Raw genomic sequence first — 57,671 nt, 5'->3', positions numbered from 1 at the left:
GCGCCTGCGGTCGGCTAGAACTCTCGCCGCCCCATTGAACGATGTGCGAGCAGGAGTTTTGCCCGTGGCCCTGATGCCGGTTTCCGACGCCCTTGCCGCGGTGCTGGCAGGTGCAGAGCCGCTGCCTGAACAGATGGTTGCCCTCGACGAGGCCTATCACCGCGTGCTGGCACTTGATGTCGCGGCGCGGCGCACGCAGCCGCCGCAAGCCATGTCGGCGATGGACGGCTATGCGGTGCGCGCGGCCGACGCGGCAGCGATCGATTCCCGGCTGACGGTGATTGGCGAGGTCGCCGCCGGCCGTCCTTTCGCGAGAGCGGTCGGCACCGGCGAAGCCGTGCGGATCTTCACCGGGGGCGTCGTTCCCGACGGTGCGGACGCGGTCGTGATCCAGGAGGACACCGTCGCGGACGGCAACAGCGTCACGATCAAGGAAGCCGCGATCACCGGACGGCACATCCGCCCGGCCGGCGTCGACTTCCGTGAGGGTGACGTCCTCCTCCGCAAGGGCACGCGTCTGACCGAGCGTGACCTCGCGCTCGCTGCCGGAATGAATTACCCGCAGCTCGCCGTCTGCCGCCGTCCCAAGGTCGCGATCCTCGCCACCGGTGACGAACTGGTGATGCCGGGCTCAGCGCCCGGGCACGGCCAGATCGTCTACTCCAACGGCTACGCCCTGCACGCGCTCGCCCGCAGCGAGGGCGCCGAGACCGTCGACCTCGGCGTCGCCGCCGACACGCTGGAGGCCACCACATCAGGCATCCGCCGCGCCCGCGAGAGCGGTGCCGATATCCTGATCACGACCGGCGGCGCGTCGGTCGGCGACCACGACCTGGTCCAGCAGGCACTCAGGGACGAAGGCATCGCGATGGCGTTCTGGAAGATCGCCATGCGGCCGGGCAAGCCGATGATGCATGGCCGGCTGGGCGCCATGCGCGTGATCGGCCTGCCCGGCAATCCCGTGTCGTCCTATGTGTGCGCCTTCCTGTTCATGGTGCCGCTGATTCGCGCCTTGTCGGGCCGCTCGGTGATTCATCATCGTCGCGAACGCGCCGTGCTCGCCTGCGATCTCGGTGCCAACGACCAGCGCGAGGATTACTTGCGCGCGACCCTCGAGCTGCGCGACGACGGCACGCCGGTCGCGCTTCCCGTCAGCCATCAGGATTCCTCTCTGCTTGCGAATCTTGCTGCGGCACAGGTACTTCTCGTGCGCCCACCGTTCGCACCGAAGGCCGAGGCCGGCAGCCCCTGCGAGGTGCTGCGGCTCCCCGTCTGAGTGCACGGCCACACGCATTCCGCGAACCGCGCTTCGTTCACGGTAAATTAAGCAGTTGCGGAACATGTATCGAACATATAGTGTCCGTTCATGATTTGTTTCGAGGATGTAGCGGCTTATCGCTGAACTCATCGTCTCGGAATCGAACGACATCAACCGGGGGACTTTGGTCGAGATGTTAACGCGCAAACAATACGAGCTTCTGCGGTTCATCAGCGAGCGTTTGAAGGAAAGCGGCGTGCCGCCCTCCTTCGACGAGATGAAGGATGCGCTCGACCTGCGCTCGAAGTCGGGCATCCACCGCCTGATCACCGCGCTCGAGGAGCGCGGCTTCATTCGCCGGCTGCCCAACCGCGCCCGCGCCATCGAAGTGATCAAGCTGCCGGAGCTCCAGGCTGCCGCCGGCGCCCGGCGCGGCTTCACGCCAAGCGTCATCGAGGGCAATCTCGGCAAGATCCGCGCGAGCTCCAGCCCGCCCGTGGACGAGGGCGAGCGGCCCGTTGCGGTGCCCGTGATGGGCCGGATCGCGGCCGGCACGCCGATCGAGGCATTGCAGACCCGTAGCCACACCATCAGCGTGCCGCCCGACATGCTCGGCTCGGGCGAGCATTACGCTCTCGAGGTGCGCGGTGATTCCATGGTCGAGGCCGGTATCCTGGACGGCGACATGGCGCTGATCCAGCGCAACGAGAGCGCCGACACCGGCGACATCGTGGTGGCGCTGATCGACGACGAGGAGGCTACGCTCAAGCGCTTCCGCCGCCGCGGCGCGTCGATCGCGCTCGAGCCTGCCAATGCCGCCTATGAGGTGCGTATCCTGCCGCCGAACCGGGTGAAGATTCAGGGCAAGCTGATTGGGCTTTACCGGAAGTACTGAGTCCGGAAGGACTCAGTCCGAAAGTAGTTTTGGCGCCTGCGTGCGCCTTCGGTCGGCGTCGCCGATCTGAGATTGGAGCGGATGAATGTCCGCTCCGGCTGGATGATCATTCTGGTTCTGCACAGATTATCCGGCCCCTCCTCCACGGCCATCTTCGGCGGACCGCAGCAACATCGCGTCACGGCGTTTCGCGTTCGGAAGACCAGATCGTTTGGGCAGCGGTCGGGGCACGGGGCCGTTGCCGCGCCATCGCATTGCCATGTCCGCAACACCCAATTGCGCAGCGCCGCGATCGCGCCGGCAATGCGAAGTGTCGTGACAGGCGCCGGCGTAATGCACCGCAGCCAGCTTTGTTCCTGGCGAATTCGGGAAAGTTAAAGTGATCGCGGGGTGCGGATCCCAGCCGCAGATTTGCCTACAACCAAGCACAACGTTGGTGTTTAAACTCTGACAGAGGCCTGTGCCTCCGAGAGGCGCGGGTCGCTATCTTCACATGAGGAGCACCCGATGTGTGACTATAGCCTGCATGCCGTCGCGACGCGCCCCGCAGAAGTCGGCGAGACCATCGTCACGACAACCTTCCGCGGCACCTCGACGCGCGGCTTCGCCTCCGAAGCCGACCTCTCCGTTGCGATCTGCCTGCTGCCGGGAACGGAGCTCGCCTTCGCAGACAACGTCCGTTACGACAACCGCTGGATCTGGACGCGCACCGTCAACTCCCGCGTCGGCAAGTTCGGCAAGATCGATCCGCACATTCCCGATCGCCATCACGATGCGATCGAATTCCCTGATGGCAAATACGTGCTGGTGACTCAGCTCGTCGAAGGCCAGCGCGCAACCGTGCTGCAATTGCCCGTGACCCAACCGGTCGGCGAGCGCGAGCACAAGCCTGAGATCATCGCCGATAGCCGTTCGCCCGTCACACCGCTGCCGCTGGGCTGACCGAGGCTCAGTCCTCCGCCTGAAGATCGGCCTCCGACGGGGTCGCATCCTTGGCGCGCGGAGCCGCCGCCCTCGGCATGAGGGCTCCTTCGAAATCTCCCTCGCCGGCGGCCGCCGGCGACCAGGGACGGTTCGTGCCCCTCGCCCTCACCGCCTGAACTGCAAATCCGTCGCCACGCCGTGTCAACGCCAGCGCGCCCTGGCGAACGAGCCGCTGCCGATCCACCACCATCGCCGCGCAATCGGGCGGTGCGGGCCGTGACGTCACGACCAGTGCGGCACGGCTGCAATCGTCCGCGAGCGCATCGATGCGCGAGGCCAACGCAACCAGGCGCCCGTCGGCAAGCGGCGTGACGCAGCCGGCCTCGTCGCACGACACCCCCTCGGCCAGCGCGCTGCTGCCGGCATCGCGCGGATCGGCGTCGGCCGCCAGCCACTCCTTCAGCATGAAATTGTCCTTGCCCGTCCTGATCAGGTGCAGGCGCCCGTCCCCGCCCCGCACCGCGACGCTCGCGCCGTCCCCGGCGATCAGGATATCGGGCTGCCGCACCGACAGGCCCCACGCGATGGACGCCAGCAGCACCACGGCACCGCACCAGCGCAAGGGCGTGCGCAACAGGCCCATCACGATGATGCCGAGGCTCGCGGCGATCAGCGGCGCGATCCCGAACGCCGGGATGCGGCCGACCGCGCCCGGCAAGGCCGCCACCCAGCGCGAGACCGCGACCATCCAGTCGATGCCGAGGCCCATCAGCCACCAGAAGACGCCATCGAGCCCGAAGGGCGCGGCCAGCAATCCCAGCAGCCCCGCCGGCATCACCAGCGCCGAGACCACCGGCATCGCACCGAGATTGGCGAGCACGCCATAGGGCGTGACGCGATGGAAGTGGAAGGCGGCATAGGGCGTGGTCGCAAGCCCCGCGATCAGCGAGGCCAGGAACAGCATCGCGATCTCGCGCCCGCCCCACAGCGCGACGCGCGCGGTGGCCGAATGATCGGGTGAGGCCAGCAGGTTCGGCATGCCGATCTGCACCAGCGCCACCAGCCCGAGCGTTGCCGCAAACGACATCTGGAAGCTCGGATGCACCAGCGCCTCCGGCGCGACAGCAAGCACGATCAGCGCCGCCACCGCCAGCGTGCGGAAGGTGATGGCGCGGCGATCGACCATCACCGCGATCAGCACCACCGCCGTCATGAAGAACGACCGTTGGGTTGCGACCTCGGCGCCCGAGAGCAGCAGATAGAACGCAGCCGCGACGAATGCTGCAGCCGCCGACCATTTCTTGATGGCGAAGCCGGCCGTCAGGCCCGGGATCAACGCCAGCAGCGCGCGCACCGCGAAGAAGACGACGCCGGCGACCACCGCCATGTGATAGCCGGAGATCGAGAGAACGTGTCCAAGCCCGGAGATGAACATCGCATCGTTGACAGGGGCGGAAATCGCATCGCGCCGCCCGGTGAGTAGTGCAGTTGCGATCGCGCGGTTGTCGCCCTCGAGCGTTGCGCGGATGCGGGCGTCGATCGCATCGCGCAGGCCCTGCATGAAGGCGGCATAGCGCAGCCGCAGGCCGCCGGCATCAGGCGGGATTGCAGCCGTAATTGCGCCCATCACGAAGCCGGAGGCGCCGATGCCCTGGAAGAACATGTCGCGTGAAAAGTCGTAGCTGCCGGGGCGGACCGGCGTGAGCGGCGGCATCAGCCGCGCCTTCAATTGAACGAAGCTGCCGACCTCGGGCGCGGTGCCCTTGCGCACGGAGAGGCGGACGCGGTCGAGCTTGACGTCGCTGCGCTGCGCCTCCATCGCGGTGACACGCAGCACGAAGCGATCGGTGCGCTCGCGGATGTCGCGCGTCTCGACGAAGCCCGACAGCGACGCCGAATAGAGTGGTTTTGCGAGTACGGTGTGGGCAATGCGCGCGGTCTTCCAGGTCGCCACGGCAAAGCCCGCCGCGACCGCTGCGATCATGATCGCCGGCGCGAACAGCCGGCTCCGCCGCAACAGGGCCGCGCCGAGCAGCAGCGCGATCGCCGTCGCGGCGACAATCCACAGCACCGGCTCATGATCGGCGGCAAAATAGAGCGCGATGCCGCCGCCGAAGGCGACCGGCACCCACGGCAGCAGGCGCCCGGGGCCGGCCTCGGCCCGAGCCCATCCGCGGATTGTTTCGACGATCGCCGGCCAGATGCCGAAGCCCGCCGGAACAATGCCGCCAGCGGGCGAAGCGCGGCCGACCGGCCACGTCCCGGCAACACCTTGGGACCGTATTGGCCGGCCCGGCTCCGCCATGTCCCTGCATCCTACGCGACGCGATGGGCGCCGAGGCTACCGGAACGTGCGGCCGGGCGAATAGCGGTACAAATCAGGAACGGGCGCGGAGGTGCCCTACTTTTCCTCTTCCATGGTCACGGCCACCGATGCCTTGGCCGACAGCCGCACCTTGTTGCCTTCGACATCGGCAACGAGGCCCTTGTCGATGAAATGATGATGGCCCTTGTGGCTGCCCTCACCGCTGTCCTTCTTGGTCAGCTTGATGCGGTTGCCTTCGACCTTGTCGACCGTGCCGATATGAACGCCGTCGGCGCCGATGACTTCCATATGCTCTGCGATGTTCTGCATGGTGAGTTCCTTGTTGAACCCACCCAACGCACAGAAACGACGTTCGTTCTGGCTCTCGGGAATGACGATGCCGTGTACGATGGCCGTCAGATCAACGGCGCCTGCGACGAGGCGTGGTGATTGACGATCTTCCAGTCGCCGTCCTCGCGGATGATGACCCAGCTCATCTTGACGACGAGATCATCCCGCTCGCCGGCGAGGTCGAACGAGATTGTCGCGGCCATGTTGATCAGATCGGGGCCGGCTTGCGCTGCGTTCACATCGGAGAACACGGCGCTTGGCCTCCGCCAGCGCGGCAGGCCGTTGAAATAGTCGGCGACGCCGGCCCTGCCCCGATACAGTTTCGGGTTGGAGCCGAAGAAGAACGCGTTCCTCGAATACAGCGACGAGAGCGCGGCCGCATCGAGGCTGGCGAAGCCGGCGCACCATTTCGCGATGATGGCGGAAACGATGGCGTCGGCTTCACTGCTCATGCCTCAATCCTCATCCTTTCGCGACTTCCTTCGCGAACGTATCGCGCAGACCGATGGTGCGCGAAAACACCGGCTTGCCGGGCGTCGAGTCCTTGTCGCGCACGAAATAGCCCTGGCGCTCGAACTGCATCGGCTCGGTCGCATTGCTCTCTGCCACCGATGCCTCGATCCGCGCGTCGGGCAGGATCTCCAGCGAGTTCGGATTGAGATCGGCCGCGAAGTTCGAAGCGTCCGGGCTCGGATTGGCGAACAGCTGGTTGTAGATGCGGATCTCAGCCGGCACCGACGTTGCCGCGGGCAGCCAGTGCATCGTCGCCTTGACCTTGCGGCCGTCGGGCGCGTTGCCGCCCTTGGTCGCGGGGTCGTAGGTGCAGCGCAGCTCCACCACCTCGCCCTTGTCGTTCTTGATCAGGCCGGTGCACTTGACGAAATAGGCGTAGCGCAGCCGCACCTCGCTGCCCGGGGACAGGCGGAAGAACTTCTTGGGCGGGTTCTCCATGAAGTCGTCCTGCTCGATATAGAGCTCGCGGCCGAACGTGATTTTCCGCGTGCCGGCGCTGGGATCATCGGGGTGATTGATCGCCTCGAGCTCCTCGGTCTGCCCTTCCGGATAGTTCTCGATCACCACTTTCAGTGGCCGCAGCACGCCCATGCGCCGCTGCGACGTGCGGTTCAGCTCCTCGCGGATGCAGAATTCCAGCATGCCGACATCGACGACGCTGTTGGCCTTGGCAACGCCGATGCGCTTGACGAATTCGCGCAGCGCGGCCGGCGGCACGCCGCGGCGGCGCATGCCCGCCATGGTCGGCATGCGCGGATCGTCCCAGCCCGCGACATGGCCGTCGCGGACGAGCTGGGTCAGGACGCGCTTGGACAGCAGCGTGTAGGTCAGGTTCAGCCGGGCAAACTCGTACTGGTGCGGCTTGGACGGCACCGGCAGCTTCTCGATGAACCAGTCGTAGAGCGGCCGGTGGTCCTCGAACTCCAGCGTGCATATCGAGTGCGTGATGCCTTCGATCGCATCCGACTGGCCGTGGGCGTAATCGTAGCTCGGATAGATGTGCCACTTGGTGCCGGTGCGCGGATGGTGCGCGTGCAGGATTCGGTACAGCACGGGATCGCGCAGATTGATGTTGCCCGCGGCCATGTCGATCTTGGCCCGCAGCACGCGCGCGCCGTTAGGGAATTCGCCCGCCTTCATGCGGCGGAACAGGTCGAGATTCTCGTCCACGCTGCGGTCGCGGAACGGCGAGTTCTTGCCTGGCTCGGTCAGAGTGCCGCGAGAGACGCGGATCTCCTCCTGGGTCTGGTCGTCGACATAGGCGAGCCCGTCGCGGATCAGCTGCTCGGCCCATTCGTAAAGGCGGTCGAAATAGTCCGAGGCGAAGAACAGGTTCTTGCCCCAGTCGAACCCGAGCCAGCGCACGTCGGCCTGGATGGAATCGATATATTCCTGCTCTTCCTTGACCGGATTGGTGTCGTCGAAACGCAGATGGCAGCGGCCCGGAAACTCCTGGGCGATGCCGAAGTTGAGTGCGATCGACTTGGCGTGACCGATATGCAGGTAGCCGTTCGGCTCCGGCGGGAACCGGGTCACGATCTCGCTGTACTTACCCTGATCGAGGTCGGCCTGAATGATGTCACGAATGAAATCGCGCCCAACCTCAGCTGCCACCGGTTCTGTCATTACGATAATCCTGTCGGGAAATCAGCGGTCCTTCTGCCAAATTCGGGAGGCTGAGCCAAGAGCTTAAGCACAGCCGCAAGCAAGGCCCGGCAGGTCCGCCGACGGGCTTTAGTTATGTCCCGGTCCTGCTATATACCACCGCCTCCAATGCATAGGCCCTGCCAAGAATGACCGATTCCGTCGTCACCCGCTTCGCCCCCTCGCCGACCGGCTTCCTCCATATCGGCGGCGCCCGCACGGCGCTGTTCAATTGGCTCTATGCAAAGAAGCACGGCGGCAAGATGCTGCTGCGGATCGAGGACACTGACCGGGAGCGCTCCACCGAGGCTGCGATCGGCGCCATCCTCGACGGTCTCAAATGGCTAGAGCTCGGCTGGGATGGCGACGTCATCTACCAGTTCAGCCGCGCCGCGCGTCACCGCGAGGTCGCCGAGCAGCTGCTCGCCGACGGCAAGGCCTATCGCTGTTACGCCACCGCGGAGGAGCTCGCCGCCATGCGCGAGAAGGCGCGCGCCGAGGGGCGCACCCGCCTCTACGACGGCATGTGGCGCGACCGCGATCCCGCGACCGCCCCGAGCGACGTGAAGCCGACCATCCGCCTGCGCGCGCCGCAGACCGGCGAGACCGTGATCGAGGATCAGGTTCAGGGCCGCGTGGTCTGGCAGAACGAGAACCTCGACGACCTCGTCCTGCTGCGCGGCGATGGCAACCCGACCTACATGCTCGCGGTGGTGGTCGACGACCACGACATGGGCGTCACCCATGTGATCCGCGGCGACGACCATCTGATCAACGCCGCCCGCCAGAAGCAGATCTACGATGCGATGGGCTGGACGCTGCCGAACATGTCCCATATTCCCCTGATCCATGGTCCGGACGGCTCAAAACTCTCGAAGCGCCACGGCGCGCTGGGGGTCGATGCCTACCGCGCCATGGGATACCTCCCGGCGGCGCTGCGCAATTACCTCGTCCGGCTCGGCTGGAGCCATGGCGACCAGGAGATCTTCTCGACCGAGGAGATGATCGCCGCTTTCGATCTCGGCAGCGTCGGCCGCGCCGCCGCGCGCTTCGATTTCGCCAAGCTGGAAAACCTCAACGGCCACTACATCCGCCACGCCGACGATCAATCGCTCGTGAAGATGTTCGAGGACGTGCTCGACCATCTCGTACCCAGCCGCAACGAGCTTAAGGCCAAGTTAAACGACACCACGCGCGCGCAGCTCGTGAAGGCCATGCCGGCCCTGAAGGAGCGCGCCAAGACGCTGATCGAGCTGATCGACGGCGCCTATTTCATCTTCGCCGACCGGCCGCTGGAGCTCGATCCCAAGGCGCAGGCGCTGCTGACGCCGGAGAACCGCAAGCTGATCGGCCAGCTTCATTCCGCGCTGGAGAAAGTCGAGACGTGGAGCGGCGCCAGCACCGAAGCCGCGTTGCGCGCGTTTGCCGAGGAAAATAGTCTCAAGCTCGGCGCGGTCGCCCAGCCCTTGCGGGCGGCGCTGACCGGACGGACGACGTCGCCTGGTATATTTGAGGTTTTGGACGTCCTGGGACGGCAGGAAAGCCTCGCCCGGCTTAAGGACCAGTCTACGACGTAAGTCGACCATGCGTGCGGCGATCTTGCAGCGCACATAGCAATAATATACCCATCTCCCCCGTACCTTCTGGAACATCCGGCGTGCCCCCCATGATCGTCTTAGGGGGCTCCGGCTCCGGCCCGTTTCACCATACATCGGGGACCTCTGATGGACGCAAAACCAAGCCCAAAGACCGCTACGCTGACGGTCGGAAACAAGAACTACGATCTCCCGATCCACAGCGGCAGCGTCGGGCCTGATGTCATCGATATCGGCAAGCTGTACGGCCAGTCGGGCCTGTTCACCTACGATCCCGGCTTCACCTCGACCGCAAGCTGCCAGTCCAAGATCACCTATATCGACGGCGACGCGGGCGTCCTGGAATACCGCGGCTACCCCATCGAACAGCTCGCCGAGAACGGTGACTTCCTCGAGACCTGCTATCTCCTGCTGTACGGGAACCTGCCGACTGCCGCGCAGAAGAAGGATTTCGACGACCGCGTGACCCGTCACACGATGGTTCACGAGCAGATGGCCCGCTTCTTCCAGGGCTTCCGCCGCGACGCCCATCCGATGGCCGTGATGGTGGCTTCCGTCGGCGCGCTCGCCGCGTTCTATCACGACTCCACCGACATCAACGATCCGAAGCAGCGCATGATCGCTTCCATGCGTATGATCGCGAAGATCCCGACGCTGGCGGCGATGGCCTACAAGTACACGGTCGGCCAGCCCTTCGTGTATCCGAAGAACTCGCTGACCTTCGCCGAGAACTTCCTCAACATGTGCTTCGCCGTGCCGTGCGAGGACTACAAGATCAACCCGGTGCTCGCTGACGCGCTGGACAAGATCTTCATCCTACACGCCGACCACGAGCAGAACGCCTCGACCTCGACGGTGCGCATCGCCGGCTCGTCCGGCGCCAACCCGTTCGCCTGCATCGCCGCCGGCATCGCCTGCCTGTGGGGTCCGGCGCATGGTGGCGCCAACGAAGCCGCGCTCGCGATGCTCGCCGAGATCGGCACCGTGGACAAGATTCCCGAATTCATCGCCAAGGTGAAGGACAAGAACTCCGAAGTCCGCCTGATGGGCTTCGGTCACCGCGTCTACAAGAACTACGATCCGCGCGCCAAGATCATGCAGAAGATGTGTCACGCCGTGCTCAAGGAGACCGGCCATGGCGACGATCCGATGCTGAAGGTGGCGCTCGAGCTCGAGAAGATCGCGCTCAGCGACCAGTACTTCATCGACCGCAAGCTCTACCCGAACGTCGACTTCTATTCGGGCATCACGCTGAAGGCGATGGGCTTCCCGGTCTCGATGTTCACCGTGCTGTTCGCGGTCGCCCGCACCGTCGGCTGGATCAGCCAGTGGAGCGAGATGATCGAGGATCCGCAGCAGAAGATCGGTCGTCCCCGCCAGCTCTACACCGGCGTCACCAAGCGCGACTACGTCGCGATCAAGGATCGCAAGTAAAGATCGGGCCTCAGGGCTTTTGAAGAAGCGGCGCCATCGCAGGATGGCGCCGTTTTCGTTTGGCGCAGATGCCGTAGGGTGGGTCGCGCCCTGCCGATGCGCTTTGCGCATCCGCAGAGCGTAAACCCACGAGACCAATCGCCCCGGCGTGCTGCCACGCACAACAACAAGTCGTCACATCGCGCCGCCGGACGCTTGACAGCCGAAACGCTCCGCGCGCATTCTTACACTAAGTAAGAATGACGACAGGGATGGACATGCCGGAGCAGCCGCGAAGTCGGCGGCAGACGCGCGCTGCCATTTTGACCCATCTGCTTCAGTCGGGCGGCTCGTTTCGTCCGCCTCTGGCCAAGGCCGTGCGGCTGTCGGAAGCGAGCCTGTCGCGCATCCTGTTCGACCTGAAGGCCGAAGGCCTGATCGAGGAGGTGCGGCGCCCTGCCCCCTATGTCGGCGGCCCGACGGGCCTCGTGTCGCTCGATGGATCGGTGGCGCTGGCGGCCTTCGAGCTGACCACGCAGCATCTCAGCGTCGGTGTCGGTGGCCTGTCCGGTGAACTCCATTACACCGAGCGTGTGAAGCTGCCGAAGATGCCGACCGCCGAGGCCGTCGGCCGGGCGTTTCGCGAAGCCATGACGTTATTGCGCGACTGGACGCGACGCCGCCGCATCACGCTTTCCCAGATCGGCGTCTCCATTCCCGGCCTTGGCCGTCTCAGCATATCGGCCAATCCGATCATTCCCTGCGACGTCGGGCGCCTCAGCGACATGTTCGGCGAGATGTTCGCGGACGTGGCGCTTGAAATCACCAATTCGGTGGTCGCCCACGCCACCTTTCACCGCTGCCGCACCGAGAACTATCCGTTTGGTGACCCGCATCTGTTCGTGCTGGTCAGCCATGGCGTTGCCGGCGCCTGGATGGACGACCCGGCAAAGGCCGATGCCCTGCAACCGATCGAGCTCGGCCACATGGTGTTCGGGCCCGAGGGACCGCGCTGCCGCTGCGGACATCACGGCTGCGTCGAGGCCTATGCGTCGATTCCGGCGCTCGCCGAGCTTCTCGGTGTTTCCGAGACCGAGCTGCTCCAGCTCGGCAACGAATGGGTGAACGCGATTTCGATCTCGTCGCGCGTGCGGCAGGAGCTGCGCCGGCGGCTGTTCCGGCTCGGCCTTGCGATCGGCAACACGCTGAACGTGAAGCCATGTGGCGGCGTTGCCATCAGCGGCTGGCCGTCGCTTCTCGCCGAGGACGATCGCAACGCCGTGATCGAAGGGATCGACGCCTGCCTGCTGGGTGGACGGAAATTGGCGCAGGTGTCCCTCGCCTTCGTGCCGCCGTCGACCGGCAACGATCCGCAGGCCGCGCTTGCCTTTGCCGGCTTTTGTCTCGCCAGCCGTGGCGGCATGCCGGCGGCATCGACGGAGGCGGCCTGAGATGACCTGAGCCTGCACGTCCCACACGCGCCGAGACTTCACACCGGGAGGAACTGAAATGCCGATCACAACAACAAGGCGTCGTCTGCTCGCTGGATCCGTTGCCACGCTCGCGTTTCCGGCCTTTGCCCGCGCGCAAGGCGCGGTCAAGCCGCGCCTGACCGCGATCTCGCAATGGTCCGCGGGCAGCGACGGCGCAGCCATCACGGCGCTCGGCAAGAAATTCGAGGAGAAGGGCGGCGTCTGGCAGCATTCGCCAGTCCCAGGCTTCACCACCGAGATGATGAACAAGTTGCGCGCCCAGATCATGGCCGGCGATCCCCCGGCCTGCTCGCAACTCAAGGGTCCCGAGATTGCGGCCTGGTCGAAGATCGCCCCGACCGTCGATCTCGACGCCGTCGTCGCGGCCGCCGGTTACGAGAAGGTCGTGGCGCCGGACCTTGCGAAACTGCACAAGCCCGGCGGCAAATGGATCGCACTGCCGCTGCAGATCTACAGCACCAACATGCTGTTCCTGTCCAAGCGCGCCATGGACAAGGCCAAGGCCGATAAGATCCCGGTCACATGGGCGGAGTTCAACGACCTCGCCGAAAAGATGAAGGCGGGCGGCGTCGCCTTTCCCATCGCCAACGGCGGAACGCGGCCGGACGACGGGCAGAAATTCGAGGCCGCTCTCGCCGGCATCAGTCCCCTCGCCTACCGCGCGGCCATCATGAATCTCGAGAAGAAGGCCCTGGAGGGTCCCGAGATCAAGGCTGCGTTCGCGCAGGTGCGCAAGATCGCCGACTGGATGGACCCCAATGTCGGCGCCCAGCACTTCTCGACCAATTTGAAGCGCTTCGTCGACGGCGACATGGGCATGATGATCATGGGCGGCTGGGCGCAGGGCGTGTTGCGCAACGCCGGCTTCAAGTTCGAGGATTTTACGATTGCGCCGGGCCCCAGCGACAACGGCAAGCCGGTGTTCCTGCTCAATGCCGATGCCTTCATCTTCTGGCAGCGCAAGGAGGCTGACCTGCAAGCCGGCCAGACGCTGATGGCCCAGCTCGTCATGGATCCCGCCATCCAGACCATGTACTCGCAGATCACGGGATCGATCCCCGTGCGCACCGATGTCGATCTGTCCGGCGAAGGCTGGTCGGACGGTCAGCGCACCACCGCAAAGGCGCTGAAGGACGCCATTGCCAGCAACCAGGCCGTCCTCAGCATGGCGCACAACATGGCGCAGGAAAACGGCATGACGGCTGCGATGATCGACGTCATCACCGAGTATGTGAAGAACAAGACGATCAAGCCCGAGCAGGCGGCGACCCGCCTCGCCGAGGCGGTCGAGGGCGCGCGTTGAGCAATGCCGCCGCGATGAGACCGGCCCGGCCGGCGCTTCCCGAATGGGTGCGCCGGCTGCCCGAATATCTGATGATCTGGGTGCCGCTGCTGCTCTCCGCCGCGCATCTCGTGTCGTTCTCGCTGTGGACGATCTGGATCTCGTTCACGCCGTCCACGCTGATCCCTGTTACGGGCTGGGTCGGCTTGCGCAACTATTCCGCGGTCGCGGCCTCGCGAAACTGGCAGATCGCCTTCGACAATCTGCTGCTGTTCGGCAGTGCTTTCGTGGTGTTGAGCGCGGCGACCGGCCTCATTCTTGCAATCCTGCTCGATCAGCGCATTCGCGGCGAAAACGTGCTGCGATCAATCTTCCTCTATCCCCTCGCGGTGTCGTTCGTGGTCACCGGCACGGTCTGGAGCTGGCTGCTCAATCCCGGCCTCGGGATCCAGAAGCTGGTCCATGATCTCGGCTGGACTTCCTTCAGGTTCGATTGGCTGATCGACCGCGACATGGCGATCTGGACCATCGTCATCGCGGCGATCTGGCAATCCTCCGGCTTTGCCATGGCGCTCTTCCTTGCCGGCCTCAGGTCCGTCGACGCCGACATCATCAAGGCCGCGCAGATCGACGGCGCCGGACCCGTCCGCATCTACCGGCGCATCATCCTACCCTCGCTCTGGCCGATCACCATCACCGTCGTCGTGATCCAGCTGCAGTTCGCGATTTCGACATTCGACCTCGTCCGCGCGCTCACCAATGGCGGGCCGGGAATTGCGACCCAGCTGCCCGCCCTCGTCGTCTACGACCTGATGTTCCAGCGCAGCCTGCTCGGCCGGGGCGCTGCCGCAGCAGTCCTGATGCTGCTCATTCTTCTGGCGGTGCTGCTGCCCTATGCGGCGTGGCGATACGCCCAGCGACGGCGGGCCGCCTATGCGTGAGCGCAGCTTCACCCCAAGCCGGATCTTGATCTATCTCGCCGTTTCACTGATCGCTGTGGCCTGGCTCGCGCCGCTCGCCGTCGTCGTCCTGAACTCGCTCCGCACCAACGAGGAGATCGCGCAGGGCTCGATGATCGGCTGGCCGCAACACCTCGCCTGGGCCAACTACGCAGCGGCCTGGAGCGGCTTCTGCGTCGCCGAGACCTGCGCCGGCATCCGGCCCTACATGCTGAACTCCGCGCTGGTCACGATCCCTGCGACAATCTTCTCGACGCTGCTCGGCGCGATCGCCGGTTACGCCATATCGCTCTGGCGCTTTCGCGGCGACACCTGGATCTACGGGATCGTGACCCTCGGCCTTTTCCTGCCCCAACAGATGCGCCTGTTGCCCTGGACCATCGTGCTGCGCGACATCGGTCTCATCAACACGCTGGCCGGCCTCGTGCTGATCCACACCATCCAGGGGCTCTCCTTCACCACGCTGTTCTGCCGCAACTATTATGTCGCCATTCCCCATGAATTGATCAGGGCCGCGCGGATCGACGGCGCCGGCTTCTTCCGCATCTTCTGGCGCATCATCCTGCCGCTGTCCGGGCCGATCCTGATCGTCACGGTGATCTGGCAGTTCACCCATATCTGGAACGAATTCCTCTATGGCGTGACGTTCACCACCGGCCAGCAGCAGCCCGTTACGGCCGCTCTGATCGCGCTTTCCGCCGCGGTCGCCGATATCCCGCAGCATGGCGTGCAGAGCGCGGCGGTGATTATCGCCGCGCTGCCGACGCTGCTGATCTACCTCCTCGGCGGCAAGTACTTCGTCCGCGGCCTGACTGCCGGGGCCGTGAAATGATGGAGACGTCATGGCAGCACTGAGCATCCGCGCGCTGTCCAAGCGCTACGCCAATCTGGAGGTGCTGAAGGACATCGCGCTCGACATCGAAAGCGGCGAATTCACCGTGCTGGTCGGACCGTCCGGCTGCGGCAAGTCCACGCTGCTCAACATCGTCGCCGGGCTCGACCACCCGAGTGCCGGGACGATCGAGATCGGCGGGCGCGTCGTCAACGACGTCGCGCCGAAAGACCGCGACATCGCGATGGTGTTCCAGTCCTACGCGCTCTATCCGTCGATGACGGTGCGGCAGAACATCACCTTCGGCATGGAATGCCGTCACGTGCCCAAGGCCGAGCAGGACAAGGCGGTCGCCAATGTCGCAAAGCTGCTGCAGATCGAGACGCTGCTTGGCCGCAAACCGTCGCAGCTCTCCGGCGGCCAGCGCCAGCGCGTCGCGATGGGGCGCGCCTTGGTGCGCGATCCCCTGCTCTTCCTGTTCGACGAGCCGCTCTCCAATCTCGACGCCAAGCTGCGCGTCGAAATGCGGATGGAGATCAAGCGCCTGCACCAGCGCATCGGCGCCACCATCGTCTATGTCACCCACGACCAGATCGAGGCGATGACGATGGCAACGCGGATCGCCGTGATGCATCAGGGCCGCGTCCAGCAATTCGCCGACCCCGATACCGTGTACCGCTATCCCGCCAATCTGTTCGTCGCGCGCTTCATGGGCTCGCCGCCGATGAACACCATCCCGGCACGGCTCGAGGCCGAAAATGACGGGCTGGTGGTCGTGATCGGCGCGGGCCGGCCGGACGAGATCCGCCTCCGCCTGAAAGATTATGCCGGCGCAGCGCCCTTTGTCGGGCGCGACGTGGTGTTCGGGATCAGGCCTGAATGCATTGCCGAGGGCAGCCGCGCGTTTTCGACAGACGCCCCCGTCCTCGTCGACGCGCCCGTGGACATGGTCGAGCCGACCGGCGCCGAGACCATGGTGTCGCTGCGCCTCGGGGGCGAGCCCGCGATGGCGCGCATCTCGCCCGATATCCGGCCCGCGCCGGGCGCGACCGCGTCCTTCGCGCTCGACACCCGCCGCATTTGCCTGTTCGACCCCGAGACGGAGCGACTGATCGCATGACCAAGACGAGCTATGCCGGCCTCGCGGACCGCGTGGTGCTGATCACCGGCGGCGCCAGCGGCATCGGTGCCGCCTTCGTGCGCGCCTTCGCCGCTCAAGGCGCCCGCGTCGCGCTCCTCGATATCGACGAGGCGGCGGGCAAGGCCCTGGTCGACGAGGTTGCCGCAGCGTCCGGCGCAGCGCCGCTGTTCGTGCCCTGCGATCTCCTGGACATCGAAGCCTTGCGCGCCGGCATGGCAGAGATCCAGCGCGCGCTCGGCAACGCCGCAGTGCTCGTCAACAACGCCGCCAACGACCAGCGCCAGGTGCTGGCGGAGGTGACGCCCGCCGAGTTCGACTGGATGGTCGGCGTCAATTTCAAGCACGTCTTCTTCGCCGCGCAAGCGGTGGTGCCGCAGATGCAGGCGCGCGGCGGCGGCTCGATCATCAACATGTCCTCGATCGCCTGGATGCGCGGCGCCCCGGCGTTGCCGGTCTATGCCGGGGCAAAAGCCGCGATCGTCGGCTTCACTAATTCGCTGGCCCGTTCGGTCGGCCCCGACCGCATCCGCGTCAACGCGATCGCCCCCGGCATGGTCGTCACCGAACGCCAGCGCCGGCTGTGGTATCCGGACGAGCAGGTCATCACCGAGATGCGCGCGCGCCAGGCCATTCCCGATGCGGTCACGCCCGAGGACATTGCCAGCATGGCGCTATTCCTCGCCTCAGATGACAGCCAGCGCATCACTGGACAATGTTTTCGGGTCGATGCGGGATTGGCGTAGGATCGCAGCAAATTGTGTCGGGTCCGCTTTATTCTTCGAAGCGGACGTGAAGCGTATGTTGACGCAAGTCGTCCTTGGGCCAAAAGGGCCTCGTCTTAAACCGCGCGTCGCTTCGCGATTTGGACTGCGGCCGAGGATAAGGCACGATTATGGCCGACAGCCAGCTCGCACAAGCATTCTTCCCTTGCCCGCCGCTGGTGTTTGGTCGCGATGTGCGGGAGGACGAGGCGATTGGATATCCCTCGGGGAAAAGACAACCAGGAATGCCCGCTCGCCACTTAGTCTTCCGACAGTCCGGCCTTGCGCAAGCCTTCGGCAATACGCATCCGCTGTCTGAGGCAGGTTGGATGGGCTGTTGGTGAGCTTGCGTGGAATTGGGAGAGAGTGAAGTTCGGATCGAGGACCAGTCCTGCCTGCATCGAATCCCGTGCCTCCTCGATCCGCCCGAGATGAGCCAGTGCCGCCGCCAGATAGAAGTGAACGAACGCCGCGACATTTCGGTTCGTCTCGATCGACCGCTTGAACCAGTTAGCCGCCGCTTCGTCGGCTGCAAGATATGACTGCGCGATTCCTGCAGTATTCATCCAGCTGGAGGCGCGGTTGTCTCGGGGCGAGAGCCGGAATGCATTCATAATGCAAGCCTCGGTTTCCTCGGCCCGGCCGAGATAGCATTTGCCAAGTCCAATCCACGCGTGGGCGGCGGCCAGATTTCGATCCAGCGCCAGTCCGCGCTCGCATTCGGCGATACCCCGGTCGGCGCGGTTGGTGAAGATCTGGGTCACACCCATTAAGCAATGGGCCATCGCATGATTTGGCGTTTGTACAAGTATCTTGATCAAGGACGCCTCGACTGCCAACAGGCGCGCGGTTCGGTCGCCGGTCATCACGGAGGTCCCCCTCATGGCGTCGACGAACGCCATACCGATCATGGCTTCAACGTTCCCGGGATCGAGGCGGATAGCCTGTTCGAAGAACGGGCGCGCTTGCGACAGACTTGTGGGATCCGACCCCCGGTTCGCATACGCCATGCCTTGGAAATAGAGGTCCATCGACGCCGGATGGGGCGCCCGCGCCGCGCGCCGCGCCTCCGCAGTTACCAACTCTGTACCAAGCTCACCGGCAAGACGCGAGCCAATCTCATCCTGCATGTCGAAGAGATCGCCAATCGGTTTGTCGAATCGGTCCGCCCACAGATGATTACCGGTTTCTGCATCGATCAATTGGACGTTGATCCGCATGCGGTCCCCACCACGCTGAACGGAGCCGTTGAGCACATAGCGAACGCCGAGTTCCCTGCCGATCTGCTCCAGATCGATCTGCTTTCCCTTGAAGGTGAAGGCCGTATTGCGGCCTATCACGAAGATACCGGCCATTCGCGATAGATCCGTTGTCAGGCTCTCGGTAACGCCGTCGACAAAATATTCCTGTTTGGGATCAGGACTCAAATTGGCGAACGGCAGGACGACAAGCGAGGGCTTTTCAGGCGCGTGGAGGGCGGATCTTAGTACGATGCTCGCCGCGGCCGCGCTCGGCGGCTCGTGTATTTCACGCACCGTGCCGACGAAACGAAACCCCTTTCGCGGAAGGGTCTTGATGAGGCGCTGTTCATCTCCGGAATCTCCAATCGCCTTCCGCGCCGCATTCACGCGGGTGGTGAGTGCTTCATCCGAAACGACACGGCTATCCCAGACGGCGGTTATGATGTCGTCCTTGCTGACGACACGTTCCCGATTGCCGATCAGGTAGTCGAGCAAGTCGAACACCTTCGGCGCGATAGCGATCATCTCGGCTCCGAGACGCAGCTCGCGCCGGTCGGTGTCAAATACATAATCATCAAAGAGATAGCGCAAGGCAATCCCCGCACCGCTTCAATCGTCACTGACCTGAGACCGCATCGGACGCCAATAGTAGGCGGATGGTAAGGAAAAAGTAAGCCGGAGATCAGGCGAGGAGCCAGATCCGAAGTAAAGTCTGTGCGGAACATCCAGATGAGTTCAGGAAACCGTCGATGATTACGCGCCGTGACTTGTTGACCGTATCGGCGGCTGGCGTCGCGATCTCGGTTGCTGGTCTTCCCCGGGCGGTCGCACAACCGCTCAAAAAAACCGTGCACATCCTGACGGGCTTCACGCCCGGGCTGCTCGATGCCTTGGCGCGGCTCGTCGCAGGCCAGATGAAGGACTATGCTGAAACGATCGTGGTCGAGACCCGGCCAGGAGCAGGCGGTCGTGTCGCAGTCGAGGCATTGAAGACGGCTGATGCCGACGGATCGGTCATGCTGATCGCGCCGCTCGGATTCATAATGTTCTTTCCACACGTCTACAAGAAGCTCAGATACGAGCCGCGAGATTTTACCGCGGTGTCGACCGTCGCCTCGACCCCCACATTGCTGACGATAGGTCCGAAGGTACCAGGTGAGGTGAAGACCCTCGACGATTTCGTCGCCTGGTGCCGGGCTAATCCAAATCAGTCCACATTCGGCACGCCCGGTGCCGGGACCACGCTGCATTTCCTCGGCACAACGCTAGGGCGCACCGCTAAGTTCAATTTCCTTCACGTGCCTTATCAGGGCAATGGCGCGATTCAAGATCTCCTGAAGGGCGAGATTTCATCCGCTTTTATGCCAATCGCAAGCTCACTGGGCCTCGTCCAATCCGGAGAAATTCGCGCGCTGGCGACTACGGGCCCGCGTCGCAGCCCGTTTGTTCCGGCGGTGCCGACGATGAGGGAGGCTGGCTATCCGTCGCTCGAGGATCTCACTTGGTATGGGTTCTTCGTTCCCGCGGCGACGCCGGCAACCATCGTCGAAAAGCTCAATGCTTCTATCCAGGCGGCGCTGCGTAGTAATGAAGTTAGATCCGGCATGATCAAATTAGCTCTTGAACTCGACGCGATCTCCATGAGTGACTTTGCTCAACTGATCGCGTCCGAATCCGAACGCTGGAAAACAATCGTACAAGCAAGCGGGTTCTTGCCGAGTGATTGAAGAGCCGAGAAGCCGCAAGCGGCAATCTATCTGTACTTCCGAGGCCGACGTACCGACCTGCTCCAGTTCACAGCAATCGTGGGAATACATGAGGCGATCAGAATCCATCCATGATCTCGTGCAGTCGCATCGCATCACTGCGGTGATCTATGCGGCGGCAAAGCTCAATCTCGCCGAAGCCACCGGCGGGGAGGCGAAATCGGTGGCCGAACTCGCGAGCCTGGTATCCGCCAATGAGAGCGCGTTACGCAGGCTGCTCATCGCCCTGACAACGCTTGGTATCTGTAGGCAAGAAAGCCTTGACAGGTTTGCCATCACCGATCTCGGTCGGCAGCTCGACCGGGATGGCGATCCGTCTTTCAAGGACTGGGTTATCTTCGAGGGCGAAATGCTCATGCGGTCCTGGAGCGGTTTGCTTGACTCGGTCCGCACCGGCGCGACTGCGACGCAATTGCGTGGCGATGGCGACGATCGCTATGCGGCAGCCGGCGTTCCACCCGAATGGACACGCCAGTTCAACGCAGCAATGGTGAGCCTCACGCGGTCAATTGTTCCAAAGATCATCGCGTCCCATGATTTCGCGCCCGCCCACATAGTGATGGATGTCGGCGGCGGCACCGGCGAGTTGATCGGCGGGTTGCTTCAGCACACCCCGCATCTTGAAGGTGTTGCGTTCGATCTAGTGCGCTGCGAAGCACAGGCGCGAGCGCGTTTCGAACAGCTCGGTATCGCCGGTCGCGGCCGATTCGTCGCTGGCAATTTCTTCGAAACAATTCCGAGAGGAGCCGATACGATCTTGATGAAAAGCATACTTCACAACTGGAAAGACGATCGTTGCGAAACAATTCTACGCAATTGTAGGGATGCATTGCCTGCCAGCGGGACCTTGATCGTGATCGAACGGATCATGCCGGAGCGCGTCACAGCCAGACCGGAGAACCGATCTTGCGCCATGAGCGACCTCAATATGCTGCGGGGACCAGGCGGCCGCGAGCGCACCGAAGCCGAGTATCGCAAACTGGCCGCATCGGCCGACTTCACGTTCATCGGGACGAAGGACATTGGCATATTCAGTCTCATTCAATTCAGAAAAGGAGAGAACTAGAAGAGACTCCCGTTGCCATGATGCTGCTGGGGGATAGCGAAGACGACGCTGGTCTGTTGCGGATTTCCGCTTCGAGTCAAAAGCCGCCAATTGCGCTCAAACCAAGCGATTTCCGCTCGGCCGCTGCCAGCCGACGCTTGCAATGCGCCTAGCTTAGTCTGCCGCCCTTGCGCATCGTAGCGAGCACGATGTCGGCCGCAAGCACGCTCGGTGACCTGTTGCCGGTCGACATGATCCGGTCGAGCTGGGCAAAGGCCTCGACCTGCCGCCGGCGCAGCGGGGAATCCGTCAGCACATCGCGAAGCGCCGGCGCCAGCTTCTCCGGCGTGCAGTCCTCCTGCAGATACTCGGGAATGACGTCCTCACCGATCACGAGATTGGCGAGGATCACCGAGGAGACGCGGATCGCGCGGCGCAGGATGAAGGCCTCGACCGCGCCGACGCGATAGGCAGTCACCATCGGAATGCCCGACAACGCGAGCTCTAGCGTCACCGTACCGGATTTGGCCAGCGCTGCACGCGCGATGCGGAATACGGCGCGCTTCTCGTTCTCCCCGGTCACGATCCTCGGTTTGACCGGCCAGCTCGCGATGCCTTCGCGGATGGTGGCTTCCAGATGCGGCATGGTCGGCAGCACCAGCTCGAAGGTGTGGCCTTCCGCCTGCAGGCGGCCGAGCGTTGCGCCGAACACGTCGAGATGGTGCCTGACCTCGCTGCGGCGGCTGCCGGGCAGCACCAGCAGCACCGGCGGCTCGCCGTCGCGGCGTGCCTGCTCGTCCGCGTTCGGCCGCAGCGAGGACAATTGCTCGACCAGGGGATGGCCGACATAGCTGCATGGCGGCCCGCCGAGCTTGCGGTATTCCTCCGGCTCGAACGGCAGCAGGCCGAGAACGTGGTCGACATAGCCGAGCATGGTCCGCGCCCGCCCCGGCCGCCACGCCCAGAGCTGCGGCGAGACGTAATCGACCACCGGAATCGCGGAATTCTTCGCGCGCACGCGGCGGGCGACGCGATGGGTGAAATCGGGACTGTCGATGATGACGAGCGCGTCCGGCGCAGCTTCGAGCACGGCGTCCGCGGTGTCGCGGATCAACCGCAGGATCTTCGGCAATTGCTGCACCACTGCGGCGAAGCCGACGATCGACAGCTCCTCGATCGGAAACAGCGATTCCAGCCCTTCGCGCGCCATGGTGCGGCCGCCGACGCCTGCGAACTCGACGCCGTCGCCGAGGCGCTGGCGCAGCACCTTCATCAAGGCGCTGCCGAGCCGGTCACCGGATTCCTCGGTGGCGATCAGGAAGATCCTGCGCTTGGGATCGCGGGATTGCATCACGCCGGCAGGCCGATGACGAAGAGGTATTTGGCATCGGCGAGCGTGATCATCGCCTGCGGCTCGGCCGCGATGGTGTTGCCGGCAATGACGGCGATGCCGGCGAGGCCCGCGGCGGCGACACCTTCGAGCGTGCGCGGGCCGATCGTCGGCAGGTCGAAGCGCAGATCCTGGTTGCTCTTCGGCGCCTTCACCAGCACGCCGCGGCCCCTAGCTGCGCGAATGCGCCCCTCCTCGCGCAGCCGCGCGACGCGCGCCAGCAGCGCGTCGGTGCCCTCGATGTCCTCGACCGCGACCACATGGCCGTCGATCACGACAGCAGCCTGGCCGATGTCGAACGGGCCGAGCGCGGCCAGCACCGCACGGCCGCGCTCGATGTCTGTCTTGCTGTTGTCGTTCGGCCAGGCGCGGCTGATGCAGCCCTCGGGCATCAGCAGGTCGGGTGCGACGTCCTTGATGCCGACCATGCGGAAGCCGTCCTGCTCGAGGATGCGGCCGACGCCGGACAACAGATGATCGTCGCCGCCGCGAAAGGCGCGGATCACGTTGCCGAGCAGGCGCAGCGTCTTGACGTCGAACCGGATCTCCGAGAGCGAGGGCCGCACCAATGTGCCGATGAAGATCAGGTCGCGGCAGCCTTCCTCGCGAAACAGCCGCATTGCGCGGCCGAGCTGGCCGACCGAAATCCAGCGGTGACGGAATTTCTCAAGCCGCGCCGGATCGCAGGCCCCCCGCAGCGGAAACAGCACCGGCGTGATGCCGCGGGCGGCAAGCGAGTCGGCGACCGCGAACGGCATCGCGCCGCCGCCGGCGACGATGCCGACCGGCGATGCGATCTCCGCAGCCGCCGATGTCATGCCCGCGGCCATCCCAAAATCACTTCGCGATGGCGGGAAGGCAGAGCGGGCGTTTGCCCTTGCCGATGAAGTCGAGGATTTCGGCGATCGCCGGATCTTCGCCCGCGAGCGGCCGGGATGCCTCCAGCCGCTCGGCGAAGGTGCCGGGGCCATGGAAGAGCTTTTGGTAGAATCCGCGCACCGTCGCCAGCCGCTGCTTGGTGAACTTGCGCCGCTTCATGCCGATGATGTTGAGGCCCTCGAGCACCGCGTATTGGCCGTTGACGAGACCGAACGGGATGATGTCGTCGCGCACGCCGCAGACGCCGCCGACCATGACCTGCGGTCCGATGCGGGTAAACTGGTGCACCGCGGACAGGCCGCCGATGAAGACGAAGTCGCCGATCTCGGCGTGACCGCCGAGCGTCGCCGAGGTCGCGAAGATCACGTCATTGCCGACATGGCAGTCATGGCCGACATGGCTGCAATTCATGAAGTAGCCGCGATCGCCGACCGTGGTGATGCCGCCGCCGGCGACCGTGCCGGCGTTCATCGTCACGGATTCCCGGATGGTGCATCCCGATCCGATCGTGAGCTTCGTCAGCTCGCCACGGTAGCTGAGCGACTGCGGCGGCGTGCCGAGCGAGGCGAACGGGTAGATGGTGCAATCATCGCCGACGGTCGTCTGCGCTGTGACATGCACATGCCCGATCAGCTTGCAGTTCGCGCCGATCACGACGTTCGGGCCGATGATGCAATAGGGCCCGATCTCGGTGCCCACGCCGATCACGGCGCCGTCCGCGACCCGTGCGGTGGGATCAATCTTGCTCATCAAGCAATCTTACTCGTTAGGAAGCTCTGATTATGTATTGAAGTCGCTCGGTTTTCCGGTGGTTAGCGCGTCTATGCCCGATCTGTCCAGTGACGTATCATCTCTGCCTGTTTCAAGTATCGGATGAGGCAGCCGTCCCGGTCCGTCAACACGTTCATGCGGAGCTTCAACACTCGTGGTCAGGGCCTTGGCACTTCTGCTTGCACAGCTTGCAACCGCGCCGATCGTCTCGGAAACCGTCGAGACCGTCGATCGCCGGCCCATCGACCTTGCGACATTCGAATGCCGCGACATCAGTCGCAGCACGGTGCTTCAACGCGTCTGCTATGACCGCGCACAGCATGACCTCGTCGTTGCGACCGGCGGCTCCTATGCGCGCTATTGCGGCGTCGCGGCCGAGACGGTCGACAGCCTTCTGGGCGCGCCGTCCATGGGCCAGTTCTTCAACCGGCAGATCAGGCGCGAGGCCGCCGGCGGCCGCTACGATTGCAGCGCGTGAGGCCCAGCTTGCCGCCGAAGCCGCCTCAGTCCGTCAGCATGGCGCCGACATCGGCTTCCGCAACCACCTGGCCGTTGACCTTGGCATCGCCGTGAAACCACCACATGGCCTTGCGGCGGCCAAGCGAGCGCATGTGGTACTCGATGGTATCGCCGGGCAGCACGGGCTTGCGGAACTTGCACTTGTCGATGGTGAGGAAATACACCGCGCGGGGTTTCTCGGTGCCTTCGACCGACTTGATGCCGATCACGCCCGCCGTCTGCGCCATCGCCTCGATCATCATGACGCCGGGATAGACCGGGCGCTCCGGGAAATGCCCCTGGAAGGCCGGCTCGTTGAAGGTGACGTTCTTGATGCCGATGCCGCTGTAATCGGCGCGGATGTTGATCACGCGGTCGATCAGCAGCATCGGAAAGCGGTGCGGCAGGGTCTGGAGGATCGCATTGATGTCCACCAGCTCGAACTTCACAGGTGATTCCGCCGTCATTCCCGTCCCTCGTCCTTCGCATCGGCCTTGCTGTCGCGTACCAGACGCTCCACCGCGATGATTTCCTTGAACCATTGCTTGGTCGGTTTGGCAAAAAATCCACCCCAGCGTCCGCCTGCCGGGATGTCGTCCTTGACGCCGCTCATCGCAGTGACCTGGGCTCCATCGCCGATCTTGAGGTGGTTGTTGATGCCCACCTTGGCTCCCAGCGCCACGTTGTCGCCAATGGTCAGGCTGCCGGCGAGACCGATCTGAGCCGCCAGCAGGCAATTCCGGCCGATGGTCACATTGTGGCCGATCTGGACCTGATTGTCGATTTTAGTGCCCTCCCCGATCACGGTGTCGCGCAAGGACCCGCGATCGATGGTGGTGCCGGCGCCGACCTCCACATGGTTCTGGATCAGCACGCGGCCGGTCTGAGGCACTTTCAGGTGGCCCTCGGGGCCGAAGAAGATGAAACCGTAACCGTCCTGACCGATCGAGCAGCCCGGATGGATCAGCACGTCGTTGCCGATCAGGGCGCACTGGATGGCCGTGCGGGCGCCGACATTGCAGTCCCGGCCGATCTTGACCCCGGGGCCGATCACCGCGCCGGCGCCGATCACCGTGCCGCTGCCGATCTCGACGTCCGGGCCGATGACCGCCAGGGGCTCGACGATGACGTCGTCCTCGATCCGGGCCGAGGGATCGATGATGGCGGACGGTGCGATCCCCTCGATGCCGAACCAGGACTGCGGGCGCAGCGCATCGGCGTGCCATTCCCGTGCGATCCCGACGAAGGCGCGGAACGGCTGCGCCACCCGCAGCACGGCCACGTGGGCAGGCACCTGGGCCTCGAAGCGCGGGCTCACCAGGCAGGCCCCGGCACGGGTCGCTTTGAGCTCCCCGATGTATTTGAGGTTGTCAAAAAAGGCCAAGTGCATCGGGCCAGCTTCGTCGAGCGAAGCAAGGCCCGTGATGATCTGGTCGCCCCTCGACGGGTCGATCAGCTGCGCCTTGGTCTGCGCGGCGATGCCGGCCAGCGTCGAGGCCGGCGGCTTTTTGAAGAAGGTCGGCTGCGCCATTCCACCCCGTCGCGGTCCGGCTTCGGCATGAAGCGGTCAAGCCGCATCATGCCCCATCTCTTGGAATGGCACGATCCCTTTCGGAAACCGGCTCCATTGATCCGGATCGTGCCGTGCTGATCGAATTAGAACGTGGTGCCGCCGCCGAACCGGAACTCCTGGACGCGGTCGTACTTGCCCTTGCTGAGCGGCACGGCGTAGTCGAAGCGCAGCGGACCGAATGGCGACTGCCAGATCAGACCGACACCAACCGACGAGCGGACGACCTTGCTATCGTCATAGACGAGGCCGGTACAGGTTCCGGTGCTCGACGGATTGATGGTCGAGGGGATACAGCCGGGAGCGTTGACCTCGTTGGTCGTGGTCCAGCTGGTCGGTCCCTTATAGTCGTAGAGGCCGCCGGCGTCGGCATAGACCGCACCCTTCAGACCCACTTCCTTCGGCAGGAACCAGAACGGCATCTGCAGTTCGAGCGAAGCGCCCCAATACTTGGTGCCGCCGAGCGCATCCTGCGTGCCGTAGGGGTTCAAGTCGCGCGGGCCGATGCCGTTCGGGGCAAAGCCGCGGACGAGGTTCGAGCCCATCTGGAAGTGATCGAGCATGCGCAGATCGCTGCCGATCTTGTTCAGCATGCCGCTCTGCACGCGGACGAGGCCGACGATGTCAGACACCAGCGGAGTGTAGTACTTCGCGTCGACCACGGACTTCAGGTAGGAGACGTCGCCGCCGACGCCGGCGAAATCCTGACGGAAGTCGACGAGCAGACCGTCGGTCGGGTTCTTGTTGTTGTCCAGCGTGTTGTAGGTCAGCGTGTAGCCGAGCGCCGAGGTCAGGGTCTTGCCATTGGCAAGCTCCTTGCGCACCGGCAGCGAGGCTTCACCGTCGCTGTAGCAGCCGAGGCCGTTGGTCCCGCTCAGGTCGATGCCGTTGACGGCGGCAAAGGCCGGGCTCGGGTTGAACGCCGCGGTGCCGATGTTGTTGTTACAGTTCGCCAGATAGTACGGCAGCGTGATTTCCTGCCGGTAGATCGAGTAGCGCAGCTGCAGCGACAGATCCTCGCGCAGCGAGAAGCCGAGGCGCGGCGAGAAGCCGAGCGTCTTGGTGCCGTAGGAGATGTAGCTGTTGGACTTCTGCTCACGCTGATAGAGGTCGAGGCCGAGCGCGACGCGGTAGTCGAGCAGATACGGCTCGACGAACGACAGCGAGTAGCCGCGTGCATACTGACCATAGGTCACCGACGCCTTGGCGAACAGGCCGCGGCCGAGCAGGTTGCGCTCGGAGATCGAGACTTCGGCCAGCGCGCCGTCAGTGGTGGAGTAACCGCCCGAGATCGAGAAGTCGCCGGTCGATTTCTCTTCCATGTCGACGATCAGGACCACGCGATCGCTCGACGAGCCGGGCTCCGTCGTGATCTTCACGCTCTTGAAGTAGTCGAGGTTCTTCAGGCGCCGTTCGGCACGGTCGACCAGGGCGCGGTTGTAGGCATCGCCCTCGGAGATGTCGAACTCGCGGCGGATCACATAGTCGCGGGTGCGGGTGTTGCCGCGCAGGTTGATGCGCTCGATATAGGTGCGCGGGCCCTCGTCGATGTTGAACACCACGGAGACGGTGTGCGCCTCGAAGTTGCGGTCGCCGCCGGGACGGACCACGGCGAAGGCGTAACCGCGGCGCGAGGCCTCGATCTGCATCTCCTCGACCGACTTCTCGACCGATTCGACGTTGTAGAGCGAGCCGGCATGGACGCGCGAATAGCCGCGCATCGAGGTCGGATCGAAGTTCGGAATGCTGGAGCGGAAGTCGACCGCGCCGACGCGGTACTGGGCGCCTTCCTCGATCTTGAAGGTGACGTTGAAGCCCTTCTTCTCCGGATCGTATTCGGTGAGCGCGGCCACCACCTGGACGTCGGCGTAACCGTTCTTGAGATAGAAGCGGCGGATCAGGTCGCGGTCGGCTTCAACGCGGTCGGGATCGTAGATGTCGCCGCTGGCGAGGAAGCTCAGCAGGTTCGATTCGCGGGTCTTGATGACGTCACGCAGGCGATAGGACGAGAACGCGCTGTTGCCGACGAATTCGATCGACTTGACGCCGGTCTTGGCGCCTTCCTCGACCGTGAAGATGAGGTCGACGCGGTTGTTCGGCTGCTCGATGATTTCGGGCGTGACGCGCACGTCGTAGCGGCCGGACCGGCGATAGATTTCAGCGATTCGCAGCGTGTCGGACTGCACCATGGCGCGCGAGAAGGTGCCGCGCGCCTTGGACTGGACCTCAGTGGTGAGCTGCTCGTCCTTGATCTTCTTGTTGCCCTCGAAGGCGACGCGGCCGATCACCGGGTTTTCCACCACGGAGACGATGATCTGGCCGCCGGCACCACGGTTGATCCTGACGTCCTGGAACAGGCCGGTCTCGATCAGCGCCTTGAGGCCGTCGTCGATTGCGGCTTGATCCAGGCGACCGCCCGGACCCGGCTTGAAATAGGAGCGGATGGTCTCCACCTCGACGCGGCGATTTCCTTCGACGGAAATCGACTGAACGGTCTGAGCGAGCGCAGACGAAGACACAAAAACAGCCCCGACCGGGGCAACCACCGGCGCGCCGAACATGATCAGGGTTGCGAGCAAGCCCCCCCGGAGTCGCAGTCCAAACTTCATCGCGCAACGCGCCCTTATCATTCCGAGCCAGACCCAACCCCAACGCCGGTCTGGAAGATTCCCCAAGTCGAGGCCGCTTGTAGCCAATTTCACCGACGCCGCAAACGGCCGAAAGCGTCGTGATTTCAATTTCATTCCAAGACGTTGCTCAACAGCAACGCCACAAAAAAGCCGCCATCAGGATGCCGCCATCCGCAGGATGTCGTTGTAGGTCGCAAACACCATCAACATCAGCACCAAACCGAGCCCGATTCGGAACCCCATCTCCTGAGTCCGCTCGGACAAGGGCCGGCCGCGGACCACTTCAGCCGCATAGAACATCAGGTGGCCGCCATCGAGCAGCGGAATCGGGAACAGGTTCAGCAAGCCGATCGACACCGACAGCACCGCGCACAGGTTGATCACGAACTGGAACCCGGCGCTGGCCGCCTGCCCCGACATCTTCGCGATTCCCAGGACGCCGCTGACCTCGTTGGGGTTGCCGTTACCGACGAACAGCGAGCCCAGGAACTTGAAGGTGCTGGTGATAATGAACCAGACCTGCTCGACCCCGATCTTGAGCGCCTCGCCGATGCCGACCGGCGCGGTCGAGGCCTCGCCGGCCTGCGATTTGTGCTCGACGCCGAGCACGCCCAGACGGTGACTGTTGCCGAACGGATCCTTGCGCTCGAGCAGCGCCGGCGTGGCCGTCAGCGATACGATGGTACCGTCCCGCTTCACCTGGAAGGCAAGCGCTGAACCGGCGTTCGTCGCAACGATTCGCTGCATGTCGGCAAAGCTCTCGATCGGCTTGCCGTCGATCTGGACGACGACGTCCCCGACCTTGAAGCCGGCCGCCGCCGCAGCACCGTCGGCGACGATGCCGTCGACGCGCGCGATCGTGCTCGGCTTGCCGTAATACAGGGCCATGCCCGCGAAAATCAGCGCGCCCAGGATGAAATTGGCGATCGGTCCGGCCGCGACGATGGCGGCGCGCGGGGCGACCTTCTTGTGGTGGAAGCTGCCGGCGCGCTCCTCAGCCGACATGGCCGCAAGCGTCTGCGCGGACGGGGTCGAGGCCTCGCTCTCGTCGCCGAAGAACTTGACGTAGCCGCCAAGCGGGATCGCCGAGATCTTCCAGCGGGTGCCGTGGCGGTCGTTGAAGCCGACCAACTCAGGTCCGAAACCGAGCGAAAAGGTCAGGACGCGCACGCCGGCCCAGCGCGCGACCAAAAAGTGGCCGAGCTCGTGGAAGAACACGACGATCGTCAGGACGAACAGGAAGGGAACCGCGTAGCCGAGGAGCCCATGGCTCAACGTATTGAAACTATGGGTAAAAAAGTCGATCATCGAATTCCCTCATCCAGCGCCGCAAGGCCCTGGCCCCGAACCATCTAGGATGCCTTTAAGGCAATTTGAGGCAATAGGGCGGCAGCTTTATTTCGCGCAACATGGTCAACAGAGATTGCATCATCGGCTGACGTCATGGGGGCCTGGTTCCCTTCGCGGATCCAGTCGTTTAGCGTCGCCTCCACCAGCCGGGCAATGGCCCCGAACCGGATCTTGCCGGCGATGAACGCGGCCACCGCAACCTCGTTGGCCGCGTTGTAGACGGTGGTGGCCCCCTTCCCGGTCCGGAGCGAGTCGAAAGCCAGACGCAGCCCGGGGAAGCGCTCGAAATCCGGCGCCTCGAAAGTCAGCTGGCCGATCTTGGCCAGATCCAGCTTCGCCGCCGGCCCCTTGATGCGGTCGGGCCAGCCGAGGCAATGCGCGATCGGCGTACGCATGTCGGGCGCGCCGAGCTGGGCCATCACCGACCGGTCGGAGAACTCGACCATGCCGTGGATGATCGACTGCGGATGCACGAGCACGTCGATCTCGTCGGGCGTGAGCGCGAACAGATAGGAGGCTTCGATCACCTCGAGCCCCTTGTTCATCATGGAGGCCGAATCGATCGTGATCTTCTGGCCCATGCTCCAGTTCGGGTGCTTCAGGGCCTGCTCGAGCGTGGCCTGCTCGATGTCGGCCGGCTTCCAGGTGCGGAACGGGCCGCCCGACGCCGTGATGATGACGCGGACCAGTTCATCGCGATTGCCGGATGCCAAGGCCTGGAACAGCGCGTTGTGCTCGGAATCGGCCGGCAGGATGCACGCGCCCGCCTTGGCCGCCCGCTGCATGAAGAAATCACCGGCGCAAACCAGGCATTCCTTGTTGGCCAGCGCCACATGCGCGCCGCGATCGACCGCGGCGAGTGCCGGCTTCAATCCGGCAGCGCCGCTGACGGCCGCCATCACCCAATCGGCCGGGCGAGCGCCGGCCTCGATCACGGCACTTTCGCCGGCCCCGCATTCGGTGCTCGTGCCCGCGAGTGCAGCCTTGAGCTCAGCGAGCTTGGCGGTGTCGGCGACCGCGACGTAGCGCGCGGAAAATTCCTTCGCGAGCTTTGCCAGCGCCGCGACATTGCTGTTCGCCGTCAAGGCTTCGACGCGATAGCGCTCGGGCGAGGCGCGCAGGAGGTCCATCGTGCTGTCGCCGATCGAGCCGGTGGCGCCCAGCACCGTGACGCTGCGGACGGACGTCGCCGCAGCCTTGTTGTTTCGCAATGGGACTGCGCTCATAACCTCACCAAACCATAAGACCGCTTCCGGCGCTATGCACACCATGGCGGAGAAAGCCGATAATCCAGGCCGCCAGGATGGCGGCGACAAAACCGTCCAGGCGGTCCATAAGCCCGCCATGGCCGGGAATTAAGTGACTGGAATCCTTGACACCGAAGCGCCGTTTCACGGCGGATTCGAACAGATCGCCCAATGCCGACACCACCGAGAGGATGGCGCTGACGAAAAGCAAGGGCGCCATCTTCCCGAGCCCACAAGCCGCGAACCCGACCGCAACCAGGAGGCTTGCGACAAAGCCGCCGATCGCGCCGGCCCAGGTTTTCTTCGGGCTGACGCGCGGCCAGAGCTTCGGCCCGCCGATGCTGCGGCCAGCGAAATAGCCGCCGATATCGGTCGCCCACACCACCAGCAGCACGAACATCAGCGCGGAGAAGCCGTTGACGAGATCCTTCCGCACCAGGATCGAGGCCAGCAGCGCCGCCGCGGCATAGGCAAATCCCGTCGCCGCCCAGACGAACTTGCCGCGCGCGATCAGCGTCACGATCGCGCCGCCGACGAGCCCAACGACGACTGAGGTCTTGAGCCCGCCAAAGGCGACGGCGGCGCCCATCATGGCGATCACGATCGTCCCTGCCCCCGTCAGCGCGGCGGAGCCTGCGCCGACCACCGTCAGCCATTCCGCGAACAGCCCGATCGAAACCAGGGTGACGAGCAGCGCCCACAGCCAGCCGCCGGCATAAGCGATCGCGATGGTCAGCGGCGCCAGCACCAGCGCTGCGAGGACTCGCATCACGAGATTGCTCGGGGCAGGCTTGGCGCCCACCGGTGCGGAATCCTGTTCGCTCACGAGGCGGTTTTCGCGACCAGGCCGCCGAAACGGCGCTCGCGCCTGGCGAATTCGGCGATCGCGCTTTCCAGCGCCGCCTTGTCGAAATCGGGCCAATGGATCGGCACGAAGACGAGCTCGCTATAGGCCGCCTGCCACATCAGGAAATTGGACAGGCGCTGCTCGCCGCTGGTGCGGATGATGAGATCGGGATCGGGAATGTCGGGCGCATCGAGATGCGCGCCGAGCGTCTCGGCGTCGATCGTGGCAGGGTCGCGCTTGCCTTCCGCAACCTCGCGGGCGAGCTTCTGCGCCGCTTTCGCGATCTCCTGCCGGGAGCCGTAGTTGAAGGCGACGACGAGCGTCAGGCGTGTGTTGTCGCGCGTCAGCTCCTCGGCCTCGTTCAAGAGCGAGCAGATGTCGCTCTCGAGCCCCTCGCGCTCGCCGATGATCCGGACCTTGACGCCGTCGCGATGCAGGCTCGCCAAATCGTTGCGGATGAAGCGGCGCAGCAGGCCGAACAGATCGCCAATCTCGCTCGCCGGGCGCGACCAGTTCTCCGACGAGAAGGAGAAGATGGTGAGATAGCGGATGCCGAGCTCGTGCGAGGCGCGCACCACGCGGCGCAGGGCTTCGACGCCGCGGCGATGCCCCTCGGCACGCGGCAGACCGCGCGCGGCCGCCCAACGCCCGTTGCCATCCATGATGATGGCGACATGCGCGGGCGCCTCGGACCGATCGGGTCCTTCCGTGACAGGCGCGGCGGCGTTGGACATCGGGGGCGGCCTTAAACGGTGAGGATTTCTTTTTCCTTGGCAGCCAGCAACTGGTCGATTTCGGCGATCGTGCCGTCGGTCGCCTTCTGCACCTCGTCGGCGTGACGCTTCTGGTCGTCTTCCGACATTTCGTGATTCTTCTCGAGCTTCTTGAGCACGTCGAGGCCGTCGCGGCGGACGTGGCGCGCGGCGACCTTGGCGGCTTCCGCATATTTATGCGCGACCTTCACCAATTCCTTGCGCCGCTCCTCGTTCAGCTCGGGGATACGCAGGCGCAGCACCTGGCCCTCGGTCGCGGGCGACAGGCCGAGATTGGAATCGACGATCGCCTTCTCCACCGCCTTGACCATCGACTTGTCCCAGACCTGCACCGAGATCAGGCGCGGCTCCGGCACGCTGACGGTGGCGAGCTGATTGAGCGGCATGTGGCTGCCATAAGCGTCGACCTGCACCGGATCGAGCATCGAGGCGGACGCACGCCCGGTCCGCAGGCCGCCAAGCTCGTGCTTGAGCGAGGCGACGGCGCCTTGCATGCGGCGCTTCACTTCGTTGAGGTCGAAATTACCCGTGGGCATCACGTTTCTCCTTCAAAATCCCGGCGACTGCTCCCGCGCCCTTCCCTTCCGGACGTGTCAGGGGAGCCTTCAGCCGGCGACGATGGTTCCGTGGCCGGCGCCGCGCAGAATCGCACCGATCGACCCCGGCTCCGCGATCGAGAATACGATGATAGGCAGCGACGTCTCGCGGGCAAGCGCGAAGGCGGTCGCATCCATCACCTTGTAGCCGCCCTCGATCGCCTGCGAATGGGTCAGCCGGTCAAACCGCGTGGCGGCAGGATCCTTCTTCGGATCGGCGGAGTAGACGCCGTCGACATTGGTTGCCTTCAGCACCGCCTGGGCGCCGATCTCGGCGGCGCGCAGCACCGCGGTCGTATCGGTGGTGAAGAACGGATTGCCGGTTCCGCCGCCGAGCAGCACGATGCGGCCCTCGGCGAGGTATTTGTGCGCCGCAGTGCGGGTGAACAGCTCGGAAATCTCGGGCATGACGAAGGCCGACAGCGTGCGCGCCGGCGCGCCCTTGCGCTCGATCGCCGCTTCCAGCGCGAGGCAGTTCATCATGGTGGCGAGCATGCCCATGGTGTCGCCGGTCGGGCGCGACACGCCGCGGGCGGAGACCTCGACGCCGCGCACGATATTGCCGCCGCCGATCACGACCGCAACCTCGCAACCGAGCTTGCGGGCCGCGATCAGATCGTCCGCAACCCGGTCGACGGTCGCCTGGTCGATGCCAAACCCCTGCTGTCCCGCGAGATATTCGCCGGACAGCTTGATCACGACGCGACGATAGACCGGATCAGTCATGTGCACTTTCCTTGCCCGGGCGCCGCTTCCGGCGGCACGCCGGAAGGAGGTGTTCCGGCGCTTACTTCTTGCCGCTGGCCGCGGCGACCTCGGCCGCGAAGTCGCTTTCCTGCTTCTCGATTCCCTCGCCGAGAGCATAGCGCACAAAGCCCGCGATCTTCACAGCGCCGCCGACCTTGCCCTCGGCTTCCTTCACGGCCTGCGCCACCGACTTGCCGGTGTCGTGGATGAAGGCCTGCTCGAGCAGGCAGACTTCCTTGTAGTAGGTCTTGAGGCCGGACTCGACGATCTTCTCGATCACGTTCTCGGGCTTGCCCTGCTGGCGATATTTGTCGGCGAGCACGTCCTTCTCGCGCTTGGTGACCGCCGGATCGAGGCCGGACGGATCGAGCGCCAGCGGGTTGGCGGCGGCAACATGCATCGCAATCTGGCGGCCCAGGGCCGCAAGCTCGTCGGCCTTGCCCGGCGATTCCAGCGCCACGATCACGCCCATCTTGCCGGCACCGTCGACGACGGCACCGTGGACGTAATGCGCGACGACGCCCTGGCTCACTTCGAGCAAAGCGGCACGGCGCAGCGTCATGTTCTCGCCGATGGTGGCGATCGCGTCGTTGATCGCGGCTTCGACCGTGACGTCACCGACCTTGGCGGCCTTGATCTTTTCGACATCGGCGCCGACGTCGAATGCGACCTGGGCGATCATCTTGACCAGGCCCTGGAACTGACCGTTGCGCGCGACGAAGTCGGTCTCGGAATTGACCTCGACCACGACACCCTTGTTGCCCTTGGTGAGCGCGCCGATCAGACCCTCGGCCGCAACGCGGCCCGACTTCTTGGCGGCCTTGGACAGGCCCTTCTTGCGCAGCCAATCCTGCGCCGCTTCCATGTTGCCGTCGTTTTCGGTCAGCGCGGCCTTGCAGTCCATCATGCCCGCGCCGGTCGACTCGCGCAGGTCCTTGACCATCGCAGCTGTGATCGTTGCCATCGTTGAAAATCCTTTGTGCCTGCCGGTTCGCCGCGGCGCGGCTTGATCGCCCCGCCGCGGTCCATCTCAGGGATTCGCGTCAATTGAAATGGTGGCCGGATCCACTCCGGCCAACCCATCGCTCTCTTTGACTTTATTCCGCTTCCGCGGTCAGCGCCTTGGCCTTGGCCACCCAGGCGTCCGCACGGCTCGGCAAACCGACTTCTTCGCCGATCTTGTGCGCGGTGTCGTGGTCGAGCTCGGCGAGCTGCCAATAGTGGAAGATGCCGAGGTCGTTGAACTTCTTCTCGATCGCGCCCGACACGCCCGGGAGCTTCTTGAGGTCGTCGGCGGTGCCGCGCGGGCCGGCAAGACCCTGGAAACCGCTCGACGAGGCCGCCGGCAGTTCTTCAGCGAGCGGACGGGCCGACGCGCCGACGTCGATGCCCGAATCGCCCTGGGCGCGGGAGATGCCGTCGATCGCAGCACGCGCGATCAAATCGCAATAGAGCGCGATCGCACGGCCGGCGTCGTCGTTGCCCGGCACCACATAGGTGATGCCCTTCGGGTCCGAATTGGTATCGACGATCGCCGCGACCGGGATGTTGAGGCGCTGGGCCTCCTGGATCGCGATGTCTTCCTTGTTGGTGTCGATCACGAAGATCAGGTCGGGCAGACCGCCCATGTCCTTGATGCCGCCGAGCGAGCGGTCGAGCTTGTCGCGCTCGCGCTGCAGCGTCAGGCGCTCCTTCTTGGTATAGGAGCTGGCATCGCCGCCCGACAGCACGTCGTCGAGGTGACGCAGGCGCTTGATCGAGGCAGAGATCGTCTTCCAGTTAGTCAGCGTGCCGCCGAGCCAGCGCGAATTCACGAAATACTGCGCGCAACGCTTGGCAGCGTCCGCGACGCCGTCCTGCGCCTGGCGCTTGGTGCCGACGAACAGGATGCGGCCGCCCTTGGCGACGGTGTCGCTGACCGCCTGCAAGGCGGTGTGCAGCATCGGCACGGTCTGCGCGAGGTCGACGATGTGAATGTTGTTTCGGGCGCCGAAAATGAACGGAGCCATTTTCGGATTCCAGCGGTGAGACTGGTGACCAAAGTGCACGCCAGCTTCAAGCAGCTGACGCATAGTGAAATCGGGTAGCGCCATCGTTCTAATTCTCCGGTTGGTTCCTCCGGAAACGTGTGAGCAAGACGGAGCGTTCTCGCCCCGGCTGCCACCGGACGGCCTTGTGAGCCATGTTTCCGTGTGAGATGGCGCGCTGTATAGCGCCATTTCGGCCAGAAGCAAGGAAATAAGGGCCTGATCCGGGCGGTTTTCGCCCGCTCAAGGCCCTCTTCCGTAAAGACCACGCAGATCGCCCAGCGCCCCGCTGGTACCGGGTTAGCACCTGGGCTGGTTCGGCGGGCACTTCTTTGCCGCCGCCGGCGGAGGCGCGGCAGGCCGCGGCGGAGGCGGCGCCGGGCGCGGCGGGGGCGCGACCGCCATCCGGGGCGGTGGCGAGGGTGCCGGCCGGGCGACCGGCGGTGGCGGCGCCGGCCGCGCCATGGCCGGCGGAGGCGCCGGCCGCGCTGCCGCCACGGGCGGAGCCACCCGTGCCGGTGGAGGCGAAGCGACACGCGGCGGAGGCGGTGGTGTCGGACGCGCGACGGCCGCAGGCGGCGGGGGTGTCGGTCTTGCCACGGCTTGCGGGTGCGGGGGTGGCGCGGACGGCCGGGTTGCCTGCGCCGGAGCAGCCGACGGCTGATTCTGCGGCCTGATCGGCTGGCGCGCGGCCGAAGGCGGCGGTGGGACCGGCCTCCCCGCGGCGCCAGGAGCGGAGCCCAGCGCAGCCGGCGGTGGCGTGCCAGCCGGCTCGCGGATGGCAGATTTGGCGCGGTCCGCGGGGGCGGTCCCGGGCGGTGCCTGCGCCACCGGCGGCTTCGGCGGTTGGCCGGGCGCAGCGACGGGGTTTGTCGTGTTGGGCGCAACAGTCACCGGGGCGGCCGCCGTTGGCGCATTGGGATGAACCGGCGCTGTCACGCCCGGAGTTGCAGTGGTCGGCGCTGCCGGATGGGTCGGCGGGCTCGTGGGAGCGGTCGCCGTCGGAGCGAGCCTGCTACCCGGTACACTCCCTGCCCCCGCGGGCGGCGTCGGCGGCCCGCCTTGGGCACCGGGAACCGGCAGCGAGTTGGCCTGTGGCAGCCTGGGCTGTGGCGCGACGGATGGCACTGCGGTCGGCGCGACGGCGGTCGGCGTGGCCGGAGGCGTCGCGGTCCTCGCCGTCGGCTGGATCGTCGCGCTCGGCGGCATCGGCGCCTTGCCCTGCTGAATCAGGGTAGCGCGCTGCGTGGCGGCCTGCGGCAGGGTCGGGCCCGCGGGACTGGCGCGACCGGCAATCGCCGGCGCGAGATTGGCCGGTCCGCTCCCTGCTCCCACGCCCGCGGCTGGTGCCGGCGGACGATTGATCACGGTGTTGATGACAGTCGCATTATGGATGTTCTGGTAGATGATGTTGTTCGGCGGCGGCGCGACATAGACCGGCGGCCGGACAAACACCGGGATCGGCACGAACACCGGTTGCGGCAGCACGAACAGGCCAACCACCGGCATCGGTGGCGGCAGCACGACGAAATCCGGCGGCGGCGGCGGCAAATAATAGACCGGTGGCGGCGGTGGCGGCGCGAAGCCGAAATCGGGATCGCTGAAATACAGCACCGGGCGATCGACATAGACCACCTCCTCCGGCGGCGGTGGCGGCACGTCGTAGTCGATCATCGCAAAGCTCGGCGGCGGCTCGACCGGCGCGGTGAGAATCGCAAGGCGGCGGCGCGCATCGCCCGCGTGCGGCCCGCGCGGATAGCGGCGCAGATACGACCAATAGGCCTCCGGCGTGTCGTTCCGGTAGGTGCGACGCCAGGTGATGGCTTCGCGGCGCGCCGCAACGATCGCCATCACGCGCTTTGCGAGGGGATCACCGGGATAGGCCGCGAGGAATTCCTCATAGGCCGCGAGCGTGTCGCGCTCGAGCGCGGCGGCATAGGCGTCCTGCACGCCGAGATCGCGGATCGGCTTGCTGCGGATGGCGGCGACCTGGTCGGGTGCGGCCTGCGGCGGCGGCGCGTCGGGCCCGCGCTCGAAGAACGAGAACGGCGCCGATATCTTCTGCTCGTTCCAGGGCACCTGCGCGCCCTTGCTGGCTTCGTTGACGCGCAGGCGGACGCGGTCGAACACCTCCGCCAGCGGCAGGCCGCCGGTGCGGATCATCTCTGCCAGCGACTGCGCATAGATGCCGTACGGCCCCGGCTCCTCCGGCGCGACGGTGCCGGGCGCCGCGTTGAACGCAATCAGCATGTTCGGGTCGGGCTCGACCAGCGCCAGACCGCTCGCGATCGGCTGACCGCCCTCGATGAAGGGCTGCGCGCGGGCAGCGTCGAGCACGACGATGTTGGCCTTGAGCGGAATGGCGGCGAGCTGGCGCGCATAGTCGCTGATGCGCAAGGCCTCAGTCGGAATGTCGGTGTCGCGGGTGATGTTGGAATCGACCGGGATGAAATAGTTCTCGCCGGCAATCTGCACGCCATAGCCAGCGAGATAGACCATCGCGACCGTCCCCGGCCCCGAGGCCTGGGCCTTCTGGATGAAGTCGCGAAAACTCTTCCGCAGCGTGTCGCCGTCGAGATCGCGCGCGCCGACGACGTCGAAGCCGGCCGCCTGCAGCGTCTGCGCGATCAGGCCGGCATCATTCGCCGTCGTCGCCAGCGGCGACTTGGCATAGGCGCCATTGCCGAGGACGAGCGCGATGCGCTTCTCCGGCTGCTGGGCGCGGGCCGCGTCCGGCGCGCCGGCGGCAAGGGCCATGATCGGCAGGAGAAGGCAGATGAAGACTTTGAACGTCCCGCGCATGGCTCTCTTGCCCGCTTTTGTTGTTGGCACCGCGCAACAGGCGCGCGGCCGGCTGAATGGCCGTTGAACGAAAGGCTCGGATTGAGGCGATGGCGTGGCTGGCCCGTCACCGGCGTCAGCCTGGCGTCAGTCTCGCCGCGACGGCCGTCTCGCCGCGGATCTCATTCGGCCAATTTCAGTTCGGCGACGGTGGTCCGCGCAGCCGCCTCATCGACGGGCGAGAAATCCACCGGCCCCTGATTCTTGTAGGCCGACGTCATCGCCAGGGTAAGTCCGTATCCGAGGAGCCCGGTGCTGGCGTTCGCGATCACAGCATTCTTGCGATCGCTGTTTCGGGCCAGATAGAAATAGGTTCGGCCGGACTGGACTGCGATGTCCTGATGCGTCTCGCCGGGAAAACCGGGCTCTGCCGCGAAAAACTGGTGCTGGCCGGCCGGCCGATCGACATAGAGGTAGGTGCCGGTCCTCAATCCCTTGAGCACAGTGCCATCCAACGCAAACTCCCAGCCTGCGTCGGCTACGCCACCGAACCCCTTCTCGCGAAACACCACGATGCGCGCCTGCCCCGCCTTCGGCGGTCCGATCCTCTGCATCGCGGTCGCGTAATCCAGTCCGCTCCGCTCTGTTTGACAGCCAACCAGCATTGCCGCCGCAATCAGCAGCACAGCCCCACGCAAAATCATCCACGCCCCCGCCTGTCCCGGCGTGAGGCTAGCGCAAGACAGCTTCTGATTGCAATACGCGCAGCATCGCTGCCCTATACCGAAGCCGTGCGACCGGCCTCTGCGGGAAAGAGGCGCGGCCACCCGGCATCCGATGCGCTCAGCCCTGGGTCTCAGCCCTGAGGCTCAGCTCAGGGCAAGCAACTCGACGACCCCCGTGCTCAGCCGATAGATACCGCCGACCACCTTGAGCTTGCCCTGCTCGACCGCTGCATTGAGGAGCGGGGCGGCCGATTTCAGCTTGGCAACGTTGTCGATGACGTTCTGGCGGATGGCGTTGTCGAGCGCGTTGCCGCTCTGCCCGGCCGCGGTCTTCACCGAGGGCGCGATCGCGGAGACCAGCGTCGGGATGTGCCCGGGCAGCGGCTTGTCGTCCTTCAGCGACTTGATGGTCGCATCGACGGCGCCGCAATTGTCGTGGCCGAGCACCAAGATCAGGGGCGTGCCGAGCACCGCGACGGTGTACTCCATGCTCGCGACCGTCTCGTCACCGGCAAAATTTCCGGCGACGCGGCACACGAACAGATCGCCGCGTCCGCTGTCGAAGGCATATTCGGGTGCGATGCGTGAATCGGCGCAGCTCAGGACGGCTGCGTAGGGATTCTGGCCGCCGACCAGAGCCTCGCGCTCATGTGTGAAGTCGTGTCGGCGCGACACACCCGAGACGTAGCGCGAATTGCCGTCCATCAGCCGCTTCAGCGCGGCATCGGGCGACAGCACGTTTTGCGGTTTCGGCGGCGCCTTCGCCTCCTTGGCCAATGCGGGCCCGCCAAACGCCGCCATCCCGAGCGCGGAGGCGGCGAAGAGCATCATCGAGCGGCGGGAGGGAGCCATCGATTCATGCAGATTTTCAGAGCATTTGTCACACATGGTTGTTCTTCCTTGGTTGCGCGCCGGGCCACAACTGATAGCTGTGCCCGGCACACTTCGAAACCATGCATGAGCTTGTTAGTTAAGCTTTGGTTTGCGGCAATGCGCGCAAGCGTCAGATCTGCTGCACGTCCACGACGCCCGCGACCGCCTTGATCGCGCCGGCGATCTGCGGCGAGACCTTGAAGCGGCCGGGAAGCTTCATCTCGACCTCGGTCTCGAGGTCGAGCATCATCACCAGCGAGACCTCACCGTCGCCGTTCGAACGCGGCGCGATGCCCGGACTGCCGATCTTCGGCGCCGCGCCGTTCAATGCCGCCATGTCGGGGCCGGCCAAACGCTTGGCGATCGACTCCAACGGCTTGGTGTCGCGCACGAAGATGCGCAGTCCCTTCTGCGTCTTGGCGGCGGCATCGTCGAGCGGCTCGGCATGTAGCACGCGGGCGCGGACGTCCTCGCCCTGCAACTCGGCGCCCAGTTGCAGCAGCACGGCGGCGCCCGGCTCCAGCACGTCGCGATATTGCGCAAGGCCCTCGGAGAACAGCACCGCCTCGAAATGGCCCGTGGGATCGGAGAGCCCCATGATGCCCATCTTGTTGCCGGTCTTGGTGCGCCGCTCCATGCGCGAGACCACGGTGGCCGCGACCTTGCCGGCGGTGGCGCCGGTCTTCACCGCGCGCGAGAATTCCGCCCAACTCTGCACCCGCAACCGCTTCAGCACGGTGGCGTAATCGTCGAGCGGATGGCCCGACAGGAAGAAGCCGACGGCGTCGTATTCGCGGCGGAGTTTTTCGGCCGGCAGCCACGGCTCGATCTGCGGCAGCATGATGGTCGGCGCATCTGCCGACATGCCGAACATGTCGTTCTGGCCGATGGTCTCGGCCTGATGCGCGCGCTGGCAGGCGGCGAGGATCGAATCCGCGCCGGCGAAGACGCGGGCGCGGTTCGGCTCCAGCGTGTCGAAGGCGCCGGCGGCGGCGAGACTTTCGATGATGCGCTTGTTGATCGCGCGCGGATTGACCCGTGCCGCGAAGTCGGCGAGCGAGGTGAACAATCCCCGCTTGGTGCGCTCCTCGATGATCTGCTCGATCGCCTGGATGCCGACGCCCTTGAGCGCTGCGAGCGCGTAGTAGATCGTCTTCTCGCCGACCTCGAATGTCGCGCCGGAGCGGTTGATGTTCGGCGGTTCGACCTTGATGCCGAGGCGCTGCGCCTCGGAGCGGAATTCGGAGAGCTTGTCGGTATTGTTGAGATCGAGCGTCATCGACGCCGCGATGAACTCGACCGGATAATGCGCCTTCATGTAGGCGGTGTGGTAGGACACCAGCGCATAGGCTGCCGCATGGCTCTTGTTGAAGCCGTAATCGGCGAACTTCGCCAGCAGCTCGAAGATGGTCTCGGCCTGCCCCTTCGGCACGCCGTTCTTCACCGCGCCCGCGACGAAGATGTCGCGCTGCTTGTCCATCTCGGCGCGGATCTTCTTGCCCATGGCGCGGCGCAAGAGGTCGGCGTCGCCGAGCGAATAGCCCGACATCACCTGCGCGATCTGCATCACCTGTTCCTGGTAGATGATGACGCCGAAGGTTTCCTTCAGGATCGGCTCCAGCACGGGATGCAGATATTCCGGCTCCTCGTCGCCGTGCTTGCGCGCGCAATAGGTCGGGATGTTCGCCATCGGGCCCGGGCGATAGAGCGCCACTAGCGCGATGATGTCCTCGAAACGGTCCGGGCGCATGTCGACCAGCGCGCGCCGCATGCCCTGGCTTTCAACCTGGAACACGCCGACCACCTCGCCGCGGGCCAGCATCTGGTAGCTCTCGGCATCGTCGATCGGCAGCGTGGCGAGATCGACATGGATGTCACGCGGCTTGAGCAGCTTGCAGGCGACGTCGAGCACGGTCAGCGTCTTCAGGCCGAGGAAGTCGAACTTGACGAGGCCGGCCGGCTCGACCCATTTCATGTTGAACTGGGTCACCGGCATGTCCGACTTCGGATCGCGGTACATCGGCACGAGTTCGCTCAAGGGGCGATCGCCGATTACGATGCCGGCCGCGTGCGTCGAGGCGTGGCGGGTCAGGCCTTCGAGGCGCTGGGCGATGTCGAAGGCGCGCGCCACGACCGGATCTTCGTCGCGGAACGCCTGCAGCTTCGGCTCGCTCTCGATCGCGGCCGCCAGCGTCACGGGCGCGGCCGGATTCTGCGGCACCAGCTTGGTCAGCTTGTCGACCTGGCCATAGGGCATCTGCAGCACGCGACCGACGTCGCGCAGCACGCCGCGCGCCTGCAGCGTACCGAAGGTGATGATCTGCGCGACCTGGTCGCGGCCGTAGCGCTCCTGAACGTACTTGATCACCTCGCCGCGGCGGTCCTGGCAGAAGTCGATGTCGAAGTCCGGCATCGAGACGCGTTCGGGATTGAGGAAGCGCTCGAACAGCAGGCCGAACTTGATCGGGTCGAGGTCGGTGATGGTCAGCGCCCACGCCACCAGCGAGCCCGCACCCGAGCCGCGGCCCGGCCCGACCGGAATGCCCTGGCTCTTCGCCCATTTGATGAAGTCGGACACGATCAGGAAGTAGCCCGCATATTTCATGCGCATGATGACGTCGAGCTCGAACGCCAGGCGCTTGTTGTAATCCTCCTCGGTCGTACCTTGCGACAGGCCGTGGACGCTGAGGCGCTTGGCGAGCCCCTCCTCCGCCTGGCGCTTCAACTCGGCGGCCTCGACCGAGGCTGCGTCCGAGCTCTGCGCGGCACCGACGGTGAAGAACGGCAGGATCGGCTTGCGCGTCATCGGGCGGAACGAGCAGCGCTCGGCGATCTCCACCGTCGAGGCCAGCGCCTCCGGAATATCGGCGAACAGCACCGCCATCTCGGCGCGGGTCTTGAAGCGATGATCGGGCGTGAGCTGCTCGCGTTCGGTCTCTGCGATCAGCCGGCCGCCGGCGATGCAGAGCAGCGCGTCATGCGCTTCGTAATCGTCCGTCGTCGCGAAATACGGCTCGTTGGACGCGACCAGCGGCAGGCCCTTGGCATAGGCGATGTCGATCAGGCCGCTTTCGACGCGCCGCTCCTTCTCGGTGTTGTGACGCTGCAATTCGACGTAGAGGCGATCGCCGAACAGGCCGGCCAGACGCTCGCAGCGCAAGGCCGCGAGCTCGGCATGACCGCCGGCCAGCGCCAGCGAGATCGGCCCGTCCGGTCCGCCCGTCAGGGCGATCAGGCCCTCGGTCTCGCCCTCGAGCCAGTCGAACTTGATGTGGCAGGCATGGGTGTCTGGCGTCTCCAGGAATGCGCGCGAATTCAGCCGCATCAGGCTGCGATAGCCGCGCTCCTGCGCTGCCAGCAGCACCACGCGCGACGGCCCCATCGCGTTGCGCGCATTCGGATCCTGATCGCCGAAATCGATCGCCAGCTCGCAGCCGACGATCGGCTGGATGCCGGAGCCCGCCATCTTGTCGGAGAACTCCAGCGCACCGAACATGTTGTCGGTGTCGGTGAGCGCCAGCGCCGGCTGGTGGTCTTTCTTCGCAAGCTCGGCGAGCTTGGCGATCTTGATCGAGCCCTTGAGCAGCGAATAGGCCGAGTGAACGTGAAGGTGGACAAATCCGGCGCTCGGCATGGTCGCGTGACGGCCTCTTGCAGATGGGGATGGAGCGGTCGCCGGCTCCCTGGGGCATCATGCACCCGCATCTGCCCTGTCCTGCCGACTCGCCTCGCAATGGTGAGGTGTCGCAGCTTCAGAGTCCACGCCGGAGCGGCCGATTGGCCACATCGTCCCTCTTTTCCCCAAGGCCGACCGGCGCCTCCCGCGTCAAGCCGGGGAATCAGAGCTGCGGTATGACCTGGGCCCAGATCGCGATCATCCCGACGAACAGCGTGATCGACGCCAGTGCGGCGGCTTCTTCGACGAAAACCCTGAACATGTCTCGCTCCCTTGCTAGAACGTATGAAGAACATTGTTCTCATTTCGTTCTCAGGAGTCAAGCGCGACGGACGATCCCCAAGGACAATGGTTAACTCGCTGAATTCACGCAATAAAAAAGCCCCGGCCAAGGCCGGGGCTTTCGACGACCGCCCGAAGGCGAGCGATCAGGATCAGTAACGGCCGAGCACCGGGCCGCCGAACTTGTAGTTCAGGCGGACGAGACCCATGTCGACGTCCTGCTTGATGCGGTCGGTACCCGCCAGGCCAGCGAACGTGACGTCCTTGTCCGACAGGAAGATGTGGTTGTACTCGACGCCAACCGACCAGTTCGGTGCGAAACCGTATTCGAGGCCGGCACCGACCGTACCGCCCCAACGGGTCTGGTCGTTCGACGACAGCAGCGCGCCCGAGGCGGTGCTGAACACATCGTACTTGACGCCGACCACAGCCGCACCGCCCTTGACGTAGAGCAGGACGTTGTTCCAGGCGTAGCCGACCTGACCGGTGATCAGACCGAACGAGTCGATCTTCGAGCGGTTGCGCGTTGCGAACAGCGCGCTGACATTGTCGCCCGAGAAGTCGGCCCAGTTGCCCTGGCCTTCCACGCCGAACACGAACTGGCCAGACTGCCAGCGATAGCCGATCTGGCCACCGACCGTGCCGCCGGTCGCATCGTGCGAACCTTCACGGCCGCCACCGACGAGATCCCAGGTCGAGTGCGCCGAACCGCCGCCGCCGTTGATGCCGATGTAGAAGCCGCTCCAGTCATAGATCGCGGCGACCATCGCAGGCGCCTTCGTGTAGGGCCGCGCTGCGAGGTCAGCAGCCAGCGCCGGCGCAGTCGCGCTCAGCGCGACAAGGCTCACAGCAGCAAGCAACAAATTCTTCTTCATTTGAGTCCCGTTCCAGTTTCGTCGTTAGGCCCCCTGGCCGTGCGCTGGTCATAACAGCGATCGACGGAATTGCTGTAACCTCGACGCCACAGTTCGCGCCAAAGGCCCGCGCTTCATTAATGAAGATTTATCAGAGCGCGTCCGAAACCCTTTGAAACAAGTGTTTTCTGTAGTTCCATTGTCGGCAACACGAGATAAATTGCATGCGCGCGTAACAACGTCGCGCGCACATTCGCGTGATGGAGAATTGAGATGCGAAGACGGACTACCCTCCCCATTGTCGCCACATTTTCGCTCGCTCTCGCCACATTTGCACTCGTGTCGAGCGCGAGCACACCCGCGCGCGCGTTCGGCACGCATCACGCGTTCTGCCTGACCGGCGATGAATGGCCGGGGCTCAGCAATTGCAGGTTCGACACCTACGCGCAGTGTCAGGCAAGCGCTTCGGGACGCGCCCTGACCTGCATCGCGAATCCATATTTCGCCGGACAGAGCGATGATCCCTACGCCTATCAAAATCGTCCGCGCGCACAGACGCCGGGCTATTCACCCGGCTACTACCTGCCGCGCTGAGATGCGCAGCTCCAGCCTCGCGCTCGTTGCAATCGGCCTGCTCCTCGCGGGCGGATCCGCATGCGCGCAGACCTATGACCCCAGCTATCCGGTCTGCATGCAGATCTACGGCCCCGTCGGCTATTTCGACTGCCGTTACGGCTCGCTCGCGCAGTGCAAATATCTCGCCGTCGGACGCTCGGCGAGTTGCGTGATGAACCCTTATTTCTCTGCGCGGAAGAAGTCGCCGGCCCCTCGCCGCTCCAGAGGCGCCGCTGGCGCCGGATGAGCCAAGCAGTTGCGCCGGCTCAGCTTTGCCAAGGGGTGTTGCGGATGCGTGTGCACGCGTTCGGCTTGCGGAAGCTGGGTCGTGATCCTCGATGTAGTCGAAATTCACGGTCCCGAACGTCGTCTGCGGCTTCTTCAGTGCCGAGCAGGTCTGCACCTTCAGGAACTCGTTCTTGAAGTCACCGCGCGGAAACGCCGATATCACCTGGTCGCGCTGCTCCGGGGTGTAGTCGTCGTATCCAACGCCGACGACGTCCACCAGAACGCCTGCGTTGGTGAGAGCGATCTCCGGCCTCATATATTGAGGAATGCCGGGCGTGGTGTGGAGCGCGATGGCTTCCCAGACCAGATCGGCCTGCGGCTCGGCGATCCCGCGTGCCCGAAGAAACTCCCGCGCAGCATCGGCCCCGTCGACCTCAAACCGTTTTGTCGGCGTGTGGTAGTGATCGACCAGGCCGAGATCGTGAAACAGCGCCGCGACGTAGAGCAATTCGGAATCGAATTTCAGCTTCTGACGTAGCCCCTTCATCGCACCGAACACGTAGACGCGGACGGAATGATTGAACAGCATCTCGTCTTCATAGCTGCGCACGAGGTCGGTGGCCTCGCGCGCCAGTTGGCTGTCGGGAATTCTGACGCCGGAAATCACGCTCGTCATCTTCAAACTCCTGCCTTTCATTGGATTGATGCCGCGCGATCCGTCAGGCCGCCTTCTCGAGCGCGGCCTGCGGGGTATTTCTGAAGCTGATCGACATGCGGTTGTACGCGTTCATCATGCTGATGGCGATCGTGAGATCGACGAGCTCGCGCTCGCCGAAGACCGCGCGAACGGCCTGATACGCCTCATCCGGAACGCCCGTCTCCGCGACGCGGGTCACCGTCTCGGCCCATGCGAGTGCGGCGCGTTCACGTTCGTCGAAGAGATGACCGGCCTCGGCCCAAGCCTGGACCAATGCGAGTTTTTCGATCTTCACGCCGTTCTTGAGCAGGTCGCGCGTGTGCATGTCGAGGCAATAGGCGCAATTGTTGATCTGCGAGACGCGCAGGTAAGCGAGGGTCACCAGCGTCGCAGGAAGCCCGCTCTGCATGACGTAGCCATAGACGCCGCCCAGTGCCTTCGCGCCGGCCGGTGCAATGTGGTTGTAGTTGAGACGCTCACCCATCTGGATTCTCCTTGATAACCGAGGGAGCAAGCACTCCCTTCCTTTCCTCCCTCAGATGCCCCTGCCATGGTTCATAAAAAAGGACCAAGAACGCACGAAAATCGTGTACCAAGAACCATGACCAAACCGCTGCGGCTGGAGCTCGATCGGTCCGCGAAGACACCGCTGGCCGAGCAGATCCACAAAGGGATCCGGGCCGCCATCGAAAGCGGCGTGCTCGCACCGGGCGCGCGCCTGCCCTCATGGCAGGATCTGGCGGCCCAGCTCGGCGTCGCGCGCGGCACCGTGCGCTCAGCCTATGAAAAGCTCGCATCCGCCCAACTGATCGTCGCGGCCCGCGCGACCGGCACGCATGTCGCCGACCGACCGCGCTTCCCCGTGCGGCGGGACAAGGCCCCAGCACCGGGCTCGTTCATGGAAATGTACCAGGAGCTCATTGCGGGCCCGGCGATCTTCCAAATGGGCGTGCCTTCGCGAGAGACCTTTCCCGCGACGCTGCTCGCGCGCATGCACGCACGGGCGGCTCGTGTCGAAATGAGCGCTCCTGCGATCTACCCCGATCCGCGCGGCGAGCCGGACTTGCGACGCGAGATCGCGGCCTATCTTGCGCTGGCGCGTGGGATCGAGTGCATGCCGTCCCAGATCATCATGACCAGCGGCTTCGCCGGCGGCCTCGGCCTGGCGCTCCGAGTCCTCGGCCTCGAGCAGAACAAAAAGGTCTGGATGGAGGATCCCGGCTTTCCTTTCGCCCGGCATGGGCTCGCGCTCGCGGGATTGTCGATCGTGCCGATCCCGGTTGACGCGGATGGCATCGACGTCGACGACGGCCTGCGCCATGCACCCGACGCGGCGCTGGCTGTCGTGACGCCCGGGCAGCAAGCGCCGCTCGGATCCACGCTGTCACTGGCACGACGCGCGCGCCTGCTGGACTGGGCGACCCAAAACAAGGCGTGGGTGATCGAGGACGATTATCTCAGCGAACTTCAACTGAAGGGCCGGGCCACGCCGGCGCTCGCCTCGCTCGATCGCTCCGGCCGCGTCGTTCACATCGGCTCGTTCAGCAAGACCATTAGCCCTGCCTTGCGGCTCGGCTTTGTCGTGGCACCCGCCGCTCTGGCGTCGCGATTTGCCGAGACTGCGGCGTGCCTTGCTCCGTCGCCTGGGCGCGCGGTGCAGCTCGCCACCGCCGATTTCATCCGCGAGGGCCATTATCTCCGGCATCTGCGACGCACCAAGCGCGCCTACGCCGCGCAAGGCGAGGCATTGCTGAAACACCTCCGGCCGCGGACCGTAAACGTTGCGATGGCCGGATTGGCCGCGGTGCTGCGATTGCCGGACCAAGCCCCCGATCTTGCCATCGCCAGGGAAGCAGCAGCGCTTGGACTGGCGCCGACGCCGCTGTCGCTCTGGTACGCGTCAAAGGCTTCGGCGCGCCCAGGACTGCTGCTGGGCATCGCAACGTCCCCGCTCAGGCGGATCGCGGCCTCCTCCGACCGGCTCCTTCAGATCATCGACCGCCTGACGTGATCGGACTTAGGCCTCGGCGGCCTCAACCGGCCATCGTCACGATCAACGGTCCCTTGCGCGTGGCGATCACGGTGTGTTCGTACTGCACGGTCGGCGCCTCGGGACTGCTGTAGAGCGTCCAGGGGTCATCGCCATTCTCTGCCCACGCGGCGCCCATGGAGAGGAACGGCTCGACGGTGAACACCAGGCCATCGTTCATGATGCGGCGTTCGGAGCGGTCGGGCCATGTCGCGATCTCCGTCGGCTCCTCATGGAGCGACAAGCCGACACCGTGACTGGCGAGATTCCTGACCAGGCTGTAGCCGTTCTTCCGCGCAAAGGTCCCGATGGCCTGGCCGATCCCGGCAATCGGCTTGCCGGCGCCAACCTGCTGCAGGCCTGTCCACATCGCCCGCCGGCCGTCCCGGCAAAGCCGTTCAATCGCGCGGGCGACGGGCGGAACGGCGAAGGAGGCGCCCGTATCGGCGAACAAGCCGTTCTTCTCGGCTGACACGTCGATGTTCACGAGGTCGCCGCGCGCGATCCGCCGCTCGCCCGGGATGCCGTGCGCGATCTCCTCGTTCACGCTGATGCAGGTCGCGCCGGGAAAATCGTAAGACAGCTCCGGGGCCGAACGCGCGCCGGCGGCTTCCAGCAGCTTTCGCCCGATCAGGTCGAGCTCGGACGTGGTCATGCCCGGCTCGATCGCCTTCCCCATCGCCTCCAGCGTATTGGCGACGATGCGCCCGATCTCTTTCAGGCGCGTCAGGTCGTTGTCATCGGAGATCGTCATGTCGGGGCTCTCTACGAAAGCCGGGACATAGCTCTTGCGAGGCCGGCTTGCAAATCGGACCGATTCTTCGCCCGATATGTCCTCATCCCTCGTCGAGCAGATTGCGAACCTTCGTCGCCAGGTCTTCGATCGCAAAGGGCTTGGAGAGCAGATGCTTGCCGGCATCGAGCATGCCGTTGTGAACGATCGCGTTGCGCGTATACCCGGTCGTGAACAGCACCTTCAAATCCGGGTATCGTTTCGACAGCTCGGTAGCAAGTTCAGCGCCGGTCATGTCGGGCATGACGACGTCGGTAAACAGCAGGTCTGGAATGAGACCATTTTCAATGGTCCTGATCGCTTCCCTGGCAGTCGCGGCTTCGATGACCGTATAGCCAAGCTCGCGCAGGCTTTCGGATGAGATGCTGCGGACCCGCTCGTCGTCCTCGACAACGAGGATGGTCTCGCTCTGAAGGCTTGCACCAGGATGTGTAACGCCCTGCGGCGACGTTGAAGGCGCCTCCTCGCCCGCAAAGCGTGGAAGATAGATTTTCACCGTCGTGCCAACGTCGACTTCCGAATAGACTTTGACGTGGCCGCCCGACTGCCGCACGAAGCCGTAGACCTGACTGAGGCCGAGGCCGGTGCCCTTGCCCACGACCTTGGTCGTAAAGAACGGATCGAACACCTTCCCCAGCACATCGGCCGGAATTCCGGTGCCGTTATCCGTGACGGCGATGAGAACGTACTGTCCGGGCGACAGGGCGTATTCGCGGGCATATTTCCGGTCGATCGAGGCATTGCTGGTCTCGATCGTCAGCCGGCCGCCCTTCGGCATGGCGTCGCGCGCATTCACCGCCAGGTTGATGACGGCGCTCTCCAGCTGGGCCGGGTCCGCCTTGACGCGCCAAAGGCCGGCCGCCAGGACGGCCTCGAGGCGAACCAGCTCTCCGAGCGAGCGCTCCAGCAGCTCGCTCATCCCGCCGACCATCTTGTTGAGGTCCACGACCTCGGGCGCCAGAGGCTGTTGGCGCGAGAACGCGAGCAGCCTTTGCGTCAAGGTGGCTGCGCGGTTTGCGCCATCGATCGCGCCCTCGATGAAGCGGTCGATGTTGACCTCTCCCTTGCCGAGCCGCCGCTTGGCGAGATTCAAGCTGCCGAGAATAACGGCCAGCATGTTGTTGAAGTCGTGCGCGATCCCGCCGGTCAACTGCCCAACAGCCTCCATCTTCTGGGATTGCCGCAATTGCTCCTCGGCCTTCATGCGCTCTGCGATCTCGTCGGCGACACGTTGCTCCAGCCCGGCGTTGAGCGTCTCGAGCCGGGTCAGAAGCCGGGCATTGTCGATGGCCGTGGCGGCGTGGCCGGCGATCCCGAGCAACGCCGCTTCATGCTCGGGCTGGAACATGGCCGTCTCGGCATGACCGAAGAAAAGTCCTCCAAGCACCTCACCCGTCCGCGAGATCACGGGGACCGCAAGATAGGATCGAACCGGAAGATGGCCCTCGGGCATGCCCTTCCGCGGTGTGTTTTTGCCATAGCGTGGGTCTTGCAAAATGTCGTCAGACCTCACCACGCTCGTGCCTTTGAAGGTCGGCTCGAACACGGCCGTGTTGCGAGGCATCGGGAAGTTCTCGAAGGCCGATCGCGGCACTCCGGACAGCGAATAAAGCATGTAGCTGCCGCCATCCGAGGTCAGAACATTGTAGAAAAATGCCCCGAACTGGGCGCCCGTCAGCTCGACGCCGGCGTCCGTGACGATCTGCACGATCTTCTCGAGATTGCGCTCGCGGGCGACCGATGCACCCGTGTCGTTCAGTATCCTGAGATGACGCTCGGTTTTCTTTTGCGCGGTGATGTCCAGCACCGTTCCGATGAAACGAACAGCCTGGTCGCTGGAGAAAATGGCCTGCCCCGTCGCTGCAATCCAGCGTTCGATGCCATCCTCGATGCCGACAGTTCGATACTCGATGTTGTAACTCGACGGCGCATGGGGATTGAGGGCCGCGGATACGGCTTCGTGGGCGCGCTGCCTGTCGTCGGGATGAATGCCTCTCAGGAACGCCCCTTCGTAGCTGACCTCGGCGTCCGGCGAGAGACCGAAGACCTCCTTGCAGCGACTGTCCCATCGCAAGACGTCGTTGACCGGATCATAGTCCCAGGTGCCGATGCCGGCCGCCCTGTTCGCCAGGACCAGACGTTCGGCAGCTTCCCGGGCTGCCTGCTCCGAGCGGACGCGCTCGATATGCGCCCATGATCGCTCGGTGACCTCGGTGAGCAAGGCGAGTTCGCGCGCCGTCCAGCGATGCGGGCCGCGGTGATGAATGGCCATCAGGGCAGTGAGCTGCCCTTCCTTGACCAGGGGCATGCAGATCGTCGAGCCTATGCCGATATTCTGGAAGGTTGCGGCCTCCTCGGGCGCGATCTCCTTCAGATTGTCGTTGATGATGAGGGGCCTGCCGGCGCCGAGTTCTCGCACCGCCTTCGCGCCGAAGTCGGCCAGACTGTAGTGCCCAAGGATATGCATCGCGCCTGGGGCAGCCCAATCACCGCGAATGGTGAAGCCGTCCTGATCGGGATCCATGTCGGCATAGGCGCAATTGGAGACGCCGAGATGCTCACCCAGCATCCTGGTCGTCACCGCCATCACCCCATCGGCATCACGGGTCCTCGCGGTCTCCTTGTTGAGCGCGTCCAGGAAGAGCAGCCGGGCCTCGTTCTCCCGCACGGCCGTCTCCGCGCGGCGGCGCTCGACCGCGGTGCGCGTGCGCTCGGCAACATCGCGGATCAGCTCTAGTTCGTCGGGGCTCCAGTCGCGCGGCGCCGCGTTGTTCAGATAAAGCAGTGCCACGACCCCGTCGGGCTCGGAGATCGGCATGTTGACCAGCGCGCGCGCAGAGATGGCCTCGAGCGCCTGAGCGCGGTCGCCGACGCGAGGGTCTTTTTCCGCATCGGCACAGACCACCGTCTCGCCGCGCTTCAGATCTTCGATGTAGCTGCCGTAGTCGCGGAAGCGCAGCACCCCTGCGAGGCTCTTGATGCCCGGAGCGTTCCAGTCGCGGGCGATGGTGATGGTCTCGGCCGACGTGTCGACCGTGCCGTAGCCGGCCCTGCTGACCTTCAGGCTGCGGCCGAGCAGCTCTGCCGCAGCGTAGGCGAGATCGTCAGGGTTATTGATCTCTCGGATGTAGTCGCCAAGTGCAGCCAGGACGGCATTGCGATCGGTCGAGGTCTCCCCGGCCGCCGTTGTCATCTGACTCCCCCCGCCAATTTGCTCGTTTCACCGAATACCGTTTCACAGCAATCCTGCAGCATCCGCGTCCAGCCGGCGGCCACGCCAGCGAGAGGCTGGCATCCCGCGCGCCCTGATAACCTCATGAAGGCGTTAAGGTTCCGCGAGGTCGCGCGGTGGGTCGCGGCTCCGCCCCGGCTGACATTGCAGGCAAATTGGCGGAGGCCAAAGCCGGTGAGCGCATCACGAATTGAGATGCGGCCAGCTCCACGTCGTGACCAAATAAACGTGAATCGGCGCGCCACCGAAAGTTGTGAAAGCGGCGGTCGTCCTGTAGCCTCGGCATCGATATTCACTTGGTGGTTTCATACTTGATGCTCGTCCGAGTCCTGCTTCTCCTGTCCTGCCTGTCGATTCCCGGTACCTTGCGCGCCGAAGAAGCCCCGGCCGAGAAAGCCGGATTTGCCTCCAGGCTGACGATCTATCTCGCAAGAGGCGCACCCGACGCGTGCGGGCCGGGCTGCGACCGCTGGATCGCGATCGAGGGCCAGATCGACCAGGATGCGGCATCGCGTATTCGCCGCTTCCTCGCCGGCGTCAAGGATACGCAGCGGCCGATCTACCTGCATTCGCCCGGCGGAAACGTCGAGCAGTCTTATGTGATCGGCCGGCTGCTGCGCGGCCGCAAGGCGATCGCGCGGGTCGGCCGGACGATCGCGACGGCATGCGCCGCCGGCACGCAGGTGGATGCCGCTTGCCTCAAGATCAAGAACACCACCGGCGAGGTCGAGGCCGAGCTCACCACCTATCACGCGATGTGCAACTCGGCCTGCGGTTACCTGTTTATCGGCGCCACCTTGCGCGAGGTCGCCCCAGATGCCGCGCTGGCGGTGCATAATTCCAGGCTGATCCTCACGTTTCGAGGCAGTCCACCTCCGGAGATGGTTGCGGAAGCGCGGCGGCGCCGGATCGCCAGCGCCGACCGCGACCGCGCCGCGTTCATTGCGTCGATGGGCATCAGCCGCGAGCTCGATGCGCTGATCCGCACCGTGAAATTCGAAAGCCTGCACGTGCTGACGCGGCCCGAGCTCTACCGCTTCGGGATCGACACGCGGCCGCTGGCCGAGACGACGTGGCGGCTGGAAAAAGGCACGCGGCCATTCATCAGCAAGGTCGCCGCGGTGAAGAAGGACAGCGACGCCTCGTTCCGGACCATGGAATGGCGCCTGTATTGCGAAAACAAGAAGCGCGTGCCGCTGATGGTCGCAAGCGAGATCGACGCCGCCGCCACGGCCAAGAAGACGATCCTGATGGCCGCCAGCGCCGATTTGAGCAAGGAGGCCGGAGGGCCTCCGGTGCGGCTCGGAAAGTACGAGGTCTGGAGCGGCGCCGTCGACCCCGACATGGTCAAGGCGGTGCTGGCCTCGCACTCCCTGCAGGTCCGCGAGACCACGCCGGAGCCGGAGGGAAAGGCTGACATCACCAGCTTCAACATCGACATGACGGGTTTGACGTCGGTGTGGACCCAGCTCGGGACCTCCTGCACCTCGGCGGCGGCAGGCCCGGCAAAATCGTGGCCGGCAAATGCTCTGCGACCGACGCCCTGGACGGACACGCCATGGACGGCAAGTGGCGCACTGCCGAACGTCAGCGCAACGCCTGCGGCCACGGCCGCGCCGTAGCGCAAGCTTGCCAATCGGTCTTCAGCCGCTTCGCCTGTCCCGTCCGTCAGCCCTCGACCGGCGTGTAAATCACCAGCTTCAGCGCGGGATCGTCGTTGGCCTGGAAGCTGGTGTGCTCGAAGCGGAGCAGGCCCCTGGTCGGATGGTTCATGGTCTTGAGGCCGGACATCGTGCTGCGGATGTCGTGGGCTTCCCACCATTTGACGAATTCCGGACTCCCCTGGCGCAGCCGCGTCAGCAGCTCTGTAAAGGCGGGATCGCCGGCCCAGACGTCGTGGGTGGCGCGAAACATCGCAACCATGCTCTTGGCGACGTCGGCCCAGCCCGCGCCATAGATTTTTCGCGTCTGCTTGTTCGTCAGCACCAGCAGCAGCGTGTTGCGGTCCTGCTCCGGCAATTGCCCGAACGCAAAGACGTCTTCGGCCGCATCGTTCCATGCCAGCACGTCCCAGCGCCGCCCCGTGACATAGGCCGGCTGGTGCAGGCTCGCGATCATCCGCCGGATTGGCGGGGGCAAGATCTCGCGCGTGTACGCGGTCCTGGCACCGTCGCGCGCCAGCGCCTTCAGATGCGCGTGCTCGGTCTTGCTGAGGCGCAGCGCGCGGGCCAGCGCGTCGATGGTGGTGACGGAGGGGCTGACGGTGCGGCCCTGCTCGAGGCGGATGTACCAGTCGACGCCGATGCCGGCGAGCTGCGCGACCTCCTCGCGCCGCAGCCCCGCGGTGCGCCGACGCCTGCCGATCGGAAGCCCGACGGTTTTCGGCGACAGCTTTTCGCGGCGTGACCTGAGAAAATCGCCGAACTCGACGCGGCGTGGGTCGGCCATTGTCGTCGCTCCCGCGGATGGAGGGTCGCTAGAATACTAGGATAATACCAGGCCTTCTTGTTCCCGCCAAGGCGGCGCATATCGGCTTCACCCGACTTTGAGGTGAAACAACATGAAAGCTGCCGTGCTCAAATCCTTCGGCTCGCCGCTGGCGATCGAAAATGCCCCAGCACCGGTGCTCGGCACCGGCGAGGTCATCGTCGACGTCGTCGCCACGCGCGTCTTGTCCTACATGAACGAGGTCTTCGATGGGACGCGCAACTACGCCCTCGACCTGCCGATCATCCCGGGCCCCGGCGGCATCGGCCGGGTGCGCGCGATCGGGCCGGACGCAACCAAGCTCAGCGTCGGCGACTGGGTGTTCTGCGATCCGACGGTGCGCTCGCGCGACGACGTCTTGGCGCCCGACATCGCCTTGCAAGGACTGACTGCCGCCGGCCCCGGCGGCATGCGCCTGCAGCAGCATTTTCGCCACGGCTCGTTTGCCGAGCAGATGCGCGTGCCGACCGAAAATGTGAAACGGCTCGGCGCGATCACGTCGGAGGACGCGACGCGATGGTGCGCGCTGGGGACTCTGCTGGTGCCCTATGGGGGCTTTCTTGCCGCGAACCTTCAGCCCGGCGAGACCGTGCTGGTCAGCGGGGCCACCGGCAATTTCGGCAGCGCAGCCGTCTCGGTCGCACTGGCGATGGGCGCGGCCTGCGTTATCACGCCGGGCCGCAACGAAAAGATCCTTGCCGACCTCGTCCGCCGCTTCGGCAGCCGCGTGCTACCGGTCAAGCTCACAGGCAACGAAGATCACGACCGCGAAGCGATGAAGCGCGCGGCGCCCTCGCCGATCGATTGCGCGCTCGACATCATGCCGCCCTCGGTCAGCCCGACCGTCGTGCGGGCCGCGATCATGACGGTGCGCCCCTATGGGCGCGTCGCGCTGATGGGCGGCGTCGGCATGGCCGGCGGCGCGGGCCTCGAACTGCCCTACCCCTGGATCATGCGCAACTGCATCAGCATCCACGGCGTCTGGATGTACCCGCCGGATGCCGCGAGCCGTCTGATCGCGCTGGTGCGCGCGGGACTGCTCAGGCTGGAGGAGTACGAGGCGACGGCCTTCGACCTCGACCATGCCAACGAGGCCGTGGCGCATGCCGCCGCCAATGGCGGGCCGTTCAAGCTGACCGTGATCCGGCCCTGACGCCCAAGGGCGTGGGGCAGCGCCGCCGCCCATTTTTTTCGCAAGTCCCGCCAGCACTTGGCTACTGTGCATGGGGTTGTTTTCGCAAAATTAGCTAGTCGAGCTCGATCACCTGGCCGTTCGACAGCGAGACCCGCCGGTCCATGCGGCCGGCGAGCTCCATGTTGTGGGTCGCGATCAGCATCGACACCTTGGTCGCCTTGACCAGCTGCATCAAAGCCTGGAACACGTGGTCGGCGGTGTGGGGATCGAGGTTGCCGGTCGGCTCGTCCGCGAACAGCACCCGCGGCGCGTTGGCGACCGCGCGGGCGATCGCGACGCGCTGCTGCTCGCCGCCTGACAGCTCGGCGGGACGATGCGTGATGCGGTCACCCAGGCCGAGATAACCCAAAATCTCTTTCGCGCGCGTGACGCTCTCGGACTTTTTCAGGCCGCGGATCATCTGCGGCATCATCACGTTCTCCAGCGCGGAGAACTCCGGCAACAGCCGGTGCGACTGGTAG

48 protein-coding genes and 1 pseudogene (1 of these 49 only partly in view) are annotated in these 57,671 nt (G+C 65.0%); 19 read left to right on the top strand and 30 right to left on the bottom strand.

Translation table 11 applies throughout. The features are described 5' to 3' along the window. Positions 1-64 precede the first annotated feature (64 nt). The 3 genes from glp to XH83_RS16175 all read left to right on the top strand — a co-directional run bounded on the left by glp (position 65) and on the right by XH83_RS16175 (position 3,095). The gene (gene glp / locus XH83_RS16185; RefSeq protein WP_194407916.1) at positions 65-1,276 is read left to right on the top strand and encodes a gephyrin-like molybdotransferase Glp; all 1,212 of its coding nucleotides are present in this window, start codon (positions 65-67) and stop codon (positions 1,274-1,276) included. Between the two features lie 175 nt (positions 1,277-1,451). Then, positions 1,452-2,153 carry a transcriptional repressor LexA gene (lexA, locus tag XH83_RS16180; protein WP_194407915.1) on the top strand — a complete coding sequence of 234 codons (702 nt, stop codon included), beginning with the start codon at positions 1,452-1,454 and terminating at the stop codon, positions 2,151-2,153. A gap of 507 nt (positions 2,154-2,660) precedes the next feature. Further along, the gene (locus XH83_RS16175; protein ID WP_194407914.1) at positions 2,661-3,095 is read left to right on the top strand and encodes a hypothetical protein; all 435 of its coding nucleotides are present in this window, start codon (positions 2,661-2,663) and stop codon (positions 3,093-3,095) included. 7 nt (positions 3,096-3,102) lie between these two features. Here the strand turns inward: XH83_RS16175 and XH83_RS16170 are convergent, their stop codons facing one another. The 4 genes from XH83_RS16170 to XH83_RS16155 all read right to left on the bottom strand — a co-directional run bounded on the left by XH83_RS16170 (position 3,103) and on the right by XH83_RS16155 (position 7,872). Further along, on the bottom strand, positions 3,103-5,382 hold the full coding sequence (locus tag XH83_RS16170) for a ComEC/Rec2 family competence protein (protein WP_194407913.1): 2,280 nt from the start codon (positions 5,380-5,382) through the stop codon (positions 3,103-3,105). A gap of 96 nt (positions 5,383-5,478) precedes the next feature. Continuing rightward, positions 5,479-5,712 (bottom strand): DUF2171 domain-containing protein, encoded by a 234-nt coding sequence (locus XH83_RS16165; protein WP_194407912.1) that lies wholly within the window; start codon positions 5,710-5,712, stop codon positions 5,479-5,481. An 86-nt stretch (positions 5,713-5,798) separates the two neighbouring features. Then, entirely contained in the window at positions 5,799-6,185 is a 387-nt protein-coding gene (locus tag XH83_RS16160) for a nuclear transport factor 2 family protein (RefSeq protein WP_194407911.1), read from the bottom strand. Between the two features lie 10 nt (positions 6,186-6,195). Then, entirely contained in the window at positions 6,196-7,872 is a 1,677-nt protein-coding gene (locus XH83_RS16155; protein WP_194407910.1) for a glutamine--tRNA ligase/YqeY domain fusion protein, read from the bottom strand. Between the two features lie 167 nt (positions 7,873-8,039). On the opposite strand from XH83_RS16155, the gene gltX reads away from it, so the two are divergent. From gltX to XH83_RS16115, 8 genes are all read left to right on the top strand, one after another. Next, positions 8,040-9,467 (top strand): glutamate--tRNA ligase, encoded by a 1,428-nt coding sequence (gltX, locus tag XH83_RS16150; protein ID WP_194407909.1) that lies wholly within the window; start codon positions 8,040-8,042, stop codon positions 9,465-9,467. Between the two features lie 147 nt (positions 9,468-9,614). Further along, entirely contained in the window at positions 9,615-10,919 is a 1,305-nt protein-coding gene (gltA, locus tag XH83_RS16145; protein ID WP_194407908.1) for a citrate synthase, read from the top strand. Positions 10,920-11,170: 251 nt separating this feature from the next. Then, positions 11,171-12,349 carry an ROK family transcriptional regulator gene (locus XH83_RS16140; protein ID WP_194408287.1) on the top strand — a complete coding sequence of 393 codons (1,179 nt, stop codon included), beginning with the start codon at positions 11,171-11,173 and terminating at the stop codon, positions 12,347-12,349. A gap of 58 nt (positions 12,350-12,407) precedes the next feature. Beyond that, positions 12,408-13,694 carry an ABC transporter substrate-binding protein gene (locus tag XH83_RS16135; RefSeq protein ID WP_194407907.1) on the top strand — a complete coding sequence of 429 codons (1,287 nt, stop codon included), beginning with the start codon at positions 12,408-12,410 and terminating at the stop codon, positions 13,692-13,694. Positions 13,695-13,708: 14 nt separating this feature from the next. Continuing rightward, positions 13,709-14,614 (top strand): carbohydrate ABC transporter permease, encoded by a 906-nt coding sequence (locus XH83_RS16130; protein ID WP_194408286.1) that lies wholly within the window; start codon positions 13,709-13,711, stop codon positions 14,612-14,614. Then, entirely contained in the window at positions 14,607-15,464 is an 858-nt protein-coding gene (locus XH83_RS16125; protein WP_194407906.1) for a carbohydrate ABC transporter permease, read from the top strand. The genes XH83_RS16130 and XH83_RS16125 overlap by 8 nt, the downstream gene beginning before the upstream one ends. 10 nt (positions 15,465-15,474) lie before the next feature. Further along, a complete protein-coding gene (locus tag XH83_RS16120; protein ID WP_194407905.1) occupies positions 15,475-16,584 on the top strand; it encodes an ABC transporter ATP-binding protein in 1,110 nt (369 codons plus the stop codon). After that, a complete protein-coding gene (locus tag XH83_RS16115; protein WP_194407904.1) occupies positions 16,581-17,348 on the top strand; it encodes an SDR family NAD(P)-dependent oxidoreductase in 768 nt (255 codons plus the stop codon). Before XH83_RS16120 ends, XH83_RS16115 begins: the two co-directional genes overlap by 4 nt. A gap of 278 nt (positions 17,349-17,626) precedes the next feature. On the opposite strand, the gene XH83_RS16110 is transcribed toward XH83_RS16115, so the two are convergent. After that, the gene (locus XH83_RS16110; RefSeq protein ID WP_194407903.1) at positions 17,627-19,198 is read right to left on the bottom strand and encodes a winged helix-turn-helix domain-containing tetratricopeptide repeat protein; all 1,572 of its coding nucleotides are present in this window, start codon (positions 19,196-19,198) and stop codon (positions 17,627-17,629) included. 158 nt (positions 19,199-19,356) lie between these two features. Between XH83_RS16110 and XH83_RS16105 the strand changes: the two genes are divergently transcribed. Beyond that, a complete protein-coding gene (locus XH83_RS16105) occupies positions 19,357-20,334 on the top strand; it encodes a tripartite tricarboxylate transporter substrate binding protein (RefSeq protein ID WP_194407902.1) in 978 nt (325 codons plus the stop codon). A gap of 88 nt (positions 20,335-20,422) precedes the next feature. Next, positions 20,423-21,439 carry a methyltransferase gene (locus XH83_RS16100; RefSeq protein WP_194407901.1) on the top strand — a complete coding sequence of 339 codons (1,017 nt, stop codon included), beginning with the start codon at positions 20,423-20,425 and terminating at the stop codon, positions 21,437-21,439. A gap of 148 nt (positions 21,440-21,587) precedes the next feature. Here the strand turns inward: XH83_RS16100 and lpxB are convergent, their stop codons facing one another. The 3 genes from lpxB to lpxA are packed head-to-tail and all read right to left on the bottom strand — an operon-like array spanning position 21,588 to position 24,437. Continuing rightward, positions 21,588-22,772, bottom strand: coding sequence for a lipid-A-disaccharide synthase (gene lpxB / locus XH83_RS16095; protein WP_194407900.1), 1,185 nt, complete (start codon positions 22,770-22,772; stop codon positions 21,588-21,590). Beyond that, positions 22,769-23,626, bottom strand: a complete 858-nt coding sequence (locus tag XH83_RS16090) for an LpxI family protein (RefSeq protein ID WP_194407899.1) — start codon at positions 23,624-23,626, stop codon at positions 22,769-22,771. Before XH83_RS16090 ends, lpxB begins: the two co-directional genes overlap by 4 nt. Positions 23,627-23,645: 19 nt before the next feature. Beyond that, positions 23,646-24,437, bottom strand: coding sequence for an acyl-ACP--UDP-N-acetylglucosamine O-acyltransferase (gene lpxA, locus XH83_RS16085; RefSeq protein ID WP_194407898.1), 792 nt, complete (start codon positions 24,435-24,437; stop codon positions 23,646-23,648). A 175-nt stretch (positions 24,438-24,612) separates the two neighbouring features. Here lpxA and XH83_RS16080 point away from each other — a divergent pair, with 175 nt between their 5' ends. After that, positions 24,613-24,936, top strand: coding sequence for a KTSC domain-containing protein (locus XH83_RS16080; protein WP_194407897.1), 324 nt, complete (start codon positions 24,613-24,615; stop codon positions 24,934-24,936). Positions 24,937-24,961: 25 nt separating this feature from the next. On the opposite strand, the gene fabZ is transcribed toward XH83_RS16080, so the two are convergent. The 16 genes from fabZ to XH83_RS16000 form a co-directional block, all read right to left on the bottom strand. Then, positions 24,962-25,423, bottom strand: a complete 462-nt coding sequence (fabZ, locus tag XH83_RS16075; protein ID WP_024341283.1) for a 3-hydroxyacyl-ACP dehydratase FabZ — start codon at positions 25,421-25,423, stop codon at positions 24,962-24,964. Continuing rightward, a complete protein-coding gene (lpxD, locus tag XH83_RS16070; protein WP_194407896.1) occupies positions 25,420-26,487 on the bottom strand; it encodes a UDP-3-O-(3-hydroxymyristoyl)glucosamine N-acyltransferase in 1,068 nt (355 codons plus the stop codon). The genes fabZ and lpxD overlap by 4 nt, the downstream gene beginning before the upstream one ends. Before the next feature lie 125 nt (positions 26,488-26,612). Further along, positions 26,613-29,135, bottom strand: a complete 2,523-nt coding sequence (gene bamA, locus XH83_RS16065; RefSeq protein WP_194407895.1) for an outer membrane protein assembly factor BamA — start codon at positions 29,133-29,135, stop codon at positions 26,613-26,615. Positions 29,136-29,312: 177 nt separating this feature from the next. Further along, the gene (gene rseP / locus XH83_RS16060) at positions 29,313-30,464 is read right to left on the bottom strand and encodes an RIP metalloprotease RseP (protein WP_194407894.1); all 1,152 of its coding nucleotides are present in this window, start codon (positions 30,462-30,464) and stop codon (positions 29,313-29,315) included. A gap of 44 nt (positions 30,465-30,508) precedes the next feature. Further along, positions 30,509-31,732, bottom strand: coding sequence for a 1-deoxy-D-xylulose-5-phosphate reductoisomerase (gene dxr / locus XH83_RS16055; RefSeq protein WP_194407893.1), 1,224 nt, complete (start codon positions 31,730-31,732; stop codon positions 30,509-30,511). A gap of 4 nt (positions 31,733-31,736) precedes the next feature. After that, on the bottom strand, positions 31,737-32,579 hold the full coding sequence (locus XH83_RS16050; protein ID WP_194407892.1) for a phosphatidate cytidylyltransferase: 843 nt from the start codon (positions 32,577-32,579) through the stop codon (positions 31,737-31,739). Beyond that, a complete protein-coding gene (locus XH83_RS16045) occupies positions 32,576-33,334 on the bottom strand; it encodes an isoprenyl transferase (protein ID WP_194407891.1) in 759 nt (252 codons plus the stop codon). Before XH83_RS16045 ends, XH83_RS16050 begins: the two co-directional genes overlap by 4 nt. An 11-nt stretch (positions 33,335-33,345) precedes the next feature. After that, complete coding sequence (gene frr / locus XH83_RS16040; RefSeq protein ID WP_100179729.1) at positions 33,346-33,909, bottom strand: ribosome recycling factor; 564 nt, start codon at positions 33,907-33,909, stop codon at positions 33,346-33,348. Positions 33,910-33,978: 69 nt separating this feature from the next. Next, positions 33,979-34,695, bottom strand: coding sequence for a UMP kinase (gene pyrH / locus XH83_RS16035; protein WP_194407890.1), 717 nt, complete (start codon positions 34,693-34,695; stop codon positions 33,979-33,981). A gap of 61 nt (positions 34,696-34,756) precedes the next feature. Then, entirely contained in the window at positions 34,757-35,680 is a 924-nt protein-coding gene (tsf, locus tag XH83_RS16030) for a translation elongation factor Ts (RefSeq protein ID WP_194407889.1), read from the bottom strand. A gap of 133 nt (positions 35,681-35,813) precedes the next feature. Next, positions 35,814-36,809 carry a 30S ribosomal protein S2 gene (locus XH83_RS16025; protein ID WP_194407888.1) on the bottom strand — a complete coding sequence of 332 codons (996 nt, stop codon included), beginning with the start codon at positions 36,807-36,809 and terminating at the stop codon, positions 35,814-35,816. Positions 36,810-37,043: 234 nt separating this feature from the next. Next, positions 37,044-39,545 (bottom strand): caspase domain-containing protein, encoded by a 2,502-nt coding sequence (locus tag XH83_RS16020; RefSeq protein WP_194407887.1) that lies wholly within the window; start codon positions 39,543-39,545, stop codon positions 37,044-37,046. Positions 39,546-39,706: 161 nt separating this feature from the next. Continuing rightward, positions 39,707-40,228: a hypothetical protein gene (locus XH83_RS16015; RefSeq protein ID WP_194407886.1), complete on the bottom strand. Its 522-nt coding sequence runs from the start codon at positions 40,226-40,228 to the stop codon at positions 39,707-39,709. Positions 40,229-40,393: 165 nt separating this feature from the next. Next, complete coding sequence (locus tag XH83_RS16010; protein WP_194407885.1) at positions 40,394-41,137, bottom strand: carbonic anhydrase; 744 nt, start codon at positions 41,135-41,137, stop codon at positions 40,394-40,396. A 115-nt stretch (positions 41,138-41,252) separates the two neighbouring features. Beyond that, positions 41,253-44,756, bottom strand: a complete 3,504-nt coding sequence (gene dnaE / locus XH83_RS16005; protein WP_194407884.1) for a DNA polymerase III subunit alpha — start codon at positions 44,754-44,756, stop codon at positions 41,253-41,255. A gap of 476 nt (positions 44,757-45,232) precedes the next feature. Continuing rightward, a complete protein-coding gene (locus XH83_RS16000; RefSeq protein ID WP_194407883.1) occupies positions 45,233-45,955 on the bottom strand; it encodes an outer membrane protein in 723 nt (240 codons plus the stop codon). A gap of 252 nt (positions 45,956-46,207) precedes the next feature. On the opposite strand from XH83_RS16000, the gene XH83_RS15995 reads away from it, so the two are divergent. Both XH83_RS15995 and XH83_RS15990 read left to right on the top strand, forming a co-directional pair. After that, positions 46,208-46,528, top strand: a complete 321-nt coding sequence (locus XH83_RS15995) for a DUF3551 domain-containing protein (protein WP_194407882.1) — start codon at positions 46,208-46,210, stop codon at positions 46,526-46,528. A 1-nt stretch (position 46,529) separates the two neighbouring features. After that, positions 46,530-46,796, top strand: coding sequence for a DUF3551 domain-containing protein (locus XH83_RS15990; RefSeq protein ID WP_194407881.1), 267 nt, complete (start codon positions 46,530-46,532; stop codon positions 46,794-46,796). A 19-nt stretch (positions 46,797-46,815) separates the two neighbouring features. Here XH83_RS15990 and XH83_RS15985 read toward each other — a convergent pair. Both XH83_RS15985 and XH83_RS15980 read right to left on the bottom strand, forming a co-directional pair. Continuing rightward, positions 46,816-47,453: pseudogene (locus XH83_RS15985) on the bottom strand (HD domain-containing protein). A 43-nt stretch (positions 47,454-47,496) separates the two neighbouring features. Next, a complete protein-coding gene (locus tag XH83_RS15980; protein WP_194407880.1) occupies positions 47,497-47,958 on the bottom strand; it encodes a carboxymuconolactone decarboxylase family protein in 462 nt (153 codons plus the stop codon). A gap of 117 nt (positions 47,959-48,075) precedes the next feature. On the opposite strand from XH83_RS15980, the gene XH83_RS15975 reads away from it, so the two are divergent. Further along, the gene (locus XH83_RS15975; RefSeq protein ID WP_194407879.1) at positions 48,076-49,485 is read left to right on the top strand and encodes a PLP-dependent aminotransferase family protein; all 1,410 of its coding nucleotides are present in this window, start codon (positions 48,076-48,078) and stop codon (positions 49,483-49,485) included. A 22-nt stretch (positions 49,486-49,507) separates the two neighbouring features. Here XH83_RS15975 and map read toward each other — a convergent pair whose 3' ends face one another. Next, on the bottom strand, positions 49,508-50,257 hold the full coding sequence (gene map, locus XH83_RS15970) for a type I methionyl aminopeptidase (RefSeq protein WP_194407878.1): 750 nt from the start codon (positions 50,255-50,257) through the stop codon (positions 49,508-49,510). An 82-nt stretch (positions 50,258-50,339) separates the two neighbouring features. Further along, positions 50,340-53,489 (bottom strand): GAF domain-containing protein, encoded by a 3,150-nt coding sequence (locus tag XH83_RS15965; protein ID WP_194407877.1) that lies wholly within the window; start codon positions 53,487-53,489, stop codon positions 50,340-50,342. A gap of 353 nt (positions 53,490-53,842) precedes the next feature. Between XH83_RS15965 and XH83_RS15960 the strand changes: the two genes are divergently transcribed. Beyond that, the gene (locus tag XH83_RS15960) at positions 53,843-55,150 is read left to right on the top strand and encodes a hypothetical protein (protein WP_194407876.1); all 1,308 of its coding nucleotides are present in this window, start codon (positions 53,843-53,845) and stop codon (positions 55,148-55,150) included. Positions 55,151-55,196: 46 nt separating this feature from the next. Here the strand turns inward: XH83_RS15960 and XH83_RS15955 are convergent, their stop codons facing one another. Beyond that, positions 55,197-55,976 carry a helix-turn-helix transcriptional regulator gene (locus XH83_RS15955; RefSeq protein WP_194407875.1) on the bottom strand — a complete coding sequence of 260 codons (780 nt, stop codon included), beginning with the start codon at positions 55,974-55,976 and terminating at the stop codon, positions 55,197-55,199. A gap of 112 nt (positions 55,977-56,088) precedes the next feature. Here XH83_RS15955 and XH83_RS15950 point away from each other — a divergent pair, with 112 nt between their 5' ends. Next, a complete protein-coding gene (locus tag XH83_RS15950; protein ID WP_194407874.1) occupies positions 56,089-57,168 on the top strand; it encodes a zinc-binding alcohol dehydrogenase family protein in 1,080 nt (359 codons plus the stop codon). A gap of 94 nt (positions 57,169-57,262) precedes the next feature. Here the strand turns inward: XH83_RS15950 and XH83_RS15945 are convergent, their stop codons facing one another. Continuing rightward, positions 57,263-57,671 carry the 3' portion of an ABC transporter ATP-binding protein gene (locus XH83_RS15945; protein ID WP_194407873.1) on the bottom strand. 305 nt of this gene lie beyond the right edge of the window, so 409 of the gene's 714 nt are visible here — the last part of the coding sequence; its start codon lies off the right edge, out of view — the gene reads right to left on this strand; the stop codon is at positions 57,263-57,265.

The organism is Bradyrhizobium sp. CCBAU 53351 (assembly GCF_015291745.1).
GTDB lineage: Bacteria > Pseudomonadota > Alphaproteobacteria > Rhizobiales > Xanthobacteraceae > Bradyrhizobium.
This window is presented reverse-complemented; position numbering and strand designations above follow the sequence as displayed.

Excerpts from the sequence above, each read along its gene's own strand:
- lexA (WP_194407915.1), top strand. The coding sequence starts at position 1,452 with ATGTTAACGCGCAAACAATACGAGCTTCTGCGGTTCATCAGCGAGCGT.
- XH83_RS16175 (WP_194407914.1), top strand. The coding sequence starts at position 2,661 with ATGTGTGACTATAGCCTGCATGCCGTCGCGACGCGCCCCGCAGAAGTC.
- XH83_RS16170 (WP_194407913.1), bottom strand. The coding sequence starts at position 5,382 with ATGGCGGAGCCGGGCCGGCCAATACGGTCCCAAGGTGTTGCCGGGACG.
- XH83_RS16165 (WP_194407912.1), bottom strand. The coding sequence starts at position 5,712 with ATGCAGAACATCGCAGAGCATATGGAAGTCATCGGCGCCGACGGCGTT.
- XH83_RS16160 (WP_194407911.1), bottom strand. The coding sequence starts at position 6,185 with ATGAGCAGTGAAGCCGACGCCATCGTTTCCGCCATCATCGCGAAATGG.
- XH83_RS16155 (WP_194407910.1), bottom strand. The coding sequence starts at position 7,872 with ATGACAGAACCGGTGGCAGCTGAGGTTGGGCGCGATTTCATTCGTGAC.
- gltX (WP_194407909.1), top strand. The coding sequence starts at position 8,040 with ATGACCGATTCCGTCGTCACCCGCTTCGCCCCCTCGCCGACCGGCTTC.
- gltA (WP_194407908.1), top strand. The coding sequence starts at position 9,615 with ATGGACGCAAAACCAAGCCCAAAGACCGCTACGCTGACGGTCGGAAAC.
- XH83_RS16140 (WP_194408287.1), top strand. The coding sequence starts at position 11,171 with ATGGACATGCCGGAGCAGCCGCGAAGTCGGCGGCAGACGCGCGCTGCC.
- XH83_RS16135 (WP_194407907.1), top strand. The coding sequence starts at position 12,408 with ATGCCGATCACAACAACAAGGCGTCGTCTGCTCGCTGGATCCGTTGCC.
- XH83_RS16130 (WP_194408286.1), top strand. The coding sequence starts at position 13,709 with ATGAGACCGGCCCGGCCGGCGCTTCCCGAATGGGTGCGCCGGCTGCCC.
- XH83_RS16125 (WP_194407906.1), top strand. The coding sequence starts at position 14,607 with ATGCGTGAGCGCAGCTTCACCCCAAGCCGGATCTTGATCTATCTCGCC.
- XH83_RS16120 (WP_194407905.1), top strand. The coding sequence starts at position 15,475 with ATGGCAGCACTGAGCATCCGCGCGCTGTCCAAGCGCTACGCCAATCTG.
- XH83_RS16115 (WP_194407904.1), top strand. The coding sequence starts at position 16,581 with ATGACCAAGACGAGCTATGCCGGCCTCGCGGACCGCGTGGTGCTGATC.
- XH83_RS16105 (WP_194407902.1), top strand. The coding sequence starts at position 19,357 with ATGATTACGCGCCGTGACTTGTTGACCGTATCGGCGGCTGGCGTCGCG.
- XH83_RS16100 (WP_194407901.1), top strand. The coding sequence starts at position 20,423 with ATGAGGCGATCAGAATCCATCCATGATCTCGTGCAGTCGCATCGCATC.
- XH83_RS16090 (WP_194407899.1), bottom strand. The coding sequence starts at position 23,626 with ATGACATCGGCGGCTGCGGAGATCGCATCGCCGGTCGGCATCGTCGCC.
- lpxA (WP_194407898.1), bottom strand. The coding sequence starts at position 24,437 with ATGAGCAAGATTGATCCCACCGCACGGGTCGCGGACGGCGCCGTGATC.
- fabZ (WP_024341283.1), bottom strand. The coding sequence starts at position 25,423 with ATGACGGCGGAATCACCTGTGAAGTTCGAGCTGGTGGACATCAATGCG.
- lpxD (WP_194407896.1), bottom strand. The coding sequence starts at position 26,487 with ATGGCGCAGCCGACCTTCTTCAAAAAGCCGCCGGCCTCGACGCTGGCC.
- bamA (WP_194407895.1), bottom strand. The coding sequence starts at position 29,135 with ATGAAGTTTGGACTGCGACTCCGGGGGGGCTTGCTCGCAACCCTGATC.
- rseP (WP_194407894.1), bottom strand. The coding sequence starts at position 30,464 with ATGATCGACTTTTTTACCCATAGTTTCAATACGTTGAGCCATGGGCTC.
- dxr (WP_194407893.1), bottom strand. The coding sequence starts at position 31,732 with ATGAGCGCAGTCCCATTGCGAAACAACAAGGCTGCGGCGACGTCCGTC.
- XH83_RS16045 (WP_194407891.1), bottom strand. The coding sequence starts at position 33,334 with ATGTCCAACGCCGCCGCGCCTGTCACGGAAGGACCCGATCGGTCCGAG.
- frr (WP_100179729.1), bottom strand. The coding sequence starts at position 33,909 with ATGCCCACGGGTAATTTCGACCTCAACGAAGTGAAGCGCCGCATGCAA.
- pyrH (WP_194407890.1), bottom strand. The coding sequence starts at position 34,695 with ATGACTGATCCGGTCTATCGTCGCGTCGTGATCAAGCTGTCCGGCGAA.
- tsf (WP_194407889.1), bottom strand. The coding sequence starts at position 35,680 with ATGGCAACGATCACAGCTGCGATGGTCAAGGACCTGCGCGAGTCGACC.
- XH83_RS16025 (WP_194407888.1), bottom strand. The coding sequence starts at position 36,809 with ATGGCGCTACCCGATTTCACTATGCGTCAGCTGCTTGAAGCTGGCGTG.
- XH83_RS16020 (WP_194407887.1), bottom strand. The coding sequence starts at position 39,545 with ATGCGCGGGACGTTCAAAGTCTTCATCTGCCTTCTCCTGCCGATCATG.
- XH83_RS16015 (WP_194407886.1), bottom strand. The coding sequence starts at position 40,228 with ATGATTTTGCGTGGGGCTGTGCTGCTGATTGCGGCGGCAATGCTGGTT.
- XH83_RS16010 (WP_194407885.1), bottom strand. The coding sequence starts at position 41,137 with ATGTGTGACAAATGCTCTGAAAATCTGCATGAATCGATGGCTCCCTCC.
- dnaE (WP_194407884.1), bottom strand. The coding sequence starts at position 44,756 with ATGCCGAGCGCCGGATTTGTCCACCTTCACGTTCACTCGGCCTATTCG.
- XH83_RS16000 (WP_194407883.1), bottom strand. The coding sequence starts at position 45,955 with ATGAAGAAGAATTTGTTGCTTGCTGCTGTGAGCCTTGTCGCGCTGAGC.
- XH83_RS15995 (WP_194407882.1), top strand. The coding sequence starts at position 46,208 with ATGCGAAGACGGACTACCCTCCCCATTGTCGCCACATTTTCGCTCGCT.
- XH83_RS15990 (WP_194407881.1), top strand. The coding sequence starts at position 46,530 with ATGCGCAGCTCCAGCCTCGCGCTCGTTGCAATCGGCCTGCTCCTCGCG.
- XH83_RS15980 (WP_194407880.1), bottom strand. The coding sequence starts at position 47,958 with ATGGGTGAGCGTCTCAACTACAACCACATTGCACCGGCCGGCGCGAAG.
- XH83_RS15975 (WP_194407879.1), top strand. The coding sequence starts at position 48,076 with ATGACCAAACCGCTGCGGCTGGAGCTCGATCGGTCCGCGAAGACACCG.
- map (WP_194407878.1), bottom strand. The coding sequence starts at position 50,257 with ATGACGATCTCCGATGACAACGACCTGACGCGCCTGAAAGAGATCGGG.
- XH83_RS15965 (WP_194407877.1), bottom strand. The coding sequence starts at position 53,489 with ATGACAACGGCGGCCGGGGAGACCTCGACCGATCGCAATGCCGTCCTG.
- XH83_RS15960 (WP_194407876.1), top strand. The coding sequence starts at position 53,843 with ATGCTCGTCCGAGTCCTGCTTCTCCTGTCCTGCCTGTCGATTCCCGGT.
- XH83_RS15955 (WP_194407875.1), bottom strand. The coding sequence starts at position 55,976 with ATGGCCGACCCACGCCGCGTCGAGTTCGGCGATTTTCTCAGGTCACGC.
- XH83_RS15950 (WP_194407874.1), top strand. The coding sequence starts at position 56,089 with ATGAAAGCTGCCGTGCTCAAATCCTTCGGCTCGCCGCTGGCGATCGAA.